52 protein-coding genes and 2 CRISPR repeat arrays (1 of these 54 running past the window's edge) are annotated in these 55,967 nt (G+C 66.1%); of the genes, 22 read left to right on the forward strand and 30 right to left on the reverse strand.

The window, feature by feature from the left end:
• Positions 1-89: direct repeats of the CRISPR family, unit length 28 nt; unit sequence TTTCTAAGCTGCCTATCCGGCAGTGAAC.
• Positions 90-2,927: 2,838 nt separating this feature from the next.
• Positions 2,928-3,315: a CRISPR direct-repeat array (repeat unit 28 nt; unit sequence TTTCTAAGCTGCCTATCCGGCAGTGAAC).
• A 131-nt stretch (positions 3,316-3,446) separates the two neighbouring features.
• From cas6f to csy1, 4 genes are read right to left on the reverse strand one after another with little or no spacing between them, the layout of a single operon-like run.
• Entirely contained in the window at positions 3,447-4,013 is a 567-nt protein-coding gene (cas6f, locus tag RV045_RS07740; protein WP_423235210.1) for a type I-F CRISPR-associated endoribonuclease Cas6/Csy4, read from the reverse strand.
• Between the two features lie 3 nt (positions 4,014-4,016).
• On the reverse strand, positions 4,017-5,051 hold the full coding sequence (csy3, locus tag RV045_RS07745) for a type I-F CRISPR-associated protein Csy3 (RefSeq protein WP_423235211.1): 1,035 nt from the start codon (positions 5,049-5,051) through the stop codon (positions 4,017-4,019).
• Between the two features lie 20 nt (positions 5,052-5,071).
• The gene (gene csy2 / locus RV045_RS07750; RefSeq protein ID WP_423235212.1) at positions 5,072-6,088 is read right to left on the reverse strand and encodes a type I-F CRISPR-associated protein Csy2; all 1,017 of its coding nucleotides are present in this window, start codon (positions 6,086-6,088) and stop codon (positions 5,072-5,074) included.
• Positions 6,085-7,434 carry a type I-F CRISPR-associated protein Csy1 gene (csy1, locus tag RV045_RS07755; protein WP_423235213.1) on the reverse strand — a complete coding sequence of 450 codons (1,350 nt, stop codon included), beginning with the start codon at positions 7,432-7,434 and terminating at the stop codon, positions 6,085-6,087. Before csy1 ends, csy2 begins: the two co-directional genes overlap by 4 nt.
• A gap of 220 nt (positions 7,435-7,654) precedes the next feature.
• On the opposite strand from csy1, the gene RV045_RS07760 reads away from it, so the two are divergent.
• On the forward strand, positions 7,655-7,951 hold the full coding sequence (locus RV045_RS07760; protein ID WP_423235214.1) for an addiction module antidote protein: 297 nt from the start codon (positions 7,655-7,657) through the stop codon (positions 7,949-7,951).
• Here the strand turns inward: RV045_RS07760 and RV045_RS07765 are convergent.
• The 6 genes from RV045_RS07765 to RV045_RS07790 are packed head-to-tail and all read right to left on the reverse strand — an operon-like array spanning position 7,936 to position 18,147.
• Positions 7,936-9,009, reverse strand: coding sequence for a hypothetical protein (locus RV045_RS07765; RefSeq protein ID WP_423235215.1), 1,074 nt, complete (start codon positions 9,007-9,009; stop codon positions 7,936-7,938). The two genes, RV045_RS07760 and RV045_RS07765, sit on opposite strands and share 16 nt — an antisense overlap.
• Before the next feature lie 3 nt (positions 9,010-9,012).
• Positions 9,013-11,292: a type I-F CRISPR-associated helicase Cas3f gene (gene cas3f / locus RV045_RS07770; protein ID WP_423235216.1), complete on the reverse strand. Its 2,280-nt coding sequence runs from the start codon at positions 11,290-11,292 to the stop codon at positions 9,013-9,015.
• Positions 11,293-11,295: 3 nt separating this feature from the next.
• The gene (gene cas1f, locus RV045_RS07775; RefSeq protein ID WP_423235217.1) at positions 11,296-12,285 is read right to left on the reverse strand and encodes a type I-F CRISPR-associated endonuclease Cas1f; all 990 of its coding nucleotides are present in this window, start codon (positions 12,283-12,285) and stop codon (positions 11,296-11,298) included.
• A gap of 48 nt (positions 12,286-12,333) precedes the next feature.
• Positions 12,334-13,746, reverse strand: a complete 1,413-nt coding sequence (locus RV045_RS07780; protein ID WP_423235218.1) for an efflux transporter outer membrane subunit — start codon at positions 13,744-13,746, stop codon at positions 12,334-12,336.
• A complete protein-coding gene (locus tag RV045_RS07785; protein ID WP_423235219.1) occupies positions 13,746-16,883 on the reverse strand; it encodes an efflux RND transporter permease subunit in 3,138 nt (1,045 codons plus the stop codon). The genes RV045_RS07780 and RV045_RS07785 overlap by 1 nt, the downstream gene beginning before the upstream one ends.
• Before the next feature lie 25 nt (positions 16,884-16,908).
• The gene (locus tag RV045_RS07790) at positions 16,909-18,147 is read right to left on the reverse strand and encodes an efflux RND transporter periplasmic adaptor subunit (RefSeq protein ID WP_423235220.1); all 1,239 of its coding nucleotides are present in this window, start codon (positions 18,145-18,147) and stop codon (positions 16,909-16,911) included.
• A 128-nt stretch (positions 18,148-18,275) separates the two neighbouring features.
• Here RV045_RS07790 and RV045_RS07795 point away from each other — a divergent pair, with 128 nt between their 5' ends.
• Positions 18,276-18,932, forward strand: coding sequence for a TetR family transcriptional regulator (locus RV045_RS07795; protein WP_423235221.1), 657 nt, complete (start codon positions 18,276-18,278; stop codon positions 18,930-18,932).
• A 96-nt stretch (positions 18,933-19,028) separates the two neighbouring features.
• Here RV045_RS07795 and RV045_RS07800 read toward each other — a convergent pair whose 3' ends face one another.
• The 11 genes from RV045_RS07800 to metK form a co-directional block, all read right to left on the reverse strand.
• Positions 19,029-20,540, reverse strand: coding sequence for a tetratricopeptide repeat protein (locus RV045_RS07800; RefSeq protein ID WP_423235222.1), 1,512 nt, complete (start codon positions 20,538-20,540; stop codon positions 19,029-19,031).
• A gap of 63 nt (positions 20,541-20,603) precedes the next feature.
• Positions 20,604-21,686, reverse strand: a complete 1,083-nt coding sequence (tsaD, locus tag RV045_RS07805) for a tRNA (adenosine(37)-N6)-threonylcarbamoyltransferase complex transferase subunit TsaD (RefSeq protein WP_423235223.1) — start codon at positions 21,684-21,686, stop codon at positions 20,604-20,606.
• Between the two features lie 5 nt (positions 21,687-21,691).
• Positions 21,692-22,033, reverse strand: coding sequence for an ISC system 2Fe-2S type ferredoxin (gene fdx / locus RV045_RS07810; protein WP_423235224.1), 342 nt, complete (start codon positions 22,031-22,033; stop codon positions 21,692-21,694).
• Positions 22,034-22,059: 26 nt separating this feature from the next.
• The gene (gene hscA, locus RV045_RS07815; protein ID WP_423235225.1) at positions 22,060-23,961 is read right to left on the reverse strand and encodes a Fe-S protein assembly chaperone HscA; all 1,902 of its coding nucleotides are present in this window, start codon (positions 23,959-23,961) and stop codon (positions 22,060-22,062) included.
• Between the two features lie 68 nt (positions 23,962-24,029).
• Positions 24,030-24,578 carry a Fe-S protein assembly co-chaperone HscB gene (hscB, locus tag RV045_RS07820; protein ID WP_423235319.1) on the reverse strand — a complete coding sequence of 183 codons (549 nt, stop codon included), beginning with the start codon at positions 24,576-24,578 and terminating at the stop codon, positions 24,030-24,032.
• Between the two features lie 19 nt (positions 24,579-24,597).
• Positions 24,598-24,921, reverse strand: coding sequence for an iron-sulfur cluster assembly protein IscA (iscA, locus tag RV045_RS07825; RefSeq protein ID WP_423235226.1), 324 nt, complete (start codon positions 24,919-24,921; stop codon positions 24,598-24,600).
• A gap of 2 nt (positions 24,922-24,923) precedes the next feature.
• Positions 24,924-25,316: a Fe-S cluster assembly scaffold IscU gene (iscU, locus tag RV045_RS07830; RefSeq protein WP_423235227.1), complete on the reverse strand. Its 393-nt coding sequence runs from the start codon at positions 25,314-25,316 to the stop codon at positions 24,924-24,926.
• Between the two features lie 36 nt (positions 25,317-25,352).
• Positions 25,353-26,567, reverse strand: a complete 1,215-nt coding sequence (locus tag RV045_RS07835) for an IscS subfamily cysteine desulfurase (protein WP_423235228.1) — start codon at positions 26,565-26,567, stop codon at positions 25,353-25,355.
• A gap of 137 nt (positions 26,568-26,704) precedes the next feature.
• Positions 26,705-27,241, reverse strand: a complete 537-nt coding sequence (locus RV045_RS07840) for an Rrf2 family transcriptional regulator (protein WP_423235229.1) — start codon at positions 27,239-27,241, stop codon at positions 26,705-26,707.
• Between the two features lie 176 nt (positions 27,242-27,417).
• Complete coding sequence (locus tag RV045_RS07845) at positions 27,418-28,455, reverse strand: GGDEF domain-containing response regulator (RefSeq protein WP_423235230.1); 1,038 nt, start codon at positions 28,453-28,455, stop codon at positions 27,418-27,420.
• A 158-nt stretch (positions 28,456-28,613) separates the two neighbouring features.
• Complete coding sequence (metK, locus tag RV045_RS07850) at positions 28,614-29,798, reverse strand: methionine adenosyltransferase (protein WP_423235231.1); 1,185 nt, start codon at positions 29,796-29,798, stop codon at positions 28,614-28,616.
• Positions 29,799-29,965: 167 nt separating this feature from the next.
• Here metK and RV045_RS07855 point away from each other — a divergent pair, with 167 nt between their 5' ends.
• Genes RV045_RS07855 through RV045_RS07885 form a run of 7 tightly spaced genes read left to right on the forward strand, consistent with a single transcriptional unit; the run spans position 29,966 to position 36,153 of the window.
• Complete coding sequence (locus RV045_RS07855; RefSeq protein WP_423235320.1) at positions 29,966-30,814, forward strand: lysophospholipid acyltransferase family protein; 849 nt, start codon at positions 29,966-29,968, stop codon at positions 30,812-30,814.
• The gene (locus tag RV045_RS07860; RefSeq protein WP_423235232.1) at positions 30,811-31,755 is read left to right on the forward strand and encodes an LpxL/LpxP family acyltransferase; all 945 of its coding nucleotides are present in this window, start codon (positions 30,811-30,813) and stop codon (positions 31,753-31,755) included. Before RV045_RS07855 ends, RV045_RS07860 begins: the two co-directional genes overlap by 4 nt.
• Before the next feature lie 29 nt (positions 31,756-31,784).
• On the forward strand, positions 31,785-32,672 hold the full coding sequence (dapF, locus tag RV045_RS07865) for a diaminopimelate epimerase (RefSeq protein WP_423235233.1): 888 nt from the start codon (positions 31,785-31,787) through the stop codon (positions 32,670-32,672).
• Complete coding sequence (locus tag RV045_RS07870; protein ID WP_423235234.1) at positions 32,669-33,376, forward strand: DUF484 family protein; 708 nt, start codon at positions 32,669-32,671, stop codon at positions 33,374-33,376. The genes dapF and RV045_RS07870 overlap by 4 nt, the downstream gene beginning before the upstream one ends.
• Before the next feature lie 8 nt (positions 33,377-33,384).
• Complete coding sequence (locus tag RV045_RS07875) at positions 33,385-34,377, forward strand: tyrosine-type recombinase/integrase (RefSeq protein ID WP_423235235.1); 993 nt, start codon at positions 33,385-33,387, stop codon at positions 34,375-34,377.
• Between the two features lie 55 nt (positions 34,378-34,432).
• Entirely contained in the window at positions 34,433-35,554 is a 1,122-nt protein-coding gene (gene mnmA, locus RV045_RS07880; RefSeq protein WP_423235236.1) for a tRNA 2-thiouridine(34) synthase MnmA, read from the forward strand.
• An 11-nt stretch (positions 35,555-35,565) separates the two neighbouring features.
• The gene (locus tag RV045_RS07885; protein ID WP_423235237.1) at positions 35,566-36,153 is read left to right on the forward strand and encodes an SAM-dependent methyltransferase; all 588 of its coding nucleotides are present in this window, start codon (positions 35,566-35,568) and stop codon (positions 36,151-36,153) included.
• Positions 36,154-36,226: 73 nt separating this feature from the next.
• On the opposite strand, the gene RV045_RS07890 is transcribed toward RV045_RS07885, so the two are convergent.
• The 7 genes from RV045_RS07890 to RV045_RS07920 form a co-directional block, all read right to left on the reverse strand.
• Positions 36,227-36,970 carry an acetoacetate decarboxylase gene (locus RV045_RS07890; protein WP_423235238.1) on the reverse strand — a complete coding sequence of 248 codons (744 nt, stop codon included), beginning with the start codon at positions 36,968-36,970 and terminating at the stop codon, positions 36,227-36,229.
• 90 nt (positions 36,971-37,060) lie between these two features.
• A complete protein-coding gene (locus RV045_RS07895; protein WP_423235239.1) occupies positions 37,061-39,238 on the reverse strand; it encodes a YjbH domain-containing protein in 2,178 nt (725 codons plus the stop codon).
• 127 nt (positions 39,239-39,365) lie between these two features.
• Positions 39,366-40,064 (reverse strand): hypothetical protein, encoded by a 699-nt coding sequence (locus RV045_RS07900; protein ID WP_423235240.1) that lies wholly within the window; start codon positions 40,062-40,064, stop codon positions 39,366-39,368.
• Positions 40,065-40,255: 191 nt separating this feature from the next.
• Entirely contained in the window at positions 40,256-40,852 is a 597-nt protein-coding gene (ruvA, locus tag RV045_RS07905; RefSeq protein WP_423235321.1) for a Holliday junction branch migration protein RuvA, read from the reverse strand.
• A gap of 78 nt (positions 40,853-40,930) precedes the next feature.
• Entirely contained in the window at positions 40,931-41,590 is a 660-nt protein-coding gene (locus RV045_RS07910) for a response regulator (RefSeq protein ID WP_423235241.1), read from the reverse strand.
• 71 nt (positions 41,591-41,661) lie between these two features.
• On the reverse strand, positions 41,662-43,020 hold the full coding sequence (locus RV045_RS07915) for a sensor histidine kinase (protein ID WP_423235242.1): 1,359 nt from the start codon (positions 43,018-43,020) through the stop codon (positions 41,662-41,664).
• Between the two features lie 11 nt (positions 43,021-43,031).
• On the reverse strand, positions 43,032-44,780 hold the full coding sequence (locus RV045_RS07920) for a putative bifunctional diguanylate cyclase/phosphodiesterase (protein WP_423235243.1): 1,749 nt from the start codon (positions 44,778-44,780) through the stop codon (positions 43,032-43,034).
• A 132-nt stretch (positions 44,781-44,912) separates the two neighbouring features.
• Between RV045_RS07920 and RV045_RS07925 the strand changes: the two genes are divergently transcribed.
• The 4 genes from RV045_RS07925 to RV045_RS07940 all read left to right on the forward strand — a co-directional run bounded on the left by RV045_RS07925 (position 44,913) and on the right by RV045_RS07940 (position 48,188).
• The gene (locus tag RV045_RS07925) at positions 44,913-45,917 is read left to right on the forward strand and encodes a PhoH family protein (RefSeq protein ID WP_423235244.1); all 1,005 of its coding nucleotides are present in this window, start codon (positions 44,913-44,915) and stop codon (positions 45,915-45,917) included.
• A gap of 17 nt (positions 45,918-45,934) precedes the next feature.
• The gene (gene ybeY / locus RV045_RS07930; protein WP_423235322.1) at positions 45,935-46,402 is read left to right on the forward strand and encodes an rRNA maturation RNase YbeY; all 468 of its coding nucleotides are present in this window, start codon (positions 45,935-45,937) and stop codon (positions 46,400-46,402) included.
• 15 nt (positions 46,403-46,417) lie between these two features.
• Positions 46,418-47,197, forward strand: coding sequence for an enoyl-ACP reductase FabI (fabI, locus tag RV045_RS07935; RefSeq protein WP_423235245.1), 780 nt, complete (start codon positions 46,418-46,420; stop codon positions 47,195-47,197).
• A 94-nt stretch (positions 47,198-47,291) separates the two neighbouring features.
• Entirely contained in the window at positions 47,292-48,188 is an 897-nt protein-coding gene (locus RV045_RS07940; protein WP_423235246.1) for a DMT family transporter, read from the forward strand.
• Between the two features lie 353 nt (positions 48,189-48,541).
• Here the strand turns inward: RV045_RS07940 and RV045_RS07945 are convergent, their stop codons facing one another.
• Entirely contained in the window at positions 48,542-48,739 is a 198-nt protein-coding gene (locus tag RV045_RS07945; RefSeq protein WP_423235247.1) for a hypothetical protein, read from the reverse strand.
• Positions 48,740-48,911: 172 nt separating this feature from the next.
• On the opposite strand from RV045_RS07945, the gene RV045_RS07950 reads away from it, so the two are divergent.
• Positions 48,912-49,103, forward strand: a complete 192-nt coding sequence (locus RV045_RS07950; RefSeq protein ID WP_423235323.1) for an AbrB/MazE/SpoVT family DNA-binding domain-containing protein — start codon at positions 48,912-48,914, stop codon at positions 49,101-49,103.
• Positions 49,103-49,516: a type II toxin-antitoxin system VapC family toxin gene (locus RV045_RS07955; protein WP_423235248.1), complete on the forward strand. Its 414-nt coding sequence runs from the start codon at positions 49,103-49,105 to the stop codon at positions 49,514-49,516. Before RV045_RS07950 ends, RV045_RS07955 begins: the two co-directional genes overlap by 1 nt.
• A 22-nt stretch (positions 49,517-49,538) precedes the next feature.
• Here the strand turns inward: RV045_RS07955 and RV045_RS07960 are convergent, their stop codons facing one another.
• Positions 49,539-50,330, reverse strand: a complete 792-nt coding sequence (locus tag RV045_RS07960) for a sulfite exporter TauE/SafE family protein (RefSeq protein WP_423235249.1) — start codon at positions 50,328-50,330, stop codon at positions 49,539-49,541.
• A gap of 234 nt (positions 50,331-50,564) precedes the next feature.
• Here RV045_RS07960 and RV045_RS07965 point away from each other — a divergent pair, with 234 nt between their 5' ends.
• The 7 genes from RV045_RS07965 to clsB all read left to right on the forward strand — a co-directional run.
• Positions 50,565-50,879 (forward strand): FmdB family zinc ribbon protein, encoded by a 315-nt coding sequence (locus tag RV045_RS07965; protein WP_423235250.1) that lies wholly within the window; start codon positions 50,565-50,567, stop codon positions 50,877-50,879.
• On the forward strand, positions 50,876-51,562 hold the full coding sequence (locus tag RV045_RS07970) for a DUF502 domain-containing protein (protein WP_423235251.1): 687 nt from the start codon (positions 50,876-50,878) through the stop codon (positions 51,560-51,562). The genes RV045_RS07965 and RV045_RS07970 overlap by 4 nt, the downstream gene beginning before the upstream one ends.
• 56 nt (positions 51,563-51,618) lie before the next feature.
• Entirely contained in the window at positions 51,619-53,415 is a 1,797-nt protein-coding gene (aspS, locus tag RV045_RS07975; RefSeq protein ID WP_423235252.1) for an aspartate--tRNA ligase, read from the forward strand.
• Positions 53,416-53,560: 145 nt separating this feature from the next.
• Positions 53,561-53,725, forward strand: a complete 165-nt coding sequence (locus tag RV045_RS07980; RefSeq protein ID WP_423235253.1) for a hypothetical protein — start codon at positions 53,561-53,563, stop codon at positions 53,723-53,725.
• Positions 53,726-53,741: 16 nt separating this feature from the next.
• Positions 53,742-54,218, forward strand: coding sequence for a dihydroneopterin triphosphate diphosphatase (nudB, locus tag RV045_RS07985; RefSeq protein ID WP_423235254.1), 477 nt, complete (start codon positions 53,742-53,744; stop codon positions 54,216-54,218).
• The gene (locus RV045_RS07990) at positions 54,215-55,006 is read left to right on the forward strand and encodes an endonuclease/exonuclease/phosphatase family protein (RefSeq protein ID WP_423235255.1); all 792 of its coding nucleotides are present in this window, start codon (positions 54,215-54,217) and stop codon (positions 55,004-55,006) included. Before nudB ends, RV045_RS07990 begins: the two co-directional genes overlap by 4 nt.
• Positions 55,003-55,967 carry the 5' portion of a cardiolipin synthase ClsB gene (gene clsB / locus RV045_RS07995; protein ID WP_423235256.1) on the forward strand. It continues 433 nt past the right edge of the window, so 965 of the gene's 1,398 nt are visible here — the first part of the coding sequence; the start codon lies at positions 55,003-55,005; its stop codon lies off the right edge, out of view. Before RV045_RS07990 ends, clsB begins: the two co-directional genes overlap by 4 nt.

Here is a 55,967-nt window from a genome sequence, read left to right on the forward strand (position 1 = left end):
TTTCTAAGCTGCCTATCCGGCAGTGAACGTGCCCTTGGTCAGGTTGCTGGGGACGGCATTTTTCTAAGCTGCCTATCCGGCAGTGAACCTGGCACTGGTACATTTCTAAGCTGCCTATCCGGCAGTGAACGGCATGGATCGCTGTCGCTCAGGTGGCGCGGCTTTCTAAGCTGCCTATCCGGCAGTGAACACGGGGTTCTAGGGGCGTCCAAGCCCCTAGTATTTCTAAGCTGCCTATCCGGCAGTGAACTTGATACCGACGATAAGACTTGTCGTTCTGTTTTTCTAAGCTGCCTATCCGGCAGTGAACTTTTTTTATTCAGTTGTTTTTGGCCAGTGTATTTTCTAAGCTGCCTATCCGGCAGTGAACGCGCCGGGCGTGAGGGGCTCGACTTGCGTCCATTTCTAAGCTGCCTATCCGGCAGTGAACTGACACTGGCGCTCTTCCTTCCCTGAATTCCAATTTCTAAGCTGCCTATCCGGCAGTGAACATGAGACTACGCTCGTTCGTCGGGTGCTTCGTTTTCTAAGCTGCCTATCCGGCAGTGAACCCCAAGGACAAGCCCATGGCCATCGCCGCGCTTTTCTAAGCTGCCTATCCGGCAGTGAACTGCTTCACGCCGCCTTGGTATTCACCGACCAATTTCTAAGCTGCCTATCCGGCAGTGAACATGGATCAGCTGGAGCAGATGACCCGCGAGCATTTCTAAGCTGCCTATCCGGCAGTGAACGATCTTGCCGCCGGGAAGTGGGAGGTTTTTCATTTCTAAGCTGCCTATCCGGCAGTGAACAAGGTGAACTCCTGGGGCGTAACCTCCAGGCTTTTCTAAGCTGCCTATCCGGCAGTGAACGCTGCTGTTGCTGCCATCGGTGGCGGCGCATTTTTCTAAGCTGCCTATCCGGCAGTGAACCGCGAGCGCATCCAACGTTGCTGGCTTGACTGCTTTCTAAGCTGCCTATCCGGCAGTGAACTTGTCTGGGACGACCTGTCATTGCGCCTGAAGTTTCTAAGCTGCCTATCCGGCAGTGAACGCAGCCGAATTTGAGGCCGTTCGACCGTTGCTTTTCTAAGCTGCCTATCCGGCAGTGAACGCGATGCTGTTTTTGATCAGCAGCCGCTGGGTTTTCTAAGCTGCCTATCCGGCAGTGAACGACCACCACCACGTCGCGGCCCTCGTCGCGCATTTCTAAGCTGCCTATCCGGCAGTGAACCAGAAACTGACGACGTCGCTGTTCGCCGGAATTTTCTAAGCTGCCTATCCGGCAGTGAACGCATTGTTCGTAGCACGCCAGCGCTTCACAGTTTTCTAAGCTGCCTATCCGGCAGTGAACGTGCTTTGCTCTCTCTTGTCGGGACGTTTATATTTCTAAGCTGCCTATCCGGCAGTGAACTGGTGAACATGTAGACCCCTGATCGGTTTGCATTTTCTAAGCTGCCTATCCGGCAGTGAACGATTTAACAGATGAAGCGGTTTCAATATAAATTTTCTAAGCTGCCTATCCGGCAGTGAACGCCTCCTCGATCTGCGCGCCCAGACACTCGCCTTTCTAAGCTGCCTATCCGGCAGTGAACCAGCCCGGTGAAAACCCGGCAGCGCAGCGGCTTTTCTAAGCTGCCTATCCGGCAGTGAACGCGACTCGCTCCAGGATGTGCGAGCCCAAAAATTTCTAAGCTGCCTATCCGGCAGTGAACGTTTGCCGCTGGCGCTGATGGTACAGCGAACCTTTCTAAGCTGCCTATCCGGCAGTGAACCCATGATGTCCCTGCTGGCTCCGCAGGGGTCATTTCTAAGCTGCCTATCCGGCAGTGAACGAGCAGGATGATCGTGATCATGAGCGCCGGATTTTTCTAAGCTGCCTATCCGGCAGTGAACCGACGAAAGTGTAAGTGTCACGAAAACCCGAATTTCTAAGCTGCCTATCCGGCAGTGAACTCAGGTGGCTGCTGTCACTGCTGTGGGCGCTGTTTCTAAGCTGCCTATCCGGCAGTGAACGTGGCTGTCATGGCTGTTGTCGTCGCAGTCAATTTCTAAGCTGCCTATCCGGCAGTGAACAGTTTGAGCGCGGTCTGGGCAGCCCCGGACAGTTTCTAAGCTGCCTATCCGGCAGTGAACCTGCTCAACGAGCTGGCGCCACTGCTGGGTCTTTTCTAAGCTGCCTATCCGGCAGTGAACATCGGTAATCAGGTTGCCGCTGTCACTGCCGTTTTTCTAAGCTGCCTATCCGGCAGTGAACTCACGGATCGCGAAACGCGGTCCACCGCACCGTTTCTAAGCTGCCTATCCGGCAGTGAACCTGGCCTATAAGCGGGCAAGGGAATCCCCGGATTTCTAAGCTGCCTATCCGGCAGTGAACACCTCAACATATGCAGGAGCAGTATGCGAAAGTTTCTAAGCTGCCTATCCGGTAGTGAACAAATTCAGGAATCAACCGGGCTGGGCCGGATTTTTCTAAGCTGCCTATCCGGCAGTGAACACGGGTTGGGGTGCGCAGCAGGCTGGCGATCATTTCTAAGCTGCCTATCCGGCAGTGAACGCTCTGGTGTAGGTGATTCTTCTTTTGGCGGTTTTCTAAGCTGCCTATCCGGCAGTGAACAGATTCGGCAGCATGTTTTGAAGTACCGCGCATTTCTAAGCTGCCTATCCGGCAGTGAACGCGGCTGTCGGCGTCGCAATCATGGCCATCATTTTCTAAGCTGCCTATCCGGCAGTGAACTCCAGCTGGCGTGCTAATGCTGACGGCCTGAATTTCTAAGCTGCCTATCCGGCAGTGAACACTTAGTAGTCAGCGAATCAGTGACACTCGCATTTCTAAGCTGCCTATCCGGCAGTGAACGTAATAGTTTTCATGATCGACCTTTCAAATCATTTCTAAGCTGCCTATCCGGCAGTGAACTATTGGGGAGATTTTGGGCGCGCTGGGGGATGTTTCTAAGCTGCCTATCCGGCAGTGAACGCTGCAGGCGCGGACCCTGCGTCCGTGCGGCTTTTCTAAGCTGCCTATCCGGCAGTGAACGTGGCGTGCGAAGTGCGGGCGCAGGAGGATCATTTCTAAGCTGCCTATCCGGCAGTGAACTCGGAACCCAAGCCCGCCATTGAGCAGTTCAATTTCTAAGCTGCCTATCCGGCAGTGAACGACCAGATGCCCGACCAGCCAGACCTCGACTTTTTCTAAGCTGCCTATCCGGCAGTGAACTTACAGCCGCCTGACATGCAGAAGCTGTGCTCTTTCTAAGCTGCCTATCCGGCAGTGAACGCCGGAAGCGATTTTGGAGATTTCCGCAGCGTTTTCTAAGCTGCCTATCCGGCAGTGAACTCAAGTGTATCCCACGCAAGCTTTTGCTTTCATTGGGAAATCTGAGCTTTTTGGCTTGCAGCCCCTCCTTTGGCTGCAAGCGTTTAAGTGATTGATTTTTAAAGAGTGCTGGTAGTACCCTCAAAAAAGGGTCAGAACCAGGGGATGGTGGCTGTAGGGCTCAGACCGTAGGCGTTGAAGGCTCCGGTGACCGGTGTGGATTGGGCCGGACTCAGCCGCAGGAACAGCAGGAAAGACTGACCTGTGCTGGCACTGCGCAAGGGCAGAAAAGGCAGCTGAAGGGTCTGCGCTGCGCTGTCTGGAATGCGTTCCTGAGCCTGGGCGTCGGTCAGGCCATGACGCTTCATCTGGCGCCGCCGCAGGCGCTCCGGGCTGCTCCTGGCCTGCACGCGGCACAGTCGCCGGTGCGCTGCATCGGCAGGCACTGCGCAAATCGTGCTTGTCGCGACATGGTCGGTCATGGCCGAAAGCCAGGGCTGCGCCATCAGCTGGTTCAGCCGATCAGGCTGGCCCAGCAGGCGCAGGCAAGACCCCAAGCCCAGCGGGCGCCCGGAATAGCCTGGAAAGCTGACCCCCACGTCGCTACACGCCAGCTGCACCAGCGCGCGGTGCAGCTTGGCGTATAGCGCAGGCATCAGCAGGCTGACCGGGAACTCCGGATCGGGCCGCAAGTGGATGTCGATGTAGTGCGTCAGCATGGCTCAGTCCTTGCCTGCATCGCCGAAGACGCCACCGCGGATCAGTGTGGCCATCACGAAGTGCTGATGCTTCAGCTCGGGCACCCTGTCTTTCAGCAGCCAGTTGTCCAGCAGGCTGTAAAAATCCTCTTTGTCGCCCGGCCGGCGGCAGGCTTTGCCCAGTGTGGTGATGGAGCCGTAGGGCTCGACCGCAATCGGGCCAACGACATCCACCTCGCGGTGCCAGGTGTCAATGGTGCGGAGGGCATTGCCCAGCTTCTGGGAATGCATGCCCGCTACATCGCCGACCTTGTACAGCGTCTTGCTCTTGCCTGAACTGCCCTTGTCCAGAATCAGCTCCTGAGAAGGGTAGACTTCCTGCCCCGCCCCCAGTCGGGCGAAGGCTGTGACCTGGAGCAGGACGTGGCTCTGCCCGCCCAGACCCGCAGCAATCACGTCGCCCAGTTCTTTCAGGGGGGCAGCCGACGCCCCGGCTTCAAAATTGCGCAGGGACAGCGCCAGCCCGTCGAAAGTCCAGCTCTTCTGGGCAAGGCCGTTGACCATGTGCTGCACCAGCACCTCGACCTGCTCGGCACCCACGCGGTTGCGCCACAGGAAGCGGCCGTTGGCCAGGTTCCAGGCGTAGCGCGAGGCCAGCTCGCCAAAGCCGACGCTGTCCACATAGCCGCGCACGGTGGCCAGAAGCTTGGCCAGATAGTCGGCGTTGTTGCAGGCGTTAGGGGTACCCGCAACGCTGAGAACGCGCAAGGTAAAGCAGACTTTCAGGGTATCTGAAGCTGCAGGCAGCGCAGCCACCTCAACAGTCTGCAGGTTCGGGTTTTCGATGGAGGCATCGAGCTTGACCGGATCCTGGTCCTTGGTCTTCAGCCGGTTGGAGATCGTGCCCCGCACCGATTTTTCGCGTACGGGCACCGGGGCCCAGCCCGTCGCACTGTCGCGGTCGTTCCATGAGCCTGAAAACAGCAGCGCGTCGGAAGGGTCCAGCTTGCGCTCGAAAGCCAGTACAGAAGCGGTCTTGAGGGGATTTTGGGTTGCCATTTTGATATCTCCTTGAGGGGTCAGTTGAAGTCGTAGTCTTCGTCGGCAGCCTCTGCCGCCGGGCTGAAAAAGTTGCGGCAGCGGTAAAGGCCGGTGTCCTGCCGGGTGTCTGCAAACCACAGCATCTGGACGGGATCCTGCAGACGGTGGGGACTGATCCACTGGCCCACTGAATACAGGCTCTCCACGAAACGAAACGGGGTCGTGGCGTCCCTGGCATTGGCCACAGCCCCGGGGTCGTGCAGCGGCCCCAGTGCGCCATAACCGACCGGTATGGGAACGACCCACCCTAGGCCAGCACGGTCATGCCACCATGCCTTGTCCCGGGCCGCTTTGCTGTCCTGTTCAGGCGGGTGATAACGCCAGTTGATCCGGGCCAGCGACAGCCAGGCGTCCAGCCGCGTCGCATCCGGCTGCTCGGCCAGCAGGGCTTGCAGACGGGTCTGGATCAGATCATCCCTGGAGACCAGCGCAAAACCGGGCAGCACAGCGCGGCGCAGGGTACTGAAGGCCTCGGCCATTTGCTGCTCAGTGCCAGTCAGGTGCACCGCGAAGGGCTGGCTGCGACGAACGTTGCTGCCGGGGACGGGCAGAACGCTGCCCCCGGCCAACCGCAGGCTGTGAACCAGTTCCATCAGCGCAGGGATCATCTGCCCGGCCGCAGCCGGATCCTCATCCCAGAGATCGCCATGGACAGCCAGGACCAGACTGATCTCCAGGTGGATACGGCCTTCTTCGACAATGGCCGCCGTACTGCCATCCTTGCCCACCGGATTGCGGGTCAGCCGGAAAGTGCGGACAAAACCCTCGTCGGTCACCAGCTCCTGGTGGTTGTGGCACACCACACCCACAGCGCTGAAGCGCACCGGCAGACCGCGTGCGCGGGCCTTGCGCTCCAGAGCCCACATCCAGCCCATAAAGGCGGTGATGGCCGGGAAACCGTGGGTCAACGGGCTGGAAATAGCGTTGGCGTTCTGCACCCGCAAGTGCGGCAACACCAGCAGATGCTTTACAGAGGGGAGATTGTGAAGACTCATAGTCCTCCCTTTACGGCACGCCGTTGCAGCGGTATCGGCCAGACGGTCTCAATGACGGCCTGGCGCGCCCAGTGGTGGTATTCCGTGTCGCCCAGACCCAGAACGCCGTGCTCGCGCAAGCGGGCATTGATCCACCGGGCAAAGCGGCTGGCCACCTCGTCAGGCCAGTCGCCCCAGTGGTAGGCGCGTTCAAAGGCGGCGTCCTCGTCCGGATGCTCATCGCCGCGCCGATCCGGGTCAGCGCGCCCCGGGTCCAGCCACAGCTTTTCGCACTCGGGCAGCTGGCAGTCGGCGCTGCGGGTCCAGCCCGGCGGCTGGCTGGCATGAACGGTCTCGCCGAACACCAGCAGCTGGGCCCCAAGCGCCTGCTCGATGCCCTCACGCCGGGTGCGCGTTGCCATGACCGCCGGGGGATCGGTTTTCAGAAAATCGGCCAGTTCGCGCAACAGCAACCGCACCTCAGGCTGCTGCCCGAACAGATCAACGGCCGAGGACCGGTGCAGCAGGCGTGGCCCTTCGACGCGGACGGGCTGGGGCGGCAGCGAGGCCAGAAGGTAGTTGGCCCCGCCCCGGTCGCTGTTGAGCTGAGAGATATTCTGGGGTTTTGTTCCGCCCAGCTTGCGGACCGCCAGCCCCACATATTCGTGGTTGACCCCTGTGGCTGGCTGCCTGTCCCGGCGCGCCCGGCGCAATGCCGTGTTGGCTTCGCCGAAGCGGGCTTCGCGGATGTCATCATGTACGGCGTGCACCAGACTGCTTGGAAACTGCGGCTGAAGCAGGTGGTACTGATCATCCTGGGCGGCGTCATCCCCCGCCAGCCAGTACACCTGCTTGGCCAGTTCATGCGATGCGGGCTGGCCTCCCTGGCGCACCAGCCCTCCCCAGGCCGCCAGCCATGAAGCCGCAATGGCCGGATCGTCATGCAAGGCCCCGGCCAGATCCGCATCCTGCGCCTGAACCCAGTCGAGCAGCCGACGGCCTTCAACGTCCAGCTTCAGGAACTTGAACACGTCCAGGGCTGCGGCATTGCCCACCACATCCACCGCAAAACCGTCGGCCAGCACATGGCTGCCGATGTCTTCGTGGGGCGCAAGCTCTCCCGGCGAAACATACAGGCTGCTGCCCCGTGCATCCGGGTGTGTGGCCTTGAGGACGTGGGTGACGGCCTGAATCTGCGACACCCGCCGGGCGGCATCCGCCAGCCAGGTGCTGTAGTCATACTTTGACGCCGCATCGGCGTCCAACTCCTGGCCTTTCTGTTTGGCCTCTCGCCGCTCATCGATGAAAGCAGCAATAGCCAGACGGAACGCCTCAGAGCGTGGCGTTCGACCTGTGTGTGATGACATGCGATGTCTCCTCTCTGGATTAAATCCGATCTCAAGATCATTGCCATCTTATTGGTAAATTGATTTATCCGGTGTATTCTTATGAAAAATTTACTGCTGAAAAGCAGCTTAGCAAGGTGTGTACTTGTGAACAAAGCACATTAACTGCCGCATAGGCAGAGTTACAAAACTGTACTCAGTTCGATACATTTCATCATGATTGACATCCGAAATTCGAGTCATGAGCATCAAAACTGTCCCTTTTGACATCGTCGCGGAGCTGGACAGCGAAGCGGCCATCCAGGAATACCTAGCGCAGGTCTTTGCAGATGGTGATACAGACGAAATCCTGCGCGCCTTGGGTCATGTGGCACGCGCGCGTGGCATGACCCAACTTGCCGTAGACAGCGGGCTGGGGCGCGAAAATCTCTACAACGCCTTGAAGCCAGGGGCCAAGCCTCGCTTTGACACCATCCTGCGGGTCTGTCATGCCTTGGGTGTGCAACTGGCTCCCAAGGCGGTTCAGGCCAGCGGCTGAAAGCCCAGCCAGGGGTGGTAGGCCCAGCCTTGGTCGTGATCGCGGACTTCGACCGGGGTGAATTTTTCGGCGCAGCGACGCAAACCCATGTCCTGGGCTTCGGCCTGCTCCTGCAGCAGGTCCAGAAGATCCTGCGGCCCCCAGTAGCTCATGCCAGGGGCAAGCACAAGATCGACCGGATGCAGCAGGCTGTCAGCCACGCACACATAAGGGTTACGCCCGCGCTGGTATTGAAGCCCCTCCTCGACACGGTGCAGGACAAGGCGCTCGGGATCGGTTTCGTCGTCGGGCAGGAAGACCAGCGTCTGCGTGCGCTCGGTCTGGGCGCGAAATGGCTGGCAGCGCTGCAGGACGCCGTTCAGCGCCGCAGCCGGAAACTGCCAGCCTGTGGCGGCATTCAAGCCGGAAACGTCAAGGGCACGATCTGTTTTGGGCTGCAAGGCGTCCACCATACGGGCCTGCTCCAGATCCACCAGCCGACGCCGCATCTGGCTCAGTTCCGGGGGTTGCGGCTGGATGCGGGGAACAGCCGTCAGCACCTCGTACTCATGCGGCCGCAGCAGAGCGCCCAGACGGTTCGCCTCCAGGCGGAAACGGCACCGGGGATCATGGAGCGGGACGTCCGCCTCAAAACCCGGACGAATGAAAATCGCTTTGCGTTCTTTTCCCGGCACTCCAGTCTGACGAAAATTCTTCAGGTTGGTGTCAAACACCAGCACGTTGGGGCTCTGGGGCTCGGCACCACGGTGGCGCTGCACACGCCCGGCCAGCTGGATCAGAGAGCGCATCGACGAAGGCTCCGCCACGGCCCAGCTGGCATCCCAATCTCTGCCCACTTCGCAGACCGGCGAAGCCAGCACCACAAAGAGATGATCCGCAGGGCCCGGGCCATCGAGCACGCTGCGGATCGTGGCGTGGCTGAACACGGCCTGTGGATCGCGGCGGTTGAACACCGCATCCAGCTGATGTTCGATGGCGGAACGCTGCAGCAGCGGAAAGCGGGCGTGGTAAACGCACAGATGCAGCCGCGTGCCCTCAGGGACACCCAGCGCAAACATCTCCTATGCCGAATTGAAAATATCGTCCACATGTGCCATGCGCACCAGGCCCCAGCTGACCCGCTTGCCGCTGACCGGATCCACCTCAGCATGGCTCGCATGCAGGCGCAGGCAGGCCTCGCGCAGCGGCTGGGCGAATTCGCGGGCGATGTCCCGGGTATCCCGGGCACTGATCTGCAAAGGGAGCAGTTCGGCCCGGCGCAGGGGTGGCGCCTGGGTCAGCTTCGCTGCGCGCTGGGCCATAAACTGCGCATGCTGCCCGGCGAAATCCACCGCATGAGCGCAATCGGCGCGCAAAAGGCCAAACTCGTCCACCCACAGACAGGGCAGCTCCGGGGCGGTCGATGCGTCAGCCTGCGCCCCCCGGTTGCGCCGGTACTGACTTCGCCCTGCACGGTAGGCCGCAAACATGCCTTCGACCAGCGCCGGGGGCAAGGTCGCTGAAGACAGGATGATCCGCGTCCCCAGCAGCCCCGCCCAGTGCACCAGGCGGGTCAGTGCGGGCAGGTCGGCCAGGTCGTAGTCGTCCAGTTCGTCCAGCACCAGATCCCCGCTGAGCAGGCGCAGCATCGGGGCAATCTGCCGCCCTGCGCGCAGACTCTCAGTGGCCGGGACCAGATGATCCACCGTACACACCAGCAAAGGCGCCAGCAGCAGGCGCTGGATGTCCGTGTCGGCCAGCGCCCGGGACAGCAGGGGATGGCGCCGGACATCCCCTTCAAAGACGATGTGGCTGTCTTCCTCGATGAGCTCTTGCGAGGAAGCCGAGCCGGTTGCCTCGCTTTGCGCTTCGTAATATTCAAACAGGGTCCGGCTGGCTGAGCCGCCGACCAGAATGGCCAGGTCTTCGTCTCCAAGATGCAGATCGTTGCGGTAGCTGCGCCCGGTCTGCACAGTCAGTGTGCGCAAGCCCAGGGCATAGGCCGCACGCAGCCCGCGCTGCGGATCCGCCAGCGCATAAAGCATGCGGGCATTGGCCAGCGTCTTGCCACAGCCGGTCGATGCCATGTTGATGATGAAGGCTCCATGCTGCCGGGCCACGGCGCGCATAGAGACCGCCGCATCGGTGGCCTTGTCCTGCCAGGCGAAGCGCCCGGGTCCGCTGCGCTGGCGCAGACCCCGGTGCTGGGCCAGTGCGGGCAGTTCACTGGCGAAGCTGGGCAAGGCATGGGCAATGCGGCTGGCGCCCTGAGCCACGCCCAGCAGATGCTCGTCCAAGGCCTGCTTCAGGACCCCTTGTGCGTCGGTGTTCGCATAGAGCCGGGTCCGGCCGTCTCCGGCAACACGCCAGGGAGAATCCGCGGCAAGACCCGAATAGTGGTGGTCCACCAGCATCAGGCTCAGACGGGCCAGGTGCATGACATACGGATTGTCCAGCCAGCCCTCCGCGCGGCGTTCGCGCAAAACCAGCAGCTTGCGCGCCACCCGCGCGGCCTCTTTTCGCCAGGAGGCTTCCGCCACCGGCAGGGGCCCCTGAACCGTCCAGTACGGACGACAATCATCCGCACACTCGGCGGCAGATCGGGCTTCGTTCCAGCGGTGATCAACCTGCTCCAGAGGTTTCTCCAGCCAGACGGGGCTGAATGGCGCCGACTTGTCTCTCGGCGGCGTGGGCAGCCGGTGATGCGACACCACCAGCCAGCCCACGGCAGCCGCCAGCGGGGGGAGACGGCTCAAGGGCCGCTGGTCTTCGATGGACAGCGTATCCAGTCCGTCGCGGCACAGGCCGGACTGCCAGCGCGATTCGTCCGCCTCTGTGGCATCGGCCAGCCGGGTCAGCCAGTCCACATCATCCCCAGGGCCGACAAAGGCCTGAAAAAAGCGCAGGGAAGCCCATTCGTGGCGGATCAGGTTGCGCTCGTGGCGCTGACCGCGCAGCCGCTCCTGGAAGGCGACTGTGGCCTTGCCCAGATCGTGCAGCAGACCAGCCAGCTGCGCCAGCAGGCGGATGTCCTCCCCCGTATACCAATCATTCTCATCCGCGCCGCGCAGCACATTCCGGGCTGTCGTATGGGTCGGTACCGCCCCCTGATCGCTGAAGCGGCTGCGGTCGCCCACCCGCCACAACAGTTCGCTGTGATCAAGGCCCCTAATCCAGTGACACGCCACCGCCGTGTTTTTGCGGGCCGTTTTACGCAGCAGCCTGCGCAGGGTGTCGAGCCCATCCTGGGTGATGGCGGTCTGCCAGGTCCGGTCTCCGCGCCGCTCGGCAAACTGGTCCAGGATGCGGCGGGTTTCGGTCAGGGCACGTTTGTCGCACTGGGAAATGATCAGGACATTCATCGGTCACCCCGGCTGCGTCGGAACCATCCTGCTGACGGTCGCCGCCGTGAGCTTGACGGTATCGATCATGAAATCCAGCGCCTCGGTGCGCGTCAGGTTCTCGATGCAGGCCTGACGGAACTCCTGCTCGCTGTGGCCTTTGGCCGCCGACAGAAAAGCCTGCGGCAGGATGATGGCGTCCTTGACCAGATCCGCAATGTCGAACACCAACCCGCCCCGGCGCGTCTTGCCATGCAGCACGGCCAACGCATGAGGCAGACCCAGCACCCAGGCCGCCGTGGCGCCCAGCCCGTAAGCCAGGTAATTGCCATGGTCCAGAAACTGGTTGGCGGCGTCGTGGCTCTCGCCGCGCTTGGCGCGGGTGAATTCGCCATAGCGGCTCGCCTGGCTGGCCAGGCGGTAGAGCTGACGCGTCAGGCGGCCCTCCTCGGTCAGCAGCGCAGTGACATCTGCAGCGGCGGCAATCGCCGACTGGCTGGCCTGAATCAGCGCTGCCAGTTCATCACCCGGAACGTCAAAGCCCTGATCCTTCAGCCGCCTGCTGCAGGTACAGTGGCTGCCCAGGCGGTCCAGCCGGGCCAGCTGGAAGCTGCGCGCCGCCGCCAGTCTCAGATTGTCGTGGAACCAAAAGCGCACCCACTGCTGCAGGTATTCGGTGGGGCGGTATTCGCTCTGTCCGGGCAGCCAGGCGACCTCCAGGCACTGCTCGGTGCCGGCAAACAGCGGTGTCCCGCCGCCGCCACAAAAGCCCAGCATCACGCCCGCGCGGGCCAGTTCGCGCACGGCCGCCTGCGTGATCGACGTGCCGGTGCCCAGCATCACCGTCGTGGTGTTGGCAATGGGGATGTTCCAGTAGAGCGACTCTTTGCCGCGCTCCGTCACGTATTCGACCCGGCCCCCGTTGACGAGCACGCGGCAGTGCTCCAGGTAGTACATGTTGGCACGCCGGGAGTGCAGGATGGTTTTGAGATCCCCCGAACCGATCGATTCCATGACCGCCCCCCCGCGCTGTTGCGATCAGCTCATCTTAGCGCCTCCGCCTCAGCGCACCCCGCCCCCCAGCACGCGGTACAGCGTGATGCGCGCCTGCTGCTGCGCCAGGCGTGTGGTGATGATGGCCTGCTGGGCGCTGGACAGGCTGCGCTGGGCGTCGAGCAGTTCCAGGAAGCTGGTCACGCCCGCGTTGTAGCGCAGTTGCGCCAGGCGCAGCTGCGCCTGGCTGGTGGCCAGAAGCTGCTGCTGGCGCTGGGCCTGTTCCTGCAGGCTGGTGTCGGTGGTGAGCGCGTCGCTGACTTCGCGGAAGGCCGTCTGGATGGCCTTGTCGTACTGCGTCACGGCGGCGTTGCGCGCCACCTGCTGCGATTTGAGCGCGATGTCGCGCTGGCCGCCGTCAAAAATCGCCACGGCCAGCTTGGGCACAAAGGCCCAGACCCAGCCCACGGGGTCGAACAGATCGCGCAACGAGGTGCTGGCGCTGCCGGCCGTCGCGGTCAGGCTGATCGAGGGAAAGAAGCTCGCGCGGGCCGCCGCAATATTGGCGTCAGCCGCCCGCAGCTGGGCTTCGGCCTGCGCAATATCCGGGCGCTGCAGCAGCACGCTGGACGGCAGACCGGGCTTCAGCGGCGCCAGCAGCGCGGTTTTCTGGCTGGCCGGGTCGGCCGCGGCGCGCGCGGCCGATTCGGGCAGATCGCGGCCCAACACCAGGCGCAGCGCGCTGCGATCCAGCCGCACGGCGCGTTCCTGCTGCGTCACGGAGAGCTGGGCGCTGGTCACCAGGCTCTGCGCCTGCTGCACGTCCACGTCCGAGACCACACCCTGTTTCAGCTTGAGCTGCGTCAGCCGCAGCGTGTCCTGGCGGGATTTCACCGTGTCGCGCGCCAGACGCAGCAGCGCTTCGTCGGACTGCAGCGCGGTCCAGGACTGCGCCACCGTGGCGATCAGGCTGATGCGTGCGGTGCGGGCGGCCTGCGTGGTCGCCAGGAGCTGGGCGCTGGCGGCCTGGGTCTGGTTGGCCAGGCGGCCGAACAGGTCGACTTCGTAAGCGGCCGATACCCCCAGCGACGCGCCCGTGGGCGTGCCCAGGTTGTTGCTGCTGGATTGCGCCACCGACGCACTGCCCGACAGCGTGGGCATTTGGGCCACGCGGCTGCTGGCCAGGCTGAGCTGGGCCTGCTGCACGTTCTGCAGGGCGGCGCGCAGGTCGGTGTTGTGCGCCAGCGCGGTATCGATCAGCGTGCGCAGCATGGGATCCTGAAAATAATCGCGCCAGGGGATGTCGCTGGCCTGCTGCTGTGCGCCGCTGCCATCGCTGGCGGCTGCGGCATCGACCCACTGCGCGGGCGGTGGGCTGGGCTGATCCTGCGCCACGGGGGGCAGGCCGGTGCTGGCACAACCGGCCAGCAGAACCACTGAAGCGGCGGCCAGCGCCAGGGGGGAGTAACGACGGGCGCTCATCAGCGCACCTCCAGACTGTGTTCTTCGTCGCGCAGATTCTGCTGATAGCGGCTGTCGCCAAACAGCTTGCGCACCACGATGAAGAGAACGGGAACAAAGAGAACCGCCAGCACCGTGCCGGTGATCATGCCGCCCAGCACGCCGGTGCCGATCGAGCGCTGGCTGGCCGCGCCCGCGCCGCTGGCAACGAACAGCGGGACCACGCCCAGCGTGAAGGCCATCGAGGTCATCAGGATGGGGCGGAAGCGCAGCTTGGCCGCCTGCAGCGCCGAATCAAACAGGCTGTGTCCGGCCTCCTGCTGCTCTTTGGCGAACTCGACGATCAGGATGGCGTTCTTGGCGGACAGGCCAATGATGGTCACCAGGCCGATCTGGAAGTAGATGTCGGCGCTGTAACCGCGCAGCACGGTGGCGATGATGACGCCGATCAGGCCCAGCGGCACCGCCAGGATGACGGCCAGCGGGATGCTCCAGCTCTCGTACAGCGCAGCCAGGCACAGCAGCACGGCCACGACGGCGAAGGCGTAGAGCCACACGGCCTGCGATCCGGCCAGAAGCTCTTCGCGGGACTGGCCCGTCCACTCGTAGCCAAAGCCCTGGGGCAGCTGTCCGGCCAGACGCTGCATTTCGGCAATCGCCTGCCCCGAGCTGTAACCCGGCGCGGGGCTGCCGCTCAGGCCCATCGACGAATAGCCGTTGTAGCGCGTGGTCTGCACCGGCCCTGTCCCCCAGCGCACGGTGGCGAAGCTGGACAGCGGCACCGCCTGGCCGGTGCTGCTGAGCACCGTCAGTTTCAGCAGATCGTCCGGCTGCATGCGCGCCGGGCTGTCGGCCTGGACCATCACGCGCAGAAGGCGCCCCTGGCTGGGGAAGTCGTTGGCGTAGCTGGAGCCCATCTGCGTGCCCAGTTCGGCGGCGATGGCGCTGAAATCCACGCCCTGCGCCTGCGCCTTGGCACGGTCGATATCGATCTGCAGCTGGGGCGCATCTTCCAGGCCATCCGGACGCACCTGGGCCAGCACCTTGCTCTGGGCCGCCAGGCCCAACAGCTGGTTGCGCGCCGCCAGCAGCGCCGCGTGGCCCTGGCCCGAGCGGTCCTGCAGCTGGAAGGAGAAGCCCGACGCATTGCCCAGCTCCGGAATTGGCGGCGGGTTGACCGGGTAGATGATGGCATCCTTGATCTGGCCCAGCGCCCCGAAGGCGCGGCCCGCCAGGCCCTGCGCGTCCTGGCCGGGGCCGGTGCGCTCTTTCCAGTCCTTGAGCGAAACAAAGGCCAGCGCCGCGTTCTGCCCCTGGCCGGAGAAGCTGAAGCCCAGCACGCCGACCATGCTCTTCACCTCGGGCTGCTTGAGCATGAAGCCCTCGACCTGCTTCATCACCTCCAGCGTGCGCTGCTGCGTGGCGCCCGGGGGCAGCTGCACGTTGACGATCAGGCTGCCCTGGTCTTCGCTGGGCAGGAAGGACGACGGCAGGCGCGTGTACAGCCAGCCGGCCACGGCCGCGATCAGCAGGTAGACGATGAGCATGCGCCCACCGCGCGTCAGCATCCGCGCCATGCCGTTGCCGTAGCGCGTGGCCAGCGCGTCAAAAGCGCGGTTGAACCAGCCAAACAGGCCGCGCTTGTTCTCGTGGTGCTCCAGATCGACGGGCTTGAGCAGCGTCGCGCACAGCGCGGGCGTCAGCGTCAGCGCCAGGAAGGCCGAGAACAGGATGGACGACAGCATCACCGCCGCAAACTGGCGGTAGATGTTGCCCACCGAGCCGCTGAAAAACACCAGCGGCATGAACACCGACATCAGCACCACCGTCACGCCAATGATGGCGCCGGAGATCTGCGCCATGCCCTTGCGCGCGGCGGCCCAGGGGCTGAGCTGCTCCTCGCGCATCAGGCGCTCGACGTTTTCAACGACCACAATCGCGTCATCGACCACGATGCCCACGACCAGCACCATGCCAAACAGCGTCAGCACGTTGATCGACATGCCCAGCGCCAGCAGCGCCCCGGCCGAACCCAGCAGCGCGATGGGCACCACAATGGTCGGGATGATGGTGTAGCGGATGTTCTGCAGAAACAGCAGCATCACCAGGAAAACCAGCACCACGGCCTCGACCAGGGTTTCGGCGACCTGCCTGATCGAGATCTTGACGAAGCCCGACGCGTCATAAGGAATGCTGTAGCTGACCCCGGCCGGGAAAAACTTCGACAGCTCGGTCAGCTTGGCGTGGATGGCGTTGGACGCCGCCACCGCGTTGCCCGAGGGCGACAGCTGGATGCCGATGCCCACGGCGGGCGTGCCGTTGGCGCGCGCCTGGGTGGAATAGCTCTCCAGCCCGCGCTCGATGCGTGCCACGTCGCGCAGATAGACCGCGCCGCCCGTCGTGGCCGGACGCAGCACAATGGCGCCGAACTGCTCGGGCGTTGACATCTGCCCGCTGACCGTCACCGAGGCCGAAATCGCCTGCGTGGCCAGGTTGGGCAGATCGCCGATCGAGCCGGCCGCCACCTGCACGTTCTGGCTGCGCACCGCCGCCAGCACCTGCGCCGCCGACAGGTTGAAGCTGCGCAGCTTTTCAGGATCCAGCCAGATGCGCATGGCGCTTTGCGCGCCAAACACCTGCGCCTGGCCGATGCCATCAATGCGCTGCAGCTCGGGCACGACGCTGAGGTTGGCGTAATCGCCCAGCTCGTTGATCGGCAGGCTGGTGCTGGTCAGCGCCACGAACATCAGGAAGTTGCTGTTGCTGCGGCGCACGTCCACGCCCTGCTGCGTCACCACAGAGGGCAGGCGCGAACTGGCGCGCGACAGGCGGTTCTGCACCTCGACCTGCGCCAGATCGGCGTCGGTGCCCGGTTCAAAGCTGACCGAGATGCTGCCGCTGCCGTTGGCCTGCGCCGAGGAGCTCATATAAGCCATGCCCGGCGTGCCGTTGAGCTGGGTTTCGATGACGCTGATCACGCTCGATTCCAGCACCGTGGCCGAAGCGCCGGGGTAGCTGAAGGAAATCTGCACCTGCGGCGGTGCCACGGAGGGGTACTGGTTGACGGGCAGGCGCGTCAGCGCCAGGGCCCCCAGCAGGATGATGAACAGCGCGATCACCCAGGCAAAAATGGGGCGGCGAATGAAAAATGTCGACATAAGGGCTTCCTTGGCGTCCTGGATTTCAGGACGCGGTGGCGCCAGATTGGCCCGATGTGCCAGCGGCACCGGCACCAGCGGCGGCAGGTGCGGTGGCCGGGCTGCCCGGCGCCTGCCAGGGCACCGGCTTCACCGTGGCGCCCGGGGCGGTTTTCTGCAGGCCTTCCACGATCACGTGATCGCCCGTTTTCAGACCGCCACTGATCACCCACTGGCCTTTCTGGCTGCCTTCCACCGTCACCGGCCCGGAGGCGACTTTGCCGTCAGCGCCCACCAGCAGCACCGTGCTGCCCTGCGCGTTGCGCGTCACCGCCTGCTGCGGCAGCAGCACGCCAGAAGGCACACGCGCCTGGCTGAGCACGGCCTGCACAAACATCCCCGGCATCAGCAGGCCATCGGGATTGGGCACCTCGACCTTGATCTGCACCTGGCCGGTGGTGGCGTCCACGTTCAGGTCGCTGAACAGCAGGCGGCCTTTTTGCGGGTATTCGCTGCCGTCTTCCAGACGCAGCGTGACCGGCGTGCTGCCGCCGTCGCGCATCACCTGTCCGGACTGGGCCTGGCGGCGCAGCGCCAGCACCTCGCTGGCCGACTGGCTGAGCACCACGTAGACCGGGTTGGTCTGCTGGATCAGCGCCAGCTGCGTGGCCTCGGTCTGGCTGACCAGCGCACCTTCGGTGACCAGCGCCTGGCCAATGTGGCCACTGATCGGGGCGGTCACGCGGGCCAGATCCACATTCAGTTTCGCGGCACGCACGGCGGCTGCGGCGGACTGAACGTCAGCGTCGGCCTGCGCCAGGCTGGTTTTGGCGGTGGTGAAATCCTGCTCGCTGATGGCCTTGGCCGCGGCCAGCGGCGTGTAGCGCTGCACCAGGCTGGCGGCCTGTGCGCGCGTGGCCTGGGCTTTTTTCAGGCTGGCCTGCGCGCTGTCCAGCGTGGCGCGGTAGGTGGCGTCGTCGATCTGGAACAGCGGCTGTCCGGCCTTCACCGTGCTGCCTTCGGCAAACAGGCGCTTTTGCACGATGCCCGTGACGCGGGCGCGCACCTGCGCGCTGCGCGCGGCGTCCACACGGCCCTGCAGCGTGCGCTCCAGTGCGATGGGCTGGGTCTGGACGGTGAGCACACCGACCTCGGTGGGTGGCATGGCGCCGCCAGGCGCGCCTTTGGGGCCGGCGCCCGGTGCGGCGCTCTGGCCGCAGGCGACCAGCAGCAGCGGCAGGGCCAGCGCCCACATCCGGCGGGAAGAAAATCGGGAAGACAGCATAGAGGGGTGCAGCATGATGGCGTCAGATCAAAACAATGGCGCGCAGCTTATCACATACATACATGACTGTATGTAAGAGGTATGATGTTTCACCGAACCACAAATCCGCTCTGACGCAGACCCGCAACATGGCCCGAAAAACGCGCGAACTCGCCCTCGAAACCCGCCATCGCCTGCTGGACGCGGCCGAGCTTCTCTTCGACCGCCAGGGCGTGGCGGCCACCTCGCTGCAGCAGATCGCCACCGAAGCCGATGCCACGCGCGGCGCGGTGTACTGGCACTTCCGCAACAAGGCCGATCTGCTCGATGCGCTGCTGCACAACCGCGTGCGCCAGCCGCTGTCCGCGCTGGCCGACAGCCTCCTGCTGCAGGCGCAGGCGGCGTCGCTTCAGGCCCCGCTGGACCGCGTGCTGCACCTGCTGCTGGGTCTGGCCGAAGGCATTTCTGCCGACCCCGCCGTGCGGCGCACGCTGGGCATCGCCATTTTCAAGGTCGAACGCGGCGTGGACGGCGATCTCAAGCACATCATGGGCCAGAGCCGCAGTCAGGGCATGCTGGATCTGCACAGCCTGATCGAGTGTCTGCTGAATCAGCCCGGGCCCGACATCCAGGCCTCACCCCCCGATGCCACCCGTGCGGCCAGCGGGCTGGCGATGATTTTCGAGGGCCTGCTGTTCGGCTGGCTGCTCGACCTGAACGACGCCCCGGCAGACACCCCGCCCGCGCAGGGCCTGCCCGAGCGCATGCGGCACGTGATGAATGCTTATCTGCGGGGGCTGGGGTGAGTGAAAGGGCTGGGCGCAGATTGGCTGGCAGAGCCGGATCGATGCCGCGCTGAAGGAATGCTGAAATCCAGCCGCCCGGCCCCCTGAAGCGCCGCTTTAAAGCACGCCCGACAGCGCCCGCCCGTCATCCTGACCCGTGCGCAGTCGGTCGGCGACAGGCCAGGCCGCGTCCAGGCGGTCGCTGAGGTAATAAACCGTCATCTGGAACGAGGCTTCAGGCAGCCACAGGTCGATGTGCGATTCGCCCTGACGGAAGCGCGCCCACGCGTCGCCGCTGGGCGGGACGTTCTGGTCGAGCACGCGGTATTTGCCCTGCAGCGTGCGCAGCGTCTGCTGCGCCCAGGTGTCCTGCGTGGCGCCAAAGGGTTTTTTGAGCATCTGCAGCACCACGCCCGCCAGCACGTCGCGGGCGTCAAACAGCAGCGTGGCCGACTGCAGCCCGCCCACGCCCAACGCAGTGCCCGACAGCACAAAGCTGGGGCCGCCACTGCGCGGGTCCACCGGGCCGGGCTGCAGCTCGGTCTTGCCGGACCACGCTTTGCGCACGTCGGCCAGGCGGGCAAATCCCACCTCCAGGCCCAGTGGCGCGGCATTCAGTGGCGGGCGGCGCTGGGTGTAGACCGCCTGCGCGTCGCCGCCCGCAGGCGCCTGCGTCAGCGCCTGGCGCGATGCGACGGTCTCGGCCGAATCCGCAGCCTGGTCCGAATCTGAAGACCGGGATTTCATCTGCGCTGCCGCCCAGCCGGAGCGCCGCTTGAGCGCCTGCAGATTGCGCCCGGCGTAAGGGTCGCCCTGGGCGGCCGCCTGTTCAAACCAGTGCGCAGCCTGCGCCAGGTCAGCCGGGACGCCCTCGCCGTCCTGCAGCATCAATGCGTAATTGTTCTGCCCCGCGGCATTGCCCTGGCGGGCTGATTTTTCGAACCACTGCGCGGCCTGCGCCACGTCACGGGGACCGCCCTGGCCGTTTTTCAGCATCAGGCCCAGGTTGTTCTGAGCGGCCGCGTGGCCCTGGGCTGCGGCTTTGCTGAACCACTCCAGCGCCTGGCGGGCGTCCACCGGCACGCCCTGCCCCAGGCGGAAGGCGTTGCCCAGGTCGCGCTGGCAGTCGGCGTTGCCCTGCTGCGCGCACAGGCGCAGCAGCGGCACCGCGCGGGCGTACTGGCGCTGCGCCAGCGCCTGACGGGCCATTTCCAGACGCTCCTGGGCGCTGGGCGCGGCTATGGTTTCCCCGCCCGGCGCGGGGGGCGGCATGGCGGCAGCGGGCGGCGGCGTGACGGCAGCGGGCGGCGGCTTGTCGAGAGCGGGCGCTGGGGCCGGTGCCAGGACAGGTGGTTTTTGCGGCGCGGTGTTCAGTGCAGCCGGGACAGCCGGGGCCGTGGGCGGCTGCACCGTGACCGACAGCGGCGGCGCCACACTGGCCGCAGCCGCAGGCGCCCGCTCGGGCGTGATCACCACTGGCGGCTGCGACGCCGGAGCGCCAGGCGGCGGCAGGACTTCGATCACCGGCGCCGGAGGCGTCTGCGCGATGGCAGGCCAGGCCAGCCACGCCAGCAGGGCGACAGCGGGGCGCAGCGCCGGACGCATGACATCAGCAAGGGACGGTTTCATGCGGGCCATCATAGCGAAGCGGCGCTCGCACAAACTTCGGAAAACCCGCAGGATTTGCCCGGTTCAGGCGGGCGACAGCTCGTCCAGCGGCCAGCGCGGGCGCACCGCCACGGCCTGCGGGCCTGCCACGCCGCGCTGCGGGCGATCCAGCAGACCGTGCTGCAGGCGCAGGCCCGCCGCCAGCGCAATCATGGCGCCGTTGTCGGTGCACAGGCGCAGTTCGGGGTAGTGCACGCGCCAGCCGCGCCGCTGCGCCAGCGCATTGAGGCTATCGCGCAAATGGGCGTTGGCGCCCACGCCGCCCGCCACCACCAGCCGGTTCAGTCCGGTCTGTTTCAGGGCAGCGGCAGATTTTTTCACCAGCACCTCGACAATCGCGGCCTGGGTGGATGCGGCCAGGTCGGCGCGCTCGGCTTCGCTGGGCGCTCGGCCCAGGCGCTGCACGCGTGTGGCCACCGCCGTTTTCAGGCCCGCGAACGAGAAATCCAGATCCTTGCTGTGCAGCAGCGGCCGGGGCAGGTCGTGCGCCGCAGGGTCACCGCTTTCGGCGCACTGCGCCAGCGCCGGTCCGCCCGGGTAGCCCAGGCCCAGCACCTTGGCCGATTTGTCGAAGGCCTCGCCAGCGGCGTCGTCCACGGTTTCGCCCAGCAGCGCGTAGCGGCCTACGCCGTCCACGCGCATCAGCTGCGTGTGCCCGCCCGAGACCAGCAGCGCCACAAAGGGAAACGGCGGCGGATCGCTGGACAGCATGGGCGAGAGCAGATGCCCTTCCAGGTGGTGTACCGGCCAGGCGGGAACGCCCAGCGACCACGCCAGCGCCGCCGCCAGCGCAGAGCCGGTCAGAAGCGCTCCCGCCAGGCCAGGACCTGCGGTGTAGGCCACGGCGTCGATGTCGCCGCGCACGCAGCCCGAATCAGTCAGCACGCGCTGCAGCAGCGGCAGCAGGCGGCGGATGTGGTCGCGCGAGGCCAGCTCGGGCACCACGCCGCCGTAATCCTGGTGCATGGCGATCTGGCTGTGCAGCGCGTCGGCCAGCAGGCGCGGCAAGCGGGCCGGATCGGCGCCGACCTCGATCAGCGCCAGGCCCGTTTCGTCGCAGGACGATTCAATCCCCAGAACGCGAACGGGGGCAAGGGGCGCAGCCATGGCCGTCAGTGGCTGGCTTCGCGGGCGTGGTTGATGCTGTAGCGCGGAATCTCGACCGTCACGTCAGCCGATCCCAGCACCGCCTGGCAGGACAGGCGCGACGTGGGCGACAGGCCCCAGGCGCGGTCCAGCAGGTCTTCTTCGATTTCGGAGGCTTCGCCCAGCGTGGCATAGCCTTCGCGCACGACCACGTGGCAGGTGGTGCAGGCGCAGCTTTTCTCGCAGGCGTGGTCGATTTCCACACCGCCCGCGATCATCGCGTCGCAGACGGTGACGCCGGCCTCGGCGGTCAGGGTGGCGCCGTCCGGGCAGTAATCGCGGTGGGGCAGGATGCGGAGAGTGGGCATGGTAGGAACTGGCAAAGAGATCAGGATCAGGCGATATCGGACAGCGAGCGCCCTTTGAGCGCCCGGGCGATGCCCTCGTTCATGCGGCGCGCGGCCAGGCTTTCGGTGGCCTCGGCCAGCGCTTTCATGGCGATGTCGATGGTGTCGGTGCGGGCCGCTTTCAGGCTGGCCTGGACCTGGAGCACAGCCGCGTCGATGGTCGCGCGCTCTGCAGCGTCCAGCAGGTGGCCGTCACTGGCCAGGGCGCTGGCGGTGGCCAGCAGCAGGCGGTCGGCCTCGACCTGCGCTTCGCGCAGCAGGCGCGCTTCGATGTCGCTCTGCGCGAAAGAGACGCCGTCCTGCAGCATTCGGGTGATGTCGTCGTCCGCCAGGCCGTAGCTGGGTTTGACCTCGATCTGCGCCGTGGCGCCGGTGGTCAGCTCCTGGGCGCTGACGCTGAGCAGGCCGTCGGCGTCGACCGCGAAGGTGACGCGCACCCGCGCCGCGCCCGCCACCAGCGGCGGAATGCCGCGCAGCTCGAAGCGCGCCAGCGAGCGGCAGTCCGCCACCAGTTCGCGCTCGCCCTGCACGGCGTGGATGGCCATGGCGGTCTGGCCGTCCTGCCAAGTGGTGAATTCCTGCGCACGCGCCGCCGGAATGGTGGTGTTACGCTCGATGATGCGTTCGACCAGGCCGCCCATGGTTTCCAGCCCCAGCGAGAGCGGGATCACATCCAGCAGCAGCGGGCCGTCGGCGCCCTGCCCGACCAGCGCCTGCGCCTGGCGCGCGGCGCCCAGCGCGACGACTTCGTCGGGGTTGAGATCAACCAGAGGCTCGCGGCCCATGGCGCGGGCCACGGCGGCCCGCACGGCGGGCATGCGGGTCGAACCGCCCACCATCACCGTGCCCTGCACGGCGTCCGGGGCGATGTCGGCGTCGCGCAGCACCTGGCGCAGGGCGCGCAGCGTGCGCTCGATCAGCGGCGCAGCCACGCGGTCCAGATCGGCGCGGCCCACGGCCACGTCCAGCACCAGCGGCTGGGCCAGCACCTCGTCGGCGGGCAGTGTCAGCGCGAAAGGCGCGCTGTCCTGATCGCTGAGCTGCTCTTTCACCTGGCGGGCCAGCGTCTGCAGGCGGCGCTTGCTGGCCGGGCCGATGGCGTCCAGCGCGTCGGAATCCAGCCCCTGCGGCGCAGCCTGCTGCCACACCCAGCGCACCAGCGCGGCGTCGATGTCGTCACCGCCCAAAGCGGCGTCACCGCCGGTGGCCACCACCTCGAACACGCCCGCACGCAGGCGCAGCAGTGACACATCAAAAGTGCCGCCGCCCAGGTCGTAAATCAGGTAGAGACCTTCCAGGCCCTGATCCAGCCCATAAGCCAGCGCGGCGGCGGTGGGTTCGTTGATCAGACGCAGCACGGGCAGACCGGCCAGCTGCGCGGCGTCTTTGGTGGCCTGGCGCTGGGCGTCGTCGAAATAAGCGGGGACGGTGATGACGGCTCCGGCCAGTTCCTGCCCGGCGTGTTCGCGGGCGCGGCGGGCCAGCACGTGCAGGATCTCGGCGGCGACCTGCACCGGCGTTTTCACGCCCTGCACCGTGCGCACCGCAACCATGCCGCTGTGATCGACCCACTCGTAGGGCGACTGGCGGCTGGCGCGGACATCGGCCAGGCGGCGGCCCATCCAGCGCTTGGCCGAAACGATGACATTGCGCGGGTCCGTGGCCGCCTCAGCCAGCGCGGCGCGGCCGACCCCGGCGCTGCCGTCACTGCGGTAGTGGACCGCCGAGGGCAGGATGACCTCGCCCTGCGCGTCCGGCAGGCAGCTGGCGTGGCCGTTGCTGACCCAGGCGACCAGCGAATGCGTGGTGCCCAGATCAATGCCGACCGCCACCTGGCGTTCGTGAGGCAGGGGCGACATGCCCGGTTCGGAAATCTGCAGCAGGGCCATGGGGATCAGGTCACATCAGAAAAAAAGGGCGTCCGCCGCCCCAGCAGGCGACGGCGTCGGAACAGAAGTCAGGGCAGATCAGCGGCCGCATCGAGCGCCGCCTGGCGGGCGCTGGCCTCATGGCGCAGGCGCTGCACGAACATCAGGGCGCGCACGGCCTGAGCGGCGGCGGCAGTGTCGCCATCGACGTCCAGCGCGGTCTGCAGGCGCTCCAGCCAGTGGTGGCGCTGCGTGGCGGCCTCGGCCAGCAGCGCGTCGAGCGCGGCCACGCTGTCCGCGTCGTCCAGCGCCTCGCGCCACTGCATCTGCTGCATCAGGAAGTCGGCCGGCATGGCGGTGTTGCGCTCGGCATCAACGGCCTGCCCACGCAGTTCGCACAGGTAGGCGCCACGCTGCACGGGGTCTTTCAGGCGGCGGTGCGCCTCGTTGATGCGCAGCGACCACTGCATGGCCAGGCGCCGTCCGGCGTCGCCCTGGCCAACATGGCGGTCGGGGTGGACGCGCGACTGCCAGTCGCGCCAGGCCGATTCCAGAGCCGCTTCATCGATCTGGTGGCGGCGCGGCAGGCCCAGCAGGGCGAAATCGTCGTCGTCCAGGCGCGGCGCCGCAGGATGCACTGCAGCAGCGGGCGCCCGGTCAGACCCGGAAGGATTCGCCACAGCCACAGCGGTCTTTCTCGCGCGGGTTGTTGAACTTGAAGCCCGAATTCAGACCTTCACGGACGAAATCGAGTTCGGTGCCGTCCAGGTAAACCAGGCTTTTCGGATCGACCAGCACTTTGACGCCGTCGGTTTCAAAGACGATGTCCTCGTCCAGCAGCTCGTCGGCGAATTCCAGCTTGTAGGCCAGCCCCGAGCAGCCCGACGTGCGCACGCCCAGCCGCACGCCCACGCCCTTGCCCCGTTTCTGCAGGAACTGGCTGACGTGCGCCGCTGCGGCGGGAGACAGGGAAACCGACATGATCAGGCCGTGGCGCCGTGGCGCGCGCGGTAGTCGTCCACCGCCGCCTTGATGGCATCTTCGGCCAGAATGGAGCAGTGCACTTTCACCGGCGGCAGCGCCAGTTCCTGGGCGATGTGGGTGTTTTTGATTTCCAGCGCTTCGTCCAGGCTCTTGCCCTTGACCCATTCGGTGACCAGCGAGCTGGACGCGATGGCCGAGCCGCAGCCGTAGGTCTTGAAGCGCGCATCCTGGATCAGCCCGGTGGCCGGATCGACCTTGATCTGCAGTTTCATCACGTCGCCGCAGGCCGGGGCGCCGACCATGCCGGTACCGACATCCTCGTCGCCCTTGTCGAAGGCGCCAACGTTGCGCGGGTTGTCGTAGTGGTCGATGACCTTGTCGCTGTATGCCATGGTGTTTTCCTTGCTAGAAAGGGGCGCAGGTCGGGCTCAGTGCGCGGCCCACTGGATGGTGGACAGGTCAACCCCGTCCTTGTACATGTCCCACAGCGGGGAGAGTTCGCGCAGGCGCGAGACGGTTTCGCTGATCAGGTGGATGGCCTGATCGACTTCGGCGTCGGTGGTGAAGCGGCCCAGCGTCATGCGCAGGCTGGAGTGCGCCAGCTCGTCGCTGCGGCCCAGTGCGCGCAGCACATAGCTGGGCTCCAGGCTGGCCGAGGTGCAGGCCGAACCCGACGACACTGCGATGCCCTTCAGGCCCATGATCAGCGACTCGCCTTCGACGAAGTTGAAGGACATGTTCAGGTTGTGCGGCACGCGGTGTTCCATCGAGCCGTTGATGAAAACCTGCTCGATGCCTTCCAGGCCCTTGAGCAGACGCTGCTGCAGGCGGCGGGCGTGTTCGGCGTCGCGGCCCATGTCTTCGCGGGCGATGCGGAAGGCTTCACCCATGCCCACGCACTGGTGGGTGGGCAGCGTGCCCGAGCGCATGCCGCGCTCGTGACCGCCGCCGTGCATCTGCGCTTCGAGGCGCACGCGCGGCTTGCGGCGCACATAAAGGGCGCCGATGCCTTTGGGGCCGTAGGTCTTGTGCGAGGCCAGGCTCATCAGGTCGATGGGCAGTTCGGCCAGATTGATGGCGACCTTGCCCGTGGCCTGCGCCGCATCGACGTGGAAAATGATGCCCCGCTCGCGGCACAGCGTGCCCAGCGCGACCATGTCCTGAATGACGCCGGTCTCGTTGTTGACGAACATCACCGAGGCCAGGATGGTGTCCGGGCGGATGGCGTCGCGGAAGCGGTCGAGATCGATCAGGCCATCTTCCTGCACATCCAGGTAGGTGACCTCAAAGCCCTGGCGTTCCAGCTCGCGCGTGGTGTCCAGCACGGCCTTGTGCTCGGTCTTGACGGTGATGATGTGCTTGCCCTTGCCCCGGTAAAAGTGGGCCGCGCCCTTGATCGCCAGGTTGTTGGATTCGGTGGCGCCGCTGGTCCAGACGATTTCGCGCGGATCAGCGCCCACCAGCTGGGCGACCTGGTCGCGGGCGGCCTCGACGGCGGCCTCGGCTTCCCAGCCCCACTGGTGCGAGCGGGAGGCGGGATTGCCGAAGTTTTCGCGCAGCCAGGGGATCATCGCGTCAACGACGCGCGGGTCGACGGGCGTGGTGGCGCCGTAATCCAGATAGACGGGGAAATGGGGAGTCATGGAAAGAACCTGTGGTTGGATGCGCGACGGAATCGGGCTTGGGATCGAGTTTGGGCTTGAACCCGGGCCCCGGCCGCTGCGCGCATCAGAAAATCAAAGGGGCGTGAAGAAAGCAAAGACAGCGCAATAACGCCAGCTTACTTGCCCAGCGATGCCCCCAGCGCGAACACCGAATTGGGGCCGGTCACGCGGATGGGCTTGACGACGGGCTGGGTGGAGATGGCACGACGCACCGGCGACTCCTCGATCGAGACGCCGCTGTCCAGCTGGTCCTGCACCAGCTTGGCCAGCGAGATCGAGCCCAGGAATTCGAGCATCTTGGCGTTCAGGCTGGTCCACAGATCGTGGGTCATGCAGCGCGCGCCGTCGTCGCCCATGCAGCCGTGTTCCTTGCCGCCGCAGCCGGTGGCGTCCAGGCCTTCGTCCACAGCCAGGATCACGTCGGCGACCGTGATGTCCTGCGCCTTGCGGCCCAGCGAATAACCGCCGCCGGGGCCGCGCGTGCTTTCCACCAGTTCGTGGCGGCGCAGCTTGCCGAACAGCTGTTCGAGGTAAGACAGGGAAATCTGCTGGCGCTGGCTGATCGCGGCCAATGCGACCGGGCCATTGCTGGCGCGCAAGGCCAGATCAATCATGGCCGTGACGGCAAAACGCCCTTTGGTGGTCAATCTCACGGGGTACTCCTTGAAGCCTGCATTCTGGTGAGGACCAGATCATGACATAAGTTGAGCAATTTTGTCAACTATAGGCCGGAATATCACGAAAATGTGATAAAGCGGCGCGGGTCAGGCCGCTGTTCTCATGTAACCCACCATTATAAACGGGCCAGAAAGGCCTCGGATCAAGGCGATCAGGCTGCGGCGCCCCGGATGGCAGTGTCCTGGCGATGGGCCTGCCCGGCCGTATCCAGGCGCATCTCGAAACTGAAGAAGCAGTTGCGCCCCTGCCGCTTGGCGGCATAAAGCGATTCGTCGGCGCGGGTGAACAGGCCTTCGGCGGTGGTGTCGGCGTCGGCCACGCAGGTGGTCAGCCCGCCCGACACCGTCACCCACGGCGCGACGCTGGAATCGGGATGCGGCAGGTTCAGCTTGGAGAACATGCGGATCACCGCGCGCGCAAAAGTCATCGCGCCCGATTTGGGCGTCTGCGGCAGGATCAGGGCGAATTCTTCTCCGCCGTAGCGTGCCACGACGTCGCGCGGGCGCTGGCAGACGTGGCGCAGCAGCCCGGCCACCTGCTGCAGGCAGACATCGCCCTGGGCGTGACCCAGGCGGTCGTTGTAGGCCTTGAAGAAATCGATGTCCAGCAGCGCCAGCGTCATCGGCGAACCTTCGCGGCGCGAGGCCATGATTTCCTGGCGGATCAGCCGATCGAACCCGCGCCGGTTGACGACCTGGGTGAGCGCGTCGGTCTCGGTCAGCTGCGCCAGCTGCGAGTTGGCGCGGTGCAGTTCCTCCGACATGGACACCAGGCGGCGGCGCATGTCCATCAGACGCTGCATGGCGCGGATTTTGGCTAACAGGATGACCTCGGACGACGGCTTGATCAGATAGTCGTCGCCGCCCGCTTCGATGCCTTCGCACAGGGCCTGATCGCCCGAGCTGGCCGACAGGAAAATGATGGGCGTCCACGTGCCAGTTTCCATGGCCCGGATGCGGCGCGCCACCGCATAGCCGTTCTGACCCGGCATTTCAACATCCAGCAGGATCAGGTCGGGCTGGTGCTGCGCGTAGGCGGCCAGCGCCGTGTCGTGGTCCACCGCCTCGGTGACGCGGTGACCGGCCAGGGTCAGGCTGCGCGCAAACAGGCTGCGCGCCAGCTCCTGATCGTCCACGACCAGAATGTTCAGCCCCTGACCGGGCGGGATGGCAGACAGGATGGATGACATGGGTGACGCACAAGTACAGCAAGGACAGCGGCCCGGCAGACCCTGTGTCCACCAGTGACCGCAGTCTAGCTGGACACCCGGGGGGAGCGCTTGGGAAAATCGTCCGCCTTCACCCCCCTGTTTGCGTGAACAAATTCACGCCCGGATGCCGACCCCGGTCACAGCCCGGCGGCGGCCTTGAGCGCGGCGGCGCGGTCGGTGCGCTCCCAGGTGAACTCGGGCTCTTCGCGGCCGAAGTGGCCGTAGGCGGCGGTCTTTTCGTAGATCGGGCGCTGCAGATCCAGCATCTGGATGATGCCGCGCGGACGCAGGTCAAACTGCGCGCGCACCAGCTGCTCAATCTGCGCGTCGGGGATCACGCCCGTGCCTTCGGTGTAGACCGTGATGTTCATGGGCCGGGCCACGCCAATCGCGTAAGCCACCTGGATCTGGCACTGGCGCGCCAGACCCGCCGCCACGATGTTCTTGGCCACATAGCGCGCCGCGTAGGCCGCGCTGCGGTCCACCTTGGTCGGGTCCTTGCCCGAGAACGCCCCGCCGCCGTGCGGACAGGCGCCGCCGTAGGTGTCCACGATGATCTTGCGGCCCGTGAGGCCGCAGTCGCCTTGCGGGCCACCCACCACAAAACGCCCGGTCGGGTTGATGAGGAATTCGGTGCCGACCAGCAGTTCGGACGGCAGCACGGGCTTGATGATTTCCTCGACGATGGCCTCGATGAAGGAGGGCTTCATCGTTTTGGCGTCCAGGCTCTGGTCGGGGCTGTGCTGGGTGGACAGCACGACGGTCTGGATGCCGGCGGGCTTGCCATCCTCGTAGCGGAAGGTGACCTGCGCCTTGGCGTCCGGGCGCAGGAAAGGCAGGCGGCCGTCCTTGCGCAGCTGGGCCTGGCGCTCGACCAGGCGGTGCGCGTAGTAGATCGGCGCGGGCATCAGCTCGGGGGTTTCGTCGCAGGCGTAACCGAACATCAGGCCCTGGTCACCGGCGCCGATGTTGAGCACGTCGTCGCTGGCCTGGTCCACGCCCTGGGCGATGTCGTTGGATTGCTTGTCGTAAGCGACCAGCACCGCGCAGCCCTTGTAGTCGATGCCGTAATCGGTGTTGTCGTAACCGATGCGCTGGATGGTATCGCGCGCCACCTGGATGTAATCGACGTGGGCGTTGGTGGTGATCTCGCCCGCCAGCACGACCAGGCCCGTGTTGCACAGGGTTTCGGCAGCCACGCGGCTGACCGGGTCCTGCGCCAGGATGGCGTCTAGAATGGCGTCGGAAATCTGGTCGGCGACCTTGTCCGGGTGACCTTCGGAGACCGATTCGGACGTGAAAAGAAAACTGGCATTGGACATGGCTCTGGAACTCCCGTTGAAACAAGCATCTCGCGCTGTCTGCTCCTGGGGCCCAGGTGCGCGCTTTAGCAGATATCGGCCGAGCGGCCGCTCCCATGAAGGAGCTGGCAGCCCTGCAAGTTGCTTGGATTAACTCGGCTGCCAGAAATCGCGATTTTATGCCAGTCCTGCCCGCCCTGTTCAGACTTCTGTCACGATGGCCTTTGCCGCTGCTGCATTTTCTGGGCGCGGGCCTGGGCTGGATCGTCTGGGCCGCCTCGCCGCGCTACCGCCAGCGCCTGCAGGAGAACGCGGCCCAGGCGGGGCTGACCCGGCGCCAGTGGATGGCCTCGGTGGCGCACGCGGGGCGCATGACGCTGGAAACCCCGCGCCTGTGGCTGGGCGAGCCCGTGCCGCTGTACTGGCGTAACGCCGACCTCCTGGAAGCCGCTTATGCCCAAGGACGCGGCGTGGTGATGATGACGCCGCACATGGGCGCTTTTGAAACCCTGCCCCAGGGCGTGGCGCTGCGCTGCGGGCCACAGCACGGCGATCTGACCGTGCTTTACCGCCCGGCGCGTCAGGCCTGGCTGGCCGGGCTGATGCGTCAGGCGCGCCAGCGCGAACACCTGCGTGCCGTGCCCACCGACCTGTCCGGCGTGCGCCAGATGATCCGTGCCCTGCGCCAGGGACAGGCCGTCGGCCTGCTGCCCGACCAGGTCCCGCCCGAAGGCATGGGCGTCTGGAGCCGCTTTTTCGGCCGCGAGGCCTACACCATGACGCTGGCTGCCCGCCTGATCCAGCAGACCGGCGCCATCCCCGTGCTGATGCGCAGCGAGCGCCTGCCGCGTGGCGCGGGCTTTGCCATGCATGTGCAGGCATTCCCTGGCGCGATCAGCCCCGATCTGGAGACCGCCGTTCAGCAGATCAACGACGCCATCGAAGGCGTGATCCGCCAGTGTCCGCAGCAGTATCTGTGGGGCTACGCCCGCTACAAAGCGCCCGGACCCGTGCGCACGGCAGGCGACGCCGCATGAACGCGCCCAGGCCTTCCCCGGAAGATGCACCAGACACCGCGCCGGACATCCGGGGCTGGCGCCACTGGCCCAGCCACGCGGCGCTGGGACTGATGTGGCTGCTGCACTTTCTGCCGCTGACGCTGCTGGCGCCGCTGGGCCGGGGGGTGGGTGCGCTGCTGTGGCTGGCGGGCCGCTCGCGCCGCCGCATCGCGCTGCGCAATCTGGCGCTGTGCCTGCCCGAGCTGTCGCCCGCCGAACGCCTGGCACTGGCCCGCGAGCACTTCGCCCTGCTGGGGCGCAGCCTGCTGGAGCGCAGCCTGCTGTGGCACGCCTCGCCGGAGCGGCTGCGGCGGCTGATCCACATCGAGGGCAATATCCACCTGGCGCAGACCAGCGACCGACCGGTGATGTGGCTGACCCCGCACTTCCTGGCGCTGGACGTGGCCGGGGTGGCGACCCAGGTGCATCAGGGCAAGGTCGGCTGTTCGATTTACCAAGCGCAGAGCAACCCGGTGTTCGACGCCGCCATGCGCCGCGCCCGCCTGCGCTTTGGCCTGGCGCAGATCCATGCCCGGGGCGAAGGCGTGCTGCCGGTGATGCGCGCCATCCGGCGCGGCACGCCCTTCTTTAATCTGCCGGATATGGATTTCGGCCTGAAAGACGCCGCCTTTGTGCCCTTCATGGGCGTGAGCTCAGCGACCCTGCTGACGCCGTCCAAAATGGCGCACAAGCTGGATATGGTCGTGCAGCCCGTCATCGCCGACATCCTGCCTGGCGGCCAGGGCTACCGCGTGCACTTCATGCCGCCGCTGGCGGGCTTTCCCACGGCCGATGCGCTGGCCGACACCGCGCACCTGAACGAGTGGATCGCCGCCCAGGTGCGCCTGCGCCCGGCGCAGTACCTGTGGGTGCACCGCCGCTTCAAGACGCGGCCGGATGGCCAGCCCCCGCTCTACTGAAGCGGGGCCAAAACGCTACACTGCGGGCCATGCGTATCCACTTCACCAAAATGCAGGGAGCGGGCAACGATTTTGTCGTGCTCGACGGCGTGCGTCAGGACCTGTCCGCGCTGGATGCGGCGCTGCTGCAGCGCCTGGGCGACCGCCGTTTTGGCGTCGGCGCCGACCAGATTCTGCTCGTCCAGCCCGCGCAGCAGGCGGGGGCCGACTTCCGCTACCGCATCTTCAACGGCAGCACCGGCGCCGAAGTCCAGCACTGCGGCAACGGCGCGCGCTGCTTCGCACGCTATGTGCGCGACCAGGGCCTGATTGATCGCGACGTGATCCGCGTCGACACCGTCAACAACCGGCTGGAACTGCGCCTGCAAAGCGACGGCCGCGTCACAGTAGACATGGGCGCACCGCGCTGGCAGCCGTCTGATCTGCCTTTCGACCCGGCCGGCCTGACGCCCGACACCGCCAGCGCAGTGCCGCTGTGGACGCTGGACACGCCCTGGCACACCGACCCGGCAACATCCGGGCGGCCCGCGCAGGTGCAGTTTGCCGCGCTGTCCATGGGCAACCCGCACGCGGTGATCGCGGTGGACGACGTGGAGCGCTATCCCGTTGCGGACGTCGGCGCTTGGCTGGAAAGCCACCCGCGCTTCGCGCAGAAGGTCAACGTGGGCTTTGCCCAGACGCTGGCGCCGGGCGAAATGCGCCTGCGCGTTTTCGAGCGTGATGCGGGCGAAACCCTGGCCTGCGGCACCGGCGCCTGCGCAGCGGCTGTGGCCGGGATGGCGCTGGGGCGCCAGGCCAGCGCCGTCGAAATCCACACCCGAGGCGGCGATCTGCGCATCGCCTGGGCGGGCGGCGACACCCCCGTGCTGATGACCGGCCCCGCCGAAACCGTTTTTGAAGGACACATCGATCTATGAGCGCCGACCTGAACCTGCAGGGCATCACCGAAGAAGACATCGCCGAATACCTGGTGCTGACGCCCGGATTCTTCGAACGCCACGCCACGCTGCTGGCCACCATCCAGCTGGTCAGCCCGCTGGGCAAGCGCGTGGTTTCGCTGCAGGAGCGCCAGATGGAGATGCTGCGCGATCGCATCAAGGGTCTGGAGCAGCGGCTGGTGGACATGATCCGCAACGCGCAGGACAACGAGAGCCTGCACCAGCGCCTGCTGGGCCTGGCCAACACGCTGATGCTGACGGCCGATGCCAGCCAGCTCCCTGGCGTGCTGTGCGAGGTGCTGCGCGAACAGTTCCAGGTGCCCGCCGTCGGCCTGCGCCTGTGGGGCGTGACCCAGGCCTGGGCGCACCTGCCGTGCACCGAGGGCGTCAGCGCCGAAGTTCGCTCACTGGCCGCCAGCCTGGGCCAGCCCTACTGCGGCGCCAATTCGGGCTTCGAGGCCGCACAGTGGCTGGAGGGCGAATCGCCCGGCGAGGGGCTGTCGCTGGCGCAGAGCATCACCTCGATCGCGCTGATCCAGCTGCAGCGCAGCGACGGCCGCAGCTTCGGCCTGCTGGCGCTGGGCTCGCCCGACCCGGCGCGCTTTGGCGCGGACATGGACACCGATGTGCTGCGCCACCTGGGGCACCTGGCGCAGAGTGCGCTATCGCGCCTGCTGGGCTGAAGCGCGCTGTGCCCGACCCCGCCCTGCCCTGTCCATCGCCGTCTCCGGCTGACTGGCTGAGCCACCTGCAGGCCGACCGCCGCCTGGCGGCGCGCACTCTGGCGCTTTACACCCAGGCGCTGGACAAGCTGGTGGCGCTGGCCCGCGCGGAGAACACCGCCGCGCAGGACTGCAGCGCCACGCAGCTTCGGCGCTGGCTGGCGCAGGCCAACGGTGAAGGGCTGGGACCGCGCTCGCTGGCGCTGATGCTGTCGGCGTGGCGTGGCTGGTTCGGCTGGCTGGCGCAGCAGGGCCATCTGCGCGTCAACCCCTGCACCGGACTGCGCCCGCCCAAAGCGGCGCGCCCGCTGCCCAAGGCGCTGGCGGTGGATCAGGCCGTGCTGCTGGCCGATACCGCGCAGCAGGCCACGCACGAGGCACAGGCCAGCGGCTCGGCCTTCATGCGCCAGCGCGACGCCGTCATTGTCGAGCTGCTCTACGGCTGCGGCCTGCGCGTGGGCGAGCTGGTTGGGCTGGATCTGCGCCCCAGCGGCTCGGCGCACGCGCAAACCGGCTGGATCGATCTGGCGCAGCGCGACGTGCACGTGCTGGGCAAGGGCGGCAAGCGGCGCAGCCTGCCGCTGGGCCAGGCCGCCGTGCAGGCACTGCAGGCCTGGCTGCCGCTGCGCGCCGCGCAGGCGCTGGCCGGTGAAACAGGGGAGCCGGGCCAGAGCGCGCCCCTGCTCATCACCCGCCAGGGCGAGCGCCTGTCGGCCAGCCATGTGCGCAACCGCCTGAGGGCGCTGTCGCTGCAGGCGGGCACCGGCCATGTCCACCCGCACATGCTGCGCCACAGCTACGCCAGCCACCTGCTGCAGTCCAGCGGCGATCTGCGCGGCGTGCAGGAGCTGCTGGGCCACGCCAGCATCGCCACCACGCAGGTTTACACGCGCCTGGATTTCCAGCATCTGGCCAAAATCTACGACAAAGCCCACCCGCGCGCGCGGACCAAATCGTCCTGATCCCCCTTCTGATCTTTGTTCTGATTTTTCTTCTGAACCGACTTTCATCGAGCTTATGAACCGTCCCCAGCGCATTGTCATCGGCCTTTCGGGCGGCGTGGATTCGTCCGTGTCCGCGCACCTGCTCAAGCAGCAGGGGCACGAGGTCGTCGGCCTGTTCATGAAAAACTGGGAGGACGACGACAGCGACGCCACGGCCGAAGACGCGGGCTACTGCACCTCGCGCCAGGACTGGCTGGACGCCGCCAGCGTCGCCGACGTGCTGGGCATAGACATCGAATTCGTCAACTTCGCCGCCGAGTACAAGGACCGCGTTTTCGCCACCTTCCTGGCCGAATACCAGGCCGGACGCACGCCCAACCCCGACGTGCTGTGCAACGCCGAGATCAAGTTCAAGGCCTTTCTGGACCACGCCCTGGCGCTGGGCGCCGAGGCCATCGCCACCGGCCATTACGCGCGCACGGCGCCGCAAGGGACGGGCACAGCGCTGCTCAAGGGGCTGGACCCGCTCAAGGACCAGTCCTACTTCCTGCACCGCCTGCTGCCGCACCAGCTGGCGCGCACGCACTTTCCGCTGGGCGGGATCCCCAAGACAGAGGTGCGTCGCATCGCGCAGGAGATCGGCCTGCCCAACGCGCAGAAGAAGGATTCCACCGGCATCTGCTTCATCGGCGAGCGCCCTTTCCGCGAATTTCTGGGCCGCTACCTGGCGCACCGCAGCGGCCCCATCACCGATCTGGACAGCGGCCGCGTCGTTGGCCAGCATCAGGGCCTGAGCTTTTACACCCTGGGCCAGCGCCAGGGCCTGGGGATAGGTGGCGTCAAAGGCGGACGCCAGGACGAGCACGGCGTGCACCTGCCCTGGTTTGTCGCGCGCAAGGACATGGCGCGCAACGTGCTGGAGGTGGTCCAGGGGCACGATCACCCGGCCCTGCAAAGCCACCGCGTCTGGGTGCAGGACCTGAGCTGGACGGTCGCCCCGCCCGCGCCCGGCCGCTTTGCCGCCAAAACCCGCTACCGCCAGGCCGACGCGCCCTGCGATCTGGCCTGGGAGGAAGAGGGCCGCCTGCGCCTGGATTTCCCGCAGGCGCAGTGGGCCGTGACGCCGGGCCAGTCGGCGGTGATCTACGACGGCGACGTCTGCGTGGGCGGCGGCATCATCGTCGCCAGCGAATAAGGATTCTCACCATGTGGAACGAGCGCTATTCCGCCCCCGATTACGTTTATGGCACCGAGCCCAACGCCTTTCTGGCGCAGCAGGCGTCCAGGCTGCAGGGCCCCGTGCTCTCGCTGGCGGAGGGCGAGGGGCGCAACGCCGTCCACCTGGCCCACCTTGGGCTGGACGTGCTGGGCGTGGACAGCTCGGACGTGGGCCTGGCCAAGGCGCAGCGCCTGGCGGGTGAGCGCGGTGTGCGCATCGCCACCCAGGTGACGGACCTGGCCGAGTTCATGCCGCAGGCCGGGCACTATGGCGCGGTGGTGTCCATTTTTGCGCACCTGCCGTCCCGCCTGCGCCAGCGGCTGTACCCACTGGTCGAGCAGGCCCTCAAGCCCGGCGGCCTGCTGGTGCTGGAGGCCTACACGCCGCGCCAGATCGCGCGCGGCACGGGCGGCCCCAAGGACGTGGACATGCTGCTCGACGCCGATCTGCTGCGCCGCGCCTTCCCCGGGCTGGAGCCCCTGCTGCTGCAGGAGACCGAGCGCGACGTCACCGAGGGCCGACTGCACACTGGCGTGGCGTCGGTGGTGCAGTTTGTGGGGCGAAAACCGGGCTGAGGCGGCCTGAAACGGCCTGAAACGGCCTGAAACGGGCTGATCCAGGCTGATCCGGCCAGGTCAATCAGGCCAATCAGGCCAGATAGTCCAGCACCACCTCGCCCAGGCCCAGCGTCAGGTCGGCGATCAGGTGCTTGCCGCCGACCACCTCCAGCACCGGCAGACTGGCCACGGGCGCGAGCGCGTGCTGGAACAGCTCCAGCGCGGCAGGCCCGGCCCAGGCGCCCTTCACCGTCACGTCCAGCAGCGGGTAGCGCACCAGCTCCAGGATGCGCGGCGTGCCATCGACGTGCGGGATGATTTTCAGCAGGTAGTTGGGCGTCTGGGCCAGCTTGCGGGTTTCTTCCACCCGGTCCAGCGCGGTGTATTTGAAGCCCATGGTGCCGGTCGCGACGCGCAGCGGGCCGTAATCGAGCGTGCCCACCAGCGTGTCCGACCAGACCTTCAGCGTCGGGTGCGCCAGCTTTTTGGGAAAGCCCCACAGCTCGCGACCGCCCGCGATGGGCGCGTGGTCGTCCAGATACATGCTGTGCGTGTAATTGGCCGCGCGGCCTTCCATGTCGCGCACCGAAATCACCTGGCCGCTTTCGGTGTAATCGCCAAAGCCCGAGCTGTCGGGCATGCGGATGAACTCGAAGTGGACGAGGGGGTCAGCCACCGTCAGCGGCTCAGGCACCACGGCGCGCAGGGCGTCCAGGTCGGTGCGGTAGCTGATGATGAAAAACTCGCGGTTCCTGAAAAAATACGGCCCCACCGGGAAGGCGGGGCTGGTCAGGGGCATGGCGAAGGCGTTCTTTTTGAGGTCAGCGATGTTCACAGGCGTCAGGGCCGGTCGGCCGTCAGTGGAAAGACAGCCGCCAGCATAGACCCCGCGCCACGCCGCTGCGCGGGTTGGCCTGAGCACCCTTTATTGCGCAAAGGCCTCCAGCCCGCGCGGGTCGGCCAGGTCCTGGGTGAGCGGTTTCTCGACCAGATCGTAAAGATCGGACGGCGAGCGCACCAGCTGGCCGATGTCGCGCGTCCAGGGCGAGAGCGACCCCTGGATCGCCACCTGCGTGTCTTTGCCCAGCAGGTTGCTCAGCGGCCAGCGCACAAAAACGCCCTTGTCCTGATAGCGCTTGCCGCCCAGCACGTCGTAGGCGCGGCTCAGCGTGTACCAGCCGCCGACTTCAACGCCCGAGGCGAAGCGGCGTTTGAGCTCAAACCGCGCCGCCGTATCGCGGGCCAGGAAGCGCCCGGCCCGCACCGTGGCCGTCACGCCCAGCGGCAGGCGGTAGTGCAGCGAAGCCACCGCCGTCACCGTGCGGTAGGGGCGGAATCCCAGCAGGCCCTGGGTGTCGCGCTGGCGCAGCGCGTCCACAGCCAGATCAAGCGTCCAGGGCTGGTAGGCCGGCTGGTAGAGCCACTGCGTGCCCGCCCCGGCGAACATCTCCTCGTACAGGCCCGCCGACACGCGGCCGTAGACCTGGGGCAGCGGCTGGAGGTAATGGTTGACCAGCAGGCGGTCCAGCTTGAAGCGGCCGTCGCGCTTGTAATCGGCCACGTCGGAGCGCACGTGCGGCAGCTGGCTGTCGGACGGCTGGGTCACGCCACTGACGGTTTCGTGCAGCGACAGCGTGGCGCCCGCCTCGACAAAGGTGCGCTGAGCCAGGCGCTGGCTGAAGCTGGCCGCCAGACCGAGGTCGTAGCGCAGGAAACCGCTGGGATCGTTCAGGAAAAGATCCAGGCGCGGGGTGATTTTCAGGCGGCCCAGATCGCTGCTCTCGGTGCGGAAGGCGATCAGATCGCCCTCGCTGTTGTCCAGTGCCGTCTCGCGGCGTACACCGGCCTCTTTCAGACCCTGCTGCACGGCCGCGCCGCCCGCGCCGGTGGGCAGATCGTCCTGCGGACGGGCGTAATCGCTGGCCAGCGTCTGGCCTGCGGCCACCGCCGCCCGGCGCTGGGCCGCGTCATCGCTCTGCTGGGGCGCGGGGGCCTTGCCTTCCAGCTGGGCGACCACGGCGGCGTCAAAGGGGATACTGACCCGCGTCAGGACCAGATCGTTGCGTGTCAGCGTGAGGTCGATCAGCCGGGTCTGCGCCGGAGCGAAGGTCATGATGATGCGCGCGGCGCGGCCGGCCGAGCGGTTGTCGTCGCTGATGCGCGTGCTGGCGAGCTGGGCGCGCAGCACGTCGCCCTCGCGCGCCAGGCGCAGGTTCTTGAAGCCCGCATCCTGCAGCGCGCTGGCCATGTCGCGCGACCACTTCAGTTCGCTGTCCCACTGCGCCTCGGTCGGGCGCGGGGTGTCCGGCGCAGCGAAGGGCGCGGGCTCGTTCACCCAGGGCACGAAGGTTTTCTGGCCCAGCGGAATGTTCAGCGACAGGCCTCCGCCCCAGTCGGCCGCGGACGCCGAGCGCGTGATCTGCGCATCAATCCAGCCCCAGCGGTAGCCCACGCCCACGCGCTGGCGGCCGTGGATGCGCGCCGCGCCCGACTGCGCAGCATTGGGATCGTTCTCGAAGCGGGTGGTATCGCGCTCCAGCATCAGACGCCAGCCGGGCCAGGCGGCGGCGCTCAGATCCAGGCCGCCAAAGACGCCGCCGATGCGGTCCTGGCCGTAGCCCAGGGTGCCGCGCAGCGTCAGGCCCGCAGGCAGCGCCAGCGATTTGCTGGCCGCGATGTAGCGGGCGTGGAAAATCTCGGTGCCAAAAATATCCTGCACGCCGACGGCCACGGCGGGCCGCCAGTCGTTTTCGTCCAGCAGACGCAGCTTCACGTCGATGGATTTGTCTTTGTAGTCGCCATAAGCGGCGTTGCCCTCAAACCCGGCCACGCCCTTGATGGTGGTGAAGCGGCCGTTGACTTCCAGGCGGTCAAACAGGCTGACCGTGCTGTAGGCCGTGCTATAGGGGCCGAAGCGGCTGTAGCCCCAGCGCCAGTTGCCGCCCGGCTCCACGTCGGCCGTGGGCATGTTGATCAGCCCGGTCACGCCGGTGCTGGACGGCGCGGCGTGCGCCGCAGACAGCGGCAGCACCGCCGTGCAGGCCAGCGCACAGGCCAGGGCGAGGCGGGCGGGCCGCAGAAGAGGAGAGCTGGATCGGATCATGACGGCTATTTTCGGCAAAAAAAAGCCAGGCCCAAGGTCGGACCTGGCTGACCCCGCGCGGCTGCATCAAAGCGGCAGGCGCGGGGCGCAGGGATCAATGACGATCCGCAGACAATCAGTGCATCAATCAGTGGTGCGACGTGGTCGAGGAGTTGACCACCGCAGCCGCCACACCGGCCGCCACAACACCCAGACCGATCAGGGCCGGGGTGGAGATGCCAGCCACCGCCGAAGCCGGGGCGGCCGGGGCCACCTGACGCACGATGGGGGCCGCAGCAGCCATGGCCGGTGCAGCCGGAGCCGCCATCATGGCTGGAGCAGCGGGAGCGGCCGGGGCAGCAGCGACAGGCGCCGAAGCCTTCACGAAACCGGCGGGCAGGTTGCCGCTGAACCAGTTGTCGCACTGTTCCATCGTCACGCGCACGGCCTTGCCAGCGCGGTTGTAGTACACGTTGACCATCATGTCGGGGCCGTAAGGCACGTACTTGCCCTGCAGCACTTTGGACACGCCATCGCGGCCCAGCTTGTGGGCAGCACCCTTGTCGCACATGCCGGCGATGTTGCCCGCAGCGACGCCGATGGGCGACTTGGACAGCTCCATCTTCTGCACACGGACTTCACCGGCGCGGCGCAGGGCCGGCTTGTGGGTGAAGGATTTGTAGAATTTGGCTGCGCCCGACTGGACAGCGGCCGTGCACTCTTCCATCGTGTCGTAGCCGGTGTTGCCGTGGGCGTCAGTCACCAGGGCGGCGGAGGCGTTCGCGCTGTACAGGCCAGCCAGGGACAGCAGGGCTGCGGCGACAATCTTGTTTGTGTGTTGGGTCATAGGGTTCACCGTGTTGTTTCTGGGGCTTAACCTGCGCAATGTGCTGCAGGAAGGGCCGTATGGTATCGGGCGAACCGCCCTGGAGGGGCTCCCCTGAATGCGGGTCTGGGACGGGTCGGCGGCCTGAGGCCTGATAAGGCACGCTTCTGTCGCTGCAGCGCAACATAAACGCCTCTGAGCCGCGTCAGGAATCAGGTCAGGCGACCCAGCGCCAGGCGGATGCCTTCGCTGACAGGGGTGCCTTCGGGCAACTGGCGCACCGCGCCACGCGCGTCTTTTTCGGCGTAACCCAGGGCGATCAGCGCCTGGTAGACATCGTCCAGGCCCGGTGGCCAGGACGGCGCTTCCTGCGGGGCGGCCAGCAGCGCACCAGTGCCCGTGGCCACAGCGCCCAGGCGGCCTTTCAGCTCCAGCAGCAGGCGCTCGGCGGTTTTCTTGCCCACGCCCGGCACCTTGACCAGGCGGCGCGCGTCCTGCGCGGCGACGGCGGCGGCCAGCTCGTCCACGCCCAGGCCCGACAGCACGGCCAGCGCCAGGCGCGGACCCACGCCCGAGATGCGCAGCAGCTCCCGGAAAGTGGCGCGCTCGGTGGCGGTCAGGAAACCGAACAGCTCGTGCGCCCCTTCGCGGACCGCGTAATGGATCAGCAGCTCGGTGGCCTGCCCCACGGCGGGCAGGCTGAAGAAAGTCGACATGGGCACGTCGACCTCGTAGCCGACGCCGCCCACGTCCAGCACGACAGCGGGCGGGGATTTTTCAAGCAGCGTGCCACGCAGCCGGGCGATCATCATCGGGGAGCTCCTGCCGGGGCAACCCGGTCAAAGCGGCGATTATGCCGCCCCCACCTCATGCCCCACGCCGGCGCATCAGTGGCGCGGCGCGTTGAACAGCCCCAGGCGCTGGGCCTCCAGCGCGGCTTCGGCGCGCGAACTCACGTTGAGCTTGCGGTAGATCTGCTTGACGTAATCGGCCACCGTGTGGCGCGACAGGTTGAGCTGGGTGGCGATCTCCGGCAGCGTGTAGCCCTTGCCCACGCGCAACAGCACATCGCGCTCGCGGTCGGTGAGCTGCACATCCGGCAGAATGCTGTCCTGCTGCGGCGCCGTGGTGCTGGAAAACCAGGCCATGACCTTGCGTGCGATGCTGGGCGTGAGCGCCGGTTCACCCTGGACCAGGCGGGCGAGCTGCTCCAGAAGACGCCCGCTGGACTGGTCCTTGAGCACATAGCCCTGAGCCCCCGCCTGCAGCGCCGGGAAGAGGAATTCGTCATCGTCGTGAATGGTCACGATCACCGAAACGGCGCCGGGCTGACGCTCGCGCAGCGCCGACACCACCGTCACGCCCGAGCCATCGGGCAAGCCCAGATCCAGCAGGGCCAGATCAATCGGGTGCGCGTCGACCAGCGCCAGCGCGGATTTGACCGAGTCGGCCTCGTGGACGACCGCGTCGGGGAAGACCTGCTTGGCCAGGCCGTGCAGCCACAGCCGGATGCGTGGCAGATCCTCCAGCAGCAAGATGGTTTTCATGGTCCCTCGAACATTTCTTTGGAACCCATTGTAGGCAGCGCCTGATCGCCCAAAGGCGACGATTGCGCTGACTATTTCACTGAAGCGGGCGTTTTCTCGGCCGGAGCCAGGGGCGTGTCGGCCTCCAGAGGCTGCACCGGCATGGACAGCCGCACGCGCGTGCCCTGCCCTGGACGCGATTCGATCAGGCACTGCCCGCCCAGACGCTTGGCGCGCATCTTCATGCCCAGCACGCCCAGGCCCACGCTCTGCAGCCGGGGGTTGTCGGCGCGGATGCCACGCCCGTCGTCGGCCACGTCCCACTCCATGTGCGAGGGCAAGAGCGTCACGCGCACCGAGCAGTGCGCGGCGCCTGCGTGGCGGATGATGTTGCTGGTGATCTCGCGCAGGATGCGCGTGGTGTGAACGTAGACCTCGGGCGTCAGCACCAGGCGCTCGGGGGTGAGGGCGGCAGCGTCGTCATCGCCGTCCAGCACGCGCCAGTCGCAGACGATGTCCGCCTGCTCCAGACGCTGGACCAGCTCGCTGCGCCAGTCGCCCAGCGCGTGCGCCAGCGGCGTCACCCGGCCGACCAGACCGCGCACCGACAGGCGCATGTCGTCCAGCGCCTCGCGCACCAGATCGACGGTGGACGGATCAGGACAGGTGTGCACGATGGTCAGCAGCCGGGCACCGAGGTCGTCGTGCAGGTCGGCGGCGATGCGGCGGCGCTCCTGCCCGGCTTCGGCCTGGACGCGCTCGCGGGCCAGATCGTCGATCTGGGCTTCCATGTCCTCGCGGGCCTGGATCAGGCGCCAGCGGCTGGCCTGCAGCTCGCGCGTGGCGCGGCGCATCACCCGCGCCTGCATGGCCAGCGCGCCCAGGCTGCCCGCCACCAGCACAGCCGCCAGGGCGAAGTCCAGCACGCCGCCGCGCCAGCCCGGCCAGGCCAGCACCGTCGTCTGCAGGCCCAGCGCAGGCAGCAGAAAAACCAGCAGGCCGGAAAACGGCCGACGCAGCGGCAGGCGCTCGCGCCACAGCAGCCGCACAAACCAGGCCGAAATGCTGCCCGCCTGCACACACAGCCCGACCAGGCCAAGGGCGGCCAGCATGGCCGCCTGGGCAGGCGGCAGCGCCATAATCAGCAGCAGCACAGGCGGAATCAGGCTCCACAGACGCGCATGCCAGCCCGGCCTGCGGCTGGCGCTGGTCAGGATGAAGTGCATGTAGGCGACCAGAATGCCCGCCCCGACCGCCCCGCTTTCCAGCGGCGTCTGATCGCCCTGGCGCATCAGCAGCGCCAGCGCGGCCAGGCCATCCATCAGGCCCAGCGCGGTCAGATGGCTGAGCGCCGGGTGGACCCAGCCCAGCATGACCAGCGCCCCGGCCAGCGCCAGCAGCATGCCGCTGACCAGCAGGGTGATGTCACTGACGGCGACCCAGTGCTCCATCGCCGCGCCCCTCAGGCCTCGCTGGGCGACAGGCTGTCGCGCGCGGGCAGGGATTCGTCCTGGGGCCACAGTGGCGGGGCCGGACGGCCGGAATCCAGCGGCCCGTGCAGGTGCTCCCAAAAGGCGTGGTGCGGCATGGGATGGGCGAAGAGATAGCCCTGGAACTCGTCGCACTGGATGCCGCGCAGGAACTCGAACTGCTCGCGCGTCTCAACGCCCTCGGCGACCAGGCGCAGGCCCAGGGCGCGGCCAATCGACACAATCGCGCGCACGATTTCCTCCGATTCAGACGACACGCCGATGCCGCGCACAAAGCTCTGGTCGATTTTCACCTTGTGGAAGGCGAACTTGCGCAGATAGCTCAGCGAGGAATAACCCGTGCCGAAATCGTCCAGCGCGATGCGGAACCCCATGGCGCGCAGTGCGTCCAGGTTGTCCTGGATGACGGCGTGGTTCTCCAGCAGCACGCCTTCGGTCACCTCAAACTCGATGCGCGCGGGCTGCACGTCATATTCAAGCACCAGCGCCTCGATCAGGCTGATGAGGCTGGAGCGGCGCAGCTGCACTGGCGAAAGATTGATGGCAATGACCACCTGCGGCCAGCGGTTGGCCTGCGCAAAAACGCGCCGCATGACCCACTCGCCCAGCGGCCAGATCAGGCCGGTTTCCTCGGCGATGGGGATGAATTCGCCCGGGCCCACCGACGTGCCGTCGCGCAGCGTCCAGCGCACCAGCGCTTCGGCGGTGCGTATGGTGTGGCCGTCCGGGCCGACCAGCGGCTGATAGAACACGGTGAGCTGGTCGGGCGAGCGCACCGCCTGGTCCAGGCCCAGCTCGATACGGCGGCGGCGGCGCAGCGCCACGCCCATCTCGTCCGAGAACAGGCAATGACACCCGCGCCCGTCGGCCTTGGCGCGAAAGAGCGCAATGTCCGCCGCCTTGAGCATGGACACCGGATCCTGCCCGTGCAGCGGCGCCAGCGCCGCCCCGGCCGAAACGGTGACGCGCAGGCTGTAGGTTTCCAGCAGAAAAGGCGTGTCGAAAAGGCGGTCCAGCTCCTCCAGCCGCTGCTGCACGGCCTCTTCATCCGGCATGTCCAGCCAGAGCAGGCCCAGCTCGTCGGCACCAAAGCGGGCCAGCGTGTCGCCGCCCCGGGCCAGGGTGGAGAGCCGCCGGCTGACCAGACGGATCAGCTCATCGCCCGCGTAATGGCCGTAGGTGTCGTTGACGTGCTTGAAGTGATCGATGTCGATCAGCACCAGCGCCAGCAGACGCGTTTCGCCGGCGCCCTGCAGGCCCTCGATCAGGTTGTCCTGAAACTGGCGGCGGTTGGCGCAGCCGGTCAGGCTGTCGTGCGAGGCCTCAAAACGCGCCAGTTCCTGCGCCGACATGCGCAGCGCCAGCTCGCGGCGCAGCCTGTCCTGGCGCAGTCCCAGCAGGCCGAACACCGCGCCCAGCACCAGCGGCGCCGTGGCGATGATGGCGTGCAGCGGGTTGGTGTGCAGCAGATCTTTCACATGCTGCGGCGACAGCGACCAGCCGCGCCACAGCGCATCCACCACAAAGCCGCACAGCACGAAGGCCAGGCCAAACAGCACCCCGCCCACGACATAAAGGCGGGTACAGCGACGCAGGGGCGCCCGGCGTTCGACGGTTTCGGCGCGCGCCTGCAGCACCTCGCCCAGCGTGCTGGGGCGGCTGAAATCTGCGGCGCTGTCGCGCGGCGACGCGGTCAAAGGGTGAACGGTGTGAATCGGCATGATCCGGATGGCAGGCTGACGGGGCAGTATAGAAAGAGCGCCCCGCGCGCAACCGCCCGCTGCGGGGGGGTCATGCGGCGGTTTCGGGCACTAGTTGGCGTCAGCAGCAGCTTTTTTTGCCACAATGCCCGCATGCAACTCGAATTCCCTGATGTGGACAACCACCGCCTCGCCCGCCTCTGCGGCCCGCTGGACGCTCACCTGGCGCAGCTGGGACAGGCGCTGGACGTGCGCATCGTCCGGCGCGGCGCCTCTTTTGTGCTGGAAGGCGATTCCGCCGCCTGCGCCGCCGCCGCCCGGGTCATGACTGACCTGTACGAGCGCCCGGACAGCGTCCCGCTGGAGGCCGCCGATGTGCAGCTCGCCCTGGTCGGGCAGCGCCCCGCCGCTGCGGCTGCGGACGGCCTGCCGCCCGCTGTCCCGGATTCCCCCAGCGACGGCGTGATTCCGCCCGTGCTGCGCACCCGGCGCAGCGATCTGGCCGCGCGCACCGTCAACCAGCGCCAGTATCTGGCCCACATCCTGGGGCACGATCTGACTTTTGGCGTGGGCCCGGCGGGCACCGGCAAAACCTTCCTGGCCGTGGCCTGCGCGGTGGATGCGCTCGAGCGCAACACCGTGCAGCGCCTGATCCTGACGCGCCCGGCCGTCGAGGCCGGCGAGCGCCTGGGCTTTCTGCCCGGCGATCTGGCGCAGAAGGTCGACCCCTACCTGCGGCCGCTTTACGACGCACTTTACGATCTGATGGGCATGGACCGCGTGCACAAGGCCTTCGAGCGCCAGCAGATCGAAATCGCGCCGCTGGCCTTCATGCGCGGACGCACGCTGAACAACGCCTTCGTCATCCTGGACGAGGCGCAGAACACAACCTCCGAGCAGATGAAGATGTTCCTCACCCGCACCGGCTTTGGCAGCCGCGTGGTGATCACCGGCGACACCAGCCAGGTCGATCTTCCCCGAGGCACGCACAGCGGCCTGGTCGAGGCGCTGGGCCTGCTGGACGGCGTCCAGGGCGTGGCCATCACCCGTTTCGATGCCAGCGACGTGGTGCGTCATCCGCTGGTCGCACGCATCGTGAAGGCCTACGAGCGCGCCAGCCGCCCGGGCGCGCCCGCCCGATCCGACCGCCCCGCATGAGCGCCCTGCCCCCTGTGCTGCCCGCTGCCGACCTGCAGCTCTCGCTGCAGATGGCCTGCCCCGCCGGACACCCCCAGCGCGAGGCCCTGCGCAGCGCCGCCCCGCGCCACCGCGTGCAGCGCTGGCTGCGCGCCGCGCTGCAAAACCCCGCCGAACTCACCGTGCGCTTTGTCGATGCCGAGGAAGGCCGCTCGCTCAACGCCAGCTTCCGGGGCAAGGATTACGCCACCAACGTGCTCACCTTCGACTACTGCCAGGCGCCCGTCGTCCAGGCCGATCTGGTGCTGTGCGCCGATGTGCTGGCCCACGAGGCGCAGGACCAGGGCCGAACGCTGGAGGCCCACTGCGCCCACCTCATCGTTCATGGCGCCCTGCACGCGCAGGGCCACGATCACGAAACCGACGACGAAGCCGAGGTGATGGAGGCGCTGGAAAGCGCCATCCTGCAACGCCTGGGCTACCCCGACCCTTACAGCAACCACTGACTTTCAGGACACACCATGGGATTCCTCACCGGCAAACGCCTGCTCATCACCGGCGTGCTCTCCAACCGCTCCATCGCCTACGGCATCGCGCGCGCCTGCCACCGCCAGGGCGCCGAACTGGCCTTCAGCTACGTTGGCGAGCGCTTCAAAGACCGCATCACCGATTTCGCCGCCGAATTCGACTCGAAGCTGATTTTTGACTGCGACGTCGGCAGCGACCAGGCCATCACCGACCTGTTCGACGGCCTGAAAACCGCCTGGCCCGAAGGCTTTGACGGCTTCGTCCACGCCATCGGATTCGCACCGCGCGAAGCCATCGCGGGCGAATTCCTGGACGGCCTGTCGCGCGAGGGCTTTCGCATCGCCCACGACATCTCGGCCTACAGCTTCCCCGCCATGGCCAAGGCCGCCGCCGGACAGCTGCGCGCCGACGCGGCGCTGCTCACACTCACCTACCTGGGCGCCGAGCGCGTCGTGCCCAACTACAACACCATGGGCCTGGCCAAAGCCGCGCTGGAAGCCAGCGTGCGCTACCTGGCCGCGGGCCTCGGGCCGCAGGGCGTGCGCGTCAACGGCATTTCCGCCGGGCCGATCAAGACGCTGGCCGCTTCGGGCATCAAGGATTTCGGATCCATCCTGAAGTTCGTCGAAGAACACGCGCCGCTGCGCCGCAACGTCACCATCGACGAAGTGGGCAACGTCGCTGCCTTCCTGCTCTCCGATCTGGCGCGCGGCGTCACCGGGGAGATCACTTATGTGGACTCGGGCTTCAGCCGCATCGTGCCGGGGATGTGATAGCCCACGGTGAACATTGACGCGTATGCATCCCTACGTTTAACTAAACGGAAGCGACATGCTAAGGAACCTCTGATTCAGACCTATTCTGATATTGAAAATCAATAACGCCAAAGCGGAGTCGCCCGACTTATCTGTTGCGATAGTGCTCAAATTGCTGGCAGCAGCACTAATGGTAGGAATGTCTGCCTGCGTCAAAGTTGCAGCCCAAGCGATTGAACTTGAACAGGTGATTTTTTGGCGTTCGCTATTATCACTATTTCCCATCTTGATTTACATGATAGTTCGTCATGAGTTCCCACGGGGAATCATGACCAAGCATCCGATGATGCATGCAAAGCGAAGCCTACTAGGCTTTATCGCAATGCTTTGCTCTTTCATCTCATTCAAGTACCTCACAATGGGTCAAGCTACGGCACTCAGTTTTCTTGTGCCGATTGCATCGCTTCCGCTGGCGGCATACTTTCTCGGAGAGAGAATTACATTAAAAATCACTATTTCTGTAGTTGTCGGCTTCGTCGGTGTCATTATCATGCTACTACCGGATCTCAGTAGCGAAAATATAAATTACCACACACTGCTAGGTGTCGGCGGGGGCTTTGGTTTTGTATTAATGATGTCATTCCTGCGCGTCTTTATTAAGAATATGGTGGAGACTGAAACAGTTACATCCATACCATTTTACTTTGGCGTCACAGGTGCTGCGCTCGCACTTTTGTCAGCACCGTTTGGCTGGACAATGCCGCGCCTTGAAATATGGATATACCTTTTGGGCGCAGGTGTACTGGGCGGTGCCGCACATATTGCTGCTACTGAGGCCATTGCAAAGGCGCCAGTATCTATTCTGGGCCCTTTCGAATACACAGGCCTTCTGTGGGCAATGTTGTTCGACGTAATTCTGTTTGGACTACTGCCTGACTATATTTCTGTTATTGGCGCTCTAATTATCATTGTGGCGACACTGCTTGTGACTCAACGCAACTCAAAATAGCTTTTTTATAGGGGAAGGCCAAACCAAACGGTAAAAATACGCAAACCTTACTCTCGGCGTGGCATCGATATTTTAGAAATTCCCTCGATATAATTGATCGCCTCCACCTTTCGCGCCGCAGGCAGTCTTTAGTGACTGATGTTTCCAACTGCCTGAAACGGCTCAGGGTTACAGTCTGAATCCGCAGTGCAGCAATCTGCAGCAATAGCTTGTACTTACCCCACGGCCATTTGATAAAGCGCATTTGTTGACCCTATTATCAAGCCCGACCCCAGCATAACGTGACAGCCTCGCCCGCACCGCCCAAATACCCTTATATCCGCGTGATACTTGCATTTGCACTGTCACCGGCATTAGGTTGTTTTTGCTGCTTTTTTGCCATAACCGTATTTTTCGAAATAAAAAAGAGGAACTGGCAGCGAGTCATTATATGAAACACTTAGCATAATCACCCTCCTCTCCTTTTTTGGATTGCTATTCCTCGCGCCAATCACAATAATTATCGGGATATTTTTTTCTTTATTTAGATCCGAAAGAACAGGAGAAACCATATGCTGGTCCGCTTTTTGGGGTGCCCTTTTTGTAACGGTTTTTTTCGGGTTAATTTTTGATCTAAATTTTTATAATTTTCTCATACCATTGCTTGTGGGCGCAGGCTCTACCGCAGTTGCCTCACTAGCTCTCCCCAAGTCTTTCCCGGTAATATATCGCAAATCAAAATAAATTATCCCAGCCAAACTGATCTACGACCGCACAGACTTTGAGCTGGAGATCGAGCGCAAGGGCGATGAAATCACCTTGCGCCCGGTACGGCGCAGCCTGGGCGGCGTGCTGTCGCGGTTCGCCCGGTTTTCGCCGGACTTCATGGCGGGCGGGCGCGAAGAGCAGGAGCAGGACGAACGGGATGCCCTCTGATGCCGCGCTACATGCTCGACACCAATATGTGCATCTACCTGATCAAAACGCAGCCGGAATCGGTCGCCCGGCGCTTTGCAAACTGCCGTGTCGGGGATGTGGTGATGTCTGCTGTCACCTATGCCGAGCTGCAGTACGGCGCCGCAGCCGCCGCCAACCCGAAGGCCGAGCAGGAAAATCTCGCCCTTCTGACAGAAGATATTCCGGTGGCGCCCTTTGACGCTGCCGCCAGCATGGCTTATGGCCCGATCCGGCTGGCCACGCGCGACAGCCGCAAAGACGCGCTGGACAAGTTCGTTGCCGCGCACGCGGTCGCGCTGGGCGTGACGCTGGTGACCAACAAGCTGCGCGATTTCGCCCGCTACCCGGGCCTGGTCGCCGAAAACTGGCTGGAGCCAGACGCTGCGCACTGAAACGCCTGTAAACGGACAGCCTTCACACCATCACCAGCTTCACCCCCGCATAAGCCAGCAGCAGGGAGAGCGTGCCGCGGATCAGGCGGTCGGGTGCGCGGCGGCACAGCATCGTGCCCAGCCAGATGCCGGGCAGCGACCCGGCCAGCAGGTGCAGCAGCAGCGCCCAGTCCACCGACCCGATCGAGGCGTGACCCAGCCCCGCGACCAGCGTCAGCGGCACGGCGTGGGCGATGTCGGCGGCGACGATGCGCGGGAGCGGCAGCGCCGGGTACAGCAGCATCAGCGCAATCACACCAATGGCGCCTGCGCCCACCGAGGTCAGCGTGACCAGCGAGCCAATGACCGCCCCCAGCAGCACAGGCAGGGCCCAGTGGCGCGGGCGTGTGGCGTCGGCCAGAGCCTCCTGGCTGATCTCACGCACCACGCTGCCGCCGCGCACGGCCTTGACCAGCGTCGCCCCGGCCGTCAGCAGCAGGGCCACGCCCAGGGTGAGCGTCATGGCGCGCTGCGCCGCGTCGCTCTGCGCGCCGATGCGCTGCAGCACGGCCAGCGTGATCAGCGAAGCCGGGACGCTGCCCGCCGCCATCTGGAGCACCACGCGCCAGTCGATGACACGGGCCCGCGCCAGTGCGATCGAGCCGCCCATTTTGGTGAAAGCGGCAAACAGCAGGTCGGTGCCGATGGCCAGATGCGGTTTGATGCCAAAGAAGAAAATCAGCAGCGGCGTCATCAGAGAGCCCCCGCCCACCCCCGTCAAGCCGACGACAAAGCCGACAAAAAGGCCAGCAAACACAAAGGCCAGATCGTGCATGAGGCACCCCGAAAAAGCGAAAGAGAGCGACTCTAGCGCCCGCCTTTATGACTTACAAATACATAATTTCTTGTTCTTTATTTCTTTATAATCTAGAAATGCCTTGTCTTCATCGCTGCCCGGCGGTGTATGACCCTGCCGCAACATGTGCAGGCTGAGCAGGCAAGCCCGCGCCAGGCGACAATAACGGTTTGTGCTGATTGATTTTCGACCCCTGACTTTCGCGAGACACCCATGCCGATTTACGCCTACCGCTGCGAGAGCTGCGGCCACACCAAAGACGTGCTGCAAAAGCTCTCCGATGCCCCTCTGACCGTCTGCCCGGCCTGCCAGGCGCCGACTTTTGCCAAGCAGCTCACCGCTGCGGGCTTCCAGCTCAAGGGATCGGGCTGGTATCAGACCGACTTCAAGGGCGGCAGTGCCCCGGCCGCTGCAAAAAGCGACAGCGCTGACGCCCCTGCCCCGGCTGCCGCCCCCTGCGGCAACGCGGGCGGCTGTCCCGCCGTCAAGGCGGCGGCTGCGGGCGCCAGCAGCGCGCCTGCCGCATGAAGCGTTACCTGATCGCGGGACTGCTGAGCTGGCTGCCGCTGGCCATCACCATCTGGGTGCTGCTTTGGATCCTGGGCCTGATCCAGGGCGTGTTCAACGCCGTGCTGCGCCTGCTGGCGACGCTGGCGCCGCAGCACGCCGACCTGATCCAGTCTCTGGGCCAGATTCCGGGCATGAGCGTGCTGGTCACGGCCAGCGTGCTGCTGCTGTCGGGCATTTTTGTGACCAACGTGTTCGGCCAGTGGCTGATGCGCCAGTGGGATCGGGTGATGGGACGCATTCCCATCGTCAAATCGATCTACAGCTCGGTCAAGCAGGTGTCGGACACGCTGTTTTCCAGCAGCGGCCAGGCCTTCCGGGAAGCCGTTCTGGTGCAGTACCCGCGCGCCGGGTCGTGGACCATCGCCTTCGTCACCGGCAAGCCCTCGGGCGAGGTGCTGGGCCTGCTGCAGCAGCAGAGCCAGCCGGACGGCCAGCGCGCCACCGAGTGGATCAGCGTTTACGTGCCGACCACGCCCAACCCCACGTCCGGCTTCTTTCTGATGATGCCGCGCCACGAGGTCAAGCCGCTGGGCATGAGCGTGGACGCCGCGCTGAAATACGTCATCTCGATGGGCGTGGTGGCGCCGCAGACGGGCACGCCCGAGCTGCCTGCTCCGTCCCAGGAACAGCCCCAGGCCTGAAGCGCCCGGCTACAATGCCGGGTTTACACCGACCGCCACACCGTCCCGGAGCAAGCATGCGAACCACCTACGCGGGCCTCGTCAACGAACAGTATCTGGACCAGACCGTCACCCTGATGGGCTGGGCCCACCGCCGCCGCGACCACGGCGGCGTCATTTTCATCGACCTGCGCGACCGCGAGGGTCTGGTGCAGATCGTCTGCGACCCCGACCGCGCCGAGATGTTCAAAACCGCCGAAGGCGTGCGCAACGAGTTCTGCCTGAAGATCACCGGCAAAGTCCGCGCCCGCCCGGCCGGCACCGAAAACGCCGGCCTGGTCAGCGGCAAAATCGAAGTGCTGTGCCACACGCTGGAGGTGCTCAACCCCAGTGTCACGCCGCCCTTCCAGCTGGACGATGAGAACCTGTCCGAGACCGTGCGCCTGACGCACCGCGTCCTGGACCTGCGCCGCCCGGCCATGCAGAAAAACCTGATGCTGCGCTACCGCGTCGCCATGGAAGTGCGCAAATACCTGGACGAGCACGGCTTTGTCGACATCGAAACGCCCATGCTCACCAAGAGTACGCCCGAGGGCGCGCGCGACTATCTGGTGCCCAGCCGCGTGCACGACGGCCACTTTTTTGCGCTGCCCCAGTCGCCCCAGCTGTTCAAGCAGCTGCTGATGGTGGCCGGTTTTGACCGCTACTACCAGATCACCAAGTGCTTCCGCGACGAAGATCTGCGCGCCGACCGCCAGCCCGAATTCACGCAGATCGATATCGAAACATCCTTCCTGGGCGAGGACGAGATCCGCGCCATGTTCGAAGGCATGATCCGCCACGTCTTCCGCAAGGCGATGAACGTCGAGCTGGGCGACTACCCGGTCATGAGCTACGCCGACGCCCTGTTCCGCTTCGGCAGCGACAAGCCCGACCTGCGCGTCAAGCTGGAGTTCACCGAGCTGACCGAGGTCATGAAGGACGTCGATTTCAAGGTCTTCAGCACCCCGGCGACCACGCCTGGCGGCCGCGTCGTGGCGCTGCGCGTGCCCGGCGGCGCCGAGATGTCGCGCGGCGAGATCGACGGCTACACCGAGTTCGTCAAAATCTACGGCGCCAAGGGCTTGGCCTGGATCAAGGTCAATGACCTCAGCAAGGGCCGCGAAGGCCTGCAGTCGCCCATCGTCAAGAACCTGCACGACGCGGCGCTGACCGAGATTCTGGCGCGCACCGGCGCGGCCAGCGGCGACCTGATTTTCTTTGGCGCCGACAAGGCCAAGGTAGTCAACGACGCCATCGGCGCGCTGCGCCTGAAGGTCGGTCACAGTGCTTTTGGCAAATCCAGCGGCCTGTTCGACGACCGCTGGGCACCGCTGTGGGTGGTCGATTTCCCGATGTTCGAGCAGGACGACGACGAAGGCCGCTGGAACGCCGTGCACCACCCCTTCACCGCCCCGAAAGACGGCCACGAAGAGCTGATGAAAACCAGTCCCGGCGCCTGCATCGCCAAGGCCTACGACATGGTGCTCAACGGCTGGGAGCTGGGCGGCGGTTCGGTGCGTATCCACCGCGCCGACGTGCAGTCCAAGGTTTTCGAAGCGCTGAACATCACGCCCGACGAGCAGCGCATCAAGTTCGGCTTCCTGCTGGACGCGCTGCAGTACGGCGCGCCCCCGCACGGCGGCCTGGCCTTCGGCCTGGACCGTCTGGTCACTTTGATGACCGGCGCCGAATCGATCCGCGACGTGATCGCCTTCCCCAAAACCCAGCGCGCCCAGTGCCTGCTGACCGGCGCCCCGTCCGACGTGGACGAAAAGCAGCTCCGCGAACTGCACATCCGCCTGCGCAACACCGCCGCCGCGCCTGCGGCCTGAAGCGGCTTCGGGTAGGATCAAAGGGCGCCGGTGGGGCGCCCTTTTTTGTTGCAGCGCGCTTGGATGTGCCACACCTTCACACCCAGGCGATCAAAGGCCCATGGCAGGTCAAATCACATCAGTCAACCATTCACTGGAAGCTGCCATGCAGACTCTGAATCACACACAACCCGACGACTCGCAGGAATTCCGCGATACCGCCAGTGGCGATGCTCTCGGTACGCTGAGTCCGAACTTCGGGAAACAGGTCGAAATAGGCCGTGAATTCATGAGCGACTTCCGCGACACTTTCCTCGCCCTGGCACAGTGATGCAGAAAGCAGAGACATGACCCCCCCCAAAATCCCCATCTCCGTCCTTGTCGTCATTCACACCGCGCAGGGCGAGGTGCTGCTGCTGGAGCGTGCGGGGCCGGACGGCCAGGGCAGCGGGCTGTGGCAGAGCGTCACGGGTTCGCTGGATGCGCTGGATGAAGCGCCGCGCGCGGCGTGCATCCGCGAGGTGTTCGAGGAAACGGGCCTGGTCGTTGGCAGCGCCGACTGCCCGGAAAGTGCCCTGATCGACTGGCAGCACAGCGAGGAATACGAGATTTTCGAGCGCTGGCGTCACCGCTACGCGCCGGGCGTGACGCGCAACACCGAGCACGCTTTCGGGCTGAAGCTGCCGCGACGCCTGCCCATCGCGCTCGCGCCGCGCGAGCACGTGCGCTACCAGTGGCTGCCCGCCGCGCAGGCCGCACCGCTGTGCTTCTCGCCCAGCAATGCGCGCGCCATCGAGCGCCTGGCGGGCCCCGCCGCGACATGATCCGCGTCGCGACCTACAACATTCACAAGGGCGTCCAGGGCCTGGGCCCGGCGCGGCGGCTGGAGATCCACAACCTGGGCGACAGCCTGAACCGGCTGGCGCTGGATCTGCTCTTTCTGCAGGAAGTGCGCCTGTTCAACCGCCGCGAGGCACGGCGTTTTGCCCACGGACCTGCCGCCTGGCCCGATCAGGCGCAGGCGCAGGTGCTGACGCCGCCGGGCTTTCACAGCGTTTACCGCACCAACGCCTTCACGCGCCACGGCGAGCACGGCAACGCGCTGGTCAGCCGCCACCCAGTGTGTCAGGTGGTACACCGCGACATCTCCGACCACCGCCTGGAGCAGCGCGGCCTGCTGCACGTCGTGCTGGACTGGCCGCTGGACGCGCCTGCTGACGGGCCGAATGCTGCGCCAGGGACGCGCCCGCTGCACGCGCTGGTGGTCCACCTGGGGCTGATGCATGGCAGCCGGTTGCGCCAGACGCAGTCCATCATCGAACACATCCGCCAGCAGATTCCGCCGCAGGACGCGGTGCTCGTGGCGGGCGATTTCAACGACTGGAACGAGCGCCTGGACAGCCTGTGGCACAACGCCGGGCTGATCCGCGCCGCAGACCCTCAGGGCCAGCCGGTGCGCACCTTTCCGGCGCGCCTGCCGGTGTTCGCGCTGGACCGGCTCTACACCCGGGGCCTGAACTGCCAGGCGCTGTGGGCCCCGCGCGAACCGGGCTGGAAGGCGCTGTCCGACCACCTGCCCCTGCTGGGCAAGCTGGACTGGTCCACGCCATGACGCCCACCCCACGCTACAGCGCCTGCACCGACCTGCGCCTGCTGCACGGCGGGGACGAGCTCTTCCCGGCCATGGCCTCGGCCATCAACGCCGCGCAGGAGCAGGTGCTGATCGCCACCTACATCTGGCTGGACGACCCGGGCCTGGAGCCCCTGCTGGCCGCGCTGCTGGCCGCCGCTGGGCGCGGTGTGCGCGTGCGGCTGCTGGTCGATGGCTTTGGCAGCCGACGCGCCCTGCCCGTGCTGCGCGAGCGCATGCGCCATCCGCAGATCCGGCTGATGGTGTTCCGGCCCGTGACGCGGCTGTGGACGGCCTGGCTGCGGCCCAACCAGCTGCGCCGCCTGCACCAGAAACTGTGCGTGATCGATGACACGACGGCCTTCGTCGGCGGCATCAACCTGCTGGACGACCGCCACGACCTGCGCCACGGCTGGAGCGAATTCCCCCGGCTGGATTTCGCCGTGGCCGTTCAGGGCCCGGTGGTGGCGCAGGTGGAGCAGGGGCTGCTGCAGCTCATGGGTCTGATGAAATCCGGCGAATCCGGCTGGTGGCGCGAACTGCTGCTGCTGCTGTCCAGCCAGCCCGCTTACAAGCAGGTCAGCGAAACGCTCGCCGAAGCGCTGGCCACCGCCAAACGGCGCTGGCGCCAGTGGCGCCGACGTCTGCGGCCGCCAGGTCCATCGTCCCACCCGGCAACCCACCCGCCAGCAGCCTCACCGGCAGACCAGCCGGTCGCCAGCCGCAAGCCCGTAGACGCGGCCAATGTCGTCGTGCCTGCGCCACCGCCTGCCGCACCCACGTGCAGTGCAGGCCCGCGAGCGGCCTTCATCGAGCGGCGCAACCACCCGCGCCACCGCCGTCCGATCGAGCAGGCCTACATCAGCGCCATCGAGGCCGCGCAGGAGCGCATTGCGCTGATCTCGCCCTATTTCTACCCCAGCAGCGCGTTTCTGCAGGCGCT

Origin of the sequence: Amphibiibacter pelophylacis, from assembly GCF_037688875.1 — a bacterium.
Lineage (GTDB): Bacteria > Pseudomonadota > Gammaproteobacteria > Burkholderiales > Burkholderiaceae_C > Amphibiibacter > Amphibiibacter pelophylacis.

What these genes read in the sequence shown, in the direction of transcription:
- cas6f (WP_423235210.1), bottom strand. Translation starts at nt 4,013, where the DNA reads ATGCTGACGCACTACATCGACATCCACTTGCGGCCCGATCCGGAGTTC.
- csy3 (WP_423235211.1), bottom strand. Translation starts at nt 5,051, where the DNA reads ATGGCAACCCAAAATCCCCTCAAGACCGCTTCTGTACTGGCTTTCGAG.
- csy2 (WP_423235212.1), bottom strand. Translation starts at nt 6,088, where the DNA reads ATGAGTCTTCACAATCTCCCCTCTGTAAAGCATCTGCTGGTGTTGCCG.
- csy1 (WP_423235213.1), bottom strand. Translation starts at nt 7,434, where the DNA reads ATGTCATCACACACAGGTCGAACGCCACGCTCTGAGGCGTTCCGTCTG.
- RV045_RS07760 (WP_423235214.1), top strand. Translation starts at nt 7,655, where the DNA reads ATGAGCATCAAAACTGTCCCTTTTGACATCGTCGCGGAGCTGGACAGC.
- RV045_RS07765 (WP_423235215.1), bottom strand. Translation starts at nt 9,009, where the DNA reads ATGTTTGCGCTGGGTGTCCCTGAGGGCACGCGGCTGCATCTGTGCGTT.
- cas3f (WP_423235216.1), bottom strand. Translation starts at nt 11,292, where the DNA reads ATGAATGTCCTGATCATTTCCCAGTGCGACAAACGTGCCCTGACCGAA.
- cas1f (WP_423235217.1), bottom strand. Translation starts at nt 12,285, where the DNA reads ATGGAATCGATCGGTTCGGGGGATCTCAAAACCATCCTGCACTCCCGG.
- RV045_RS07780 (WP_423235218.1), bottom strand. Translation starts at nt 13,746, where the DNA reads ATGAGCGCCCGTCGTTACTCCCCCCTGGCGCTGGCCGCCGCTTCAGTG.
- RV045_RS07785 (WP_423235219.1), bottom strand. Translation starts at nt 16,883, where the DNA reads ATGTCGACATTTTTCATTCGCCGCCCCATTTTTGCCTGGGTGATCGCG.
- RV045_RS07790 (WP_423235220.1), bottom strand. Translation starts at nt 18,147, where the DNA reads ATGCTGTCTTCCCGATTTTCTTCCCGCCGGATGTGGGCGCTGGCCCTG.
- RV045_RS07795 (WP_423235221.1), top strand. Translation starts at nt 18,276, where the DNA reads ATGGCCCGAAAAACGCGCGAACTCGCCCTCGAAACCCGCCATCGCCTG.
- RV045_RS07800 (WP_423235222.1), bottom strand. Translation starts at nt 20,540, where the DNA reads ATGAAACCGTCCCTTGCTGATGTCATGCGTCCGGCGCTGCGCCCCGCT.
- tsaD (WP_423235223.1), bottom strand. Translation starts at nt 21,686, where the DNA reads ATGGCTGCGCCCCTTGCCCCCGTTCGCGTTCTGGGGATTGAATCGTCC.
- fdx (WP_423235224.1), bottom strand. Translation starts at nt 22,033, where the DNA reads ATGCCCACTCTCCGCATCCTGCCCCACCGCGATTACTGCCCGGACGGC.
- hscA (WP_423235225.1), bottom strand. Translation starts at nt 23,961, where the DNA reads ATGGCCCTGCTGCAGATTTCCGAACCGGGCATGTCGCCCCTGCCTCAC.
- iscA (WP_423235226.1), bottom strand. Translation starts at nt 24,921, where the DNA reads ATGTCGGTTTCCCTGTCTCCCGCCGCAGCGGCGCACGTCAGCCAGTTC.
- iscU (WP_423235227.1), bottom strand. Translation starts at nt 25,316, where the DNA reads ATGGCATACAGCGACAAGGTCATCGACCACTACGACAACCCGCGCAAC.
- RV045_RS07835 (WP_423235228.1), bottom strand. Translation starts at nt 26,567, where the DNA reads ATGACTCCCCATTTCCCCGTCTATCTGGATTACGGCGCCACCACGCCC.
- RV045_RS07845 (WP_423235230.1), bottom strand. Translation starts at nt 28,455, where the DNA reads ATGTCATCCATCCTGTCTGCCATCCCGCCCGGTCAGGGGCTGAACATT.
- metK (WP_423235231.1), bottom strand. Translation starts at nt 29,798, where the DNA reads ATGTCCAATGCCAGTTTTCTTTTCACGTCCGAATCGGTCTCCGAAGGT.
- RV045_RS07860 (WP_423235232.1), top strand. Translation starts at nt 30,811, where the DNA reads ATGAACGCGCCCAGGCCTTCCCCGGAAGATGCACCAGACACCGCGCCG.
- dapF (WP_423235233.1), top strand. Translation starts at nt 31,785, where the DNA reads ATGCGTATCCACTTCACCAAAATGCAGGGAGCGGGCAACGATTTTGTC.
- RV045_RS07870 (WP_423235234.1), top strand. Translation starts at nt 32,669, where the DNA reads ATGAGCGCCGACCTGAACCTGCAGGGCATCACCGAAGAAGACATCGCC.
- mnmA (WP_423235236.1), top strand. Translation starts at nt 34,433, where the DNA reads ATGAACCGTCCCCAGCGCATTGTCATCGGCCTTTCGGGCGGCGTGGAT.
- RV045_RS07885 (WP_423235237.1), top strand. Translation starts at nt 35,566, where the DNA reads ATGTGGAACGAGCGCTATTCCGCCCCCGATTACGTTTATGGCACCGAG.
- RV045_RS07895 (WP_423235239.1), bottom strand. Translation starts at nt 39,238, where the DNA reads ATGATCCGATCCAGCTCTCCTCTTCTGCGGCCCGCCCGCCTCGCCCTG.
- RV045_RS07900 (WP_423235240.1), bottom strand. Translation starts at nt 40,064, where the DNA reads ATGACCCAACACACAAACAAGATTGTCGCCGCAGCCCTGCTGTCCCTG.
- ruvA (WP_423235321.1), bottom strand. Translation starts at nt 40,852, where the DNA reads ATGATCGCCCGGCTGCGTGGCACGCTGCTTGAAAAATCCCCGCCCGCT.
- RV045_RS07910 (WP_423235241.1), bottom strand. Translation starts at nt 41,590, where the DNA reads ATGAAAACCATCTTGCTGCTGGAGGATCTGCCACGCATCCGGCTGTGG.
- RV045_RS07915 (WP_423235242.1), bottom strand. Translation starts at nt 43,020, where the DNA reads ATGGAGCACTGGGTCGCCGTCAGTGACATCACCCTGCTGGTCAGCGGC.
- RV045_RS07920 (WP_423235243.1), bottom strand. Translation starts at nt 44,780, where the DNA reads ATGCCGATTCACACCGTTCACCCTTTGACCGCGTCGCCGCGCGACAGC.
- RV045_RS07925 (WP_423235244.1), top strand. Translation starts at nt 44,913, where the DNA reads ATGCAACTCGAATTCCCTGATGTGGACAACCACCGCCTCGCCCGCCTC.
- fabI (WP_423235245.1), top strand. Translation starts at nt 46,418, where the DNA reads ATGGGATTCCTCACCGGCAAACGCCTGCTCATCACCGGCGTGCTCTCC.
- RV045_RS07945 (WP_423235247.1), bottom strand. Translation starts at nt 48,739, where the DNA reads ATGGTTTCTCCTGTTCTTTCGGATCTAAATAAAGAAAAAAATATCCCG.
- RV045_RS07955 (WP_423235248.1), top strand. Translation starts at nt 49,103, where the DNA reads ATGCCGCGCTACATGCTCGACACCAATATGTGCATCTACCTGATCAAA.
- RV045_RS07960 (WP_423235249.1), bottom strand. Translation starts at nt 50,330, where the DNA reads ATGCACGATCTGGCCTTTGTGTTTGCTGGCCTTTTTGTCGGCTTTGTC.
- RV045_RS07965 (WP_423235250.1), top strand. Translation starts at nt 50,565, where the DNA reads ATGCCGATTTACGCCTACCGCTGCGAGAGCTGCGGCCACACCAAAGAC.
- RV045_RS07970 (WP_423235251.1), top strand. Translation starts at nt 50,876, where the DNA reads ATGAAGCGTTACCTGATCGCGGGACTGCTGAGCTGGCTGCCGCTGGCC.
- aspS (WP_423235252.1), top strand. Translation starts at nt 51,619, where the DNA reads ATGCGAACCACCTACGCGGGCCTCGTCAACGAACAGTATCTGGACCAG.
- RV045_RS07980 (WP_423235253.1), top strand. Translation starts at nt 53,561, where the DNA reads ATGCAGACTCTGAATCACACACAACCCGACGACTCGCAGGAATTCCGC.
- nudB (WP_423235254.1), top strand. Translation starts at nt 53,742, where the DNA reads ATGACCCCCCCCAAAATCCCCATCTCCGTCCTTGTCGTCATTCACACC.
- RV045_RS07990 (WP_423235255.1), top strand. Translation starts at nt 54,215, where the DNA reads ATGATCCGCGTCGCGACCTACAACATTCACAAGGGCGTCCAGGGCCTG.